Raw genomic sequence first — 55,892 nt, 5'->3', positions numbered from 1 at the left:
TCGACGAGCGGGAGCGACTCCGCTCACTGTTCGGCCGGCACGTGGGCCACGACGTCGCCCAGCGCGCGTTGGCCAGCGCGCCCCGTCTCGGCGGCGAAAACCGAACCGTCGCCGTCCTGTTCATCGACCTGGTCGGCTCCACCGCACTGGCCGAGCGCGAATCCGCCGCGACGGTCGTGGACCTGCTCAATCGCTTCTTCGCAGTGGTCGTCGAACACGGCGAGCGCAACGGCGGCTTCGTCAACAAGTTCGAGGGCGATGCCGCCCTGCTGATCTTCGGCGCTCCGGTCGATCATCCCGACCCGGCCACCGCGGCGCTGCGCACTGCACGCACCCTCACCGCCGCACTTCGCGCCGACGGCGGATTCGAGATCGGCATCGGCGTCACGTACGGGCCGGTGATCGCCGGCAACATCGGGGCCGAGTCCCGTTTCGAGTACACCGTCATCGGCGACACGGTGAATCAGGCTGCGCGGCTCACCGATCTCGCAAAAGACGACCCCGACACCGACGTGCTCACATCGTCGACGGTGCTCGAACACGCAACCTCGGACGAGCGGCAACTGTGGGAATCGGGTCGGTCCGTAACCCTTCGCGGGCGATCCGCACCGACGGTTCTGGCGGCTCCGATACTGCGCGGCGAACAAGCGAGCACACGGTAGAAAATTCGAAGGTTTCCCTTTCGGTGCCGATGGGGCATACCCCCCGAACCAACCCACCCATCGCGCTGGCGCGAGACATTTGCTGGTACAACGTCTCTCGCTCCGAAAGGCACCCATGCCCGCAATTCTGTTCGGCTCCATCAGCACTCTCGTCGACACCTCCGAGCTACAGCGACGCTCGTTCAACGAGGCCTTCGCCGCCCACGATCTGAACTGGAACTGGTCGCAGGACGACTATCGGTCCATGCTCGGATCGAACGGTGGTGCCGACCGCATCAGCGAATACGCGTCGAGCACCGGAACCGAGGTGGACGCGGCCGCCGTGCACGCCACCAAGTCCGAGATCTTCCAGCGATTGATCGGCGAATCCGACGTCAAGACGCGACCGGGCGTGGCCGACACGATCGACTCCGCGAAAGCGAACGGGTTGAAGGTCGGGTTCGTGACCACGACCTCGCGAGAGAACATCGACGCACTGCTCGCTGCCCTGTCTCCCGAGCTCACCGCCGATTCGTTCGACATCATCGTCGACGCCTCGTCGGTCGACGCTGGCAAGCCCGACCCCGCGTCGTACGAATTCGCCTTGAAGACGTTGGGCGAGAACGCGTCCGACAGTGTGGCGATCGAGGACAACGCCGGTGGAGTGCAGGCGGCAGCGGCAGCGGGCGTCACCTGTGTCGCGTTCCCGAACGAGAACACTGCCGGTACCGATTTCGGCTCGGCCACCGACACCGTCGATGCACTCGATCCCGAGCGCGTCCGCGCCCTGATTTCAGCCTGAGCGGAGCCTGCGGAGTGAGCATTTTGCCCGATCCTTCATCCATCTCAGGAGCAACAAGTGAGTAATCTTCAGGCCCAGGTCGTCGCCGGCGACAGATCGTTTCGTGTCGAGGGATACGAGCGGATCGAATACGACTTGATCTACGTCGACGGAGTGTTCGCGATCGAGAACACCGAATTGGCCGACAGCTACCGTCCGTACGGGCGCGCCCTGATGGTTGTCGACGAATCGGTGCACGCCATCTACGGCGACCGGATCAGTGCATACTTCGATCACCACGGCATCGCCCTGACAGTGGTGCCGGTGCACATTGCGGAGACCGCGAAATCACTCGAGACGTTCGAGCGCATCGTCGGCGAGTTCGACGCGTTCGGTCTCGTGCGAACCGAGCCGGTCCTCGTGGTGGGTGGTGGATTGACCACGGACGTAGCCGGTTTCGCGTGCGCGAGTTACCGCCGAAACACTCCCTACATCCGCATTCCCACCACGTTGATCGGCCTGATCGATGCGAGCGTCTCGATCAAGGTGGCCGTCAACTACGGCAAGCACAAGAATCGTTTGGGGGCCTACCACGCCTCGCAGAAGGTGCTGTTGGACTTCTCCTTCCTCGGCACACTGCCCGAGGATCAGGTCCGCAACGGGATGGCGGAGCTCATCAAGATCTCCGTGGTCGGCAACCTCGAGATCTTCGAGTTGCTCGAGCAGTACGGCCCGGAACTGCTACGCACCCGGTTCGGCCACCTCGACGGAACTCCTGAGTTGCGTTCGGTCGCAGACCGTTTGACGTACTCGGCAATCGCGACGATGCTCGAGCTCGAGGCACCCAACCTGCACGAGATCGACCTCGACCGAGTCATTGCATTCGGGCACACGTGGAGTCCCACGCTCGAGCTGACGCCGCCCGCGCCGTTCTTCCACGGCCACGCGATCAACATCGACATGGCCCTGTCGACGACGGTCGCCGAACAACGCGGCCACCTGTCGACGGCCGATAGAGACCGCGTGCTCGGAGTCATGAGCAGCATCGGACTGGCATTGGACAGCCCGTACCTGACACCCGAGTTGCTGACCGAGGCAACAGCATCCATCCTCAAGACTCGGGACGGGATTCTGCGCGCCGCGGTGCCCGACCCGATCGGCACCTGCCGCTTCCTCAACGACCTGGAACCTCGCGAACTGGCCGACGTCCTGTCGTTGCACAAGAAGATCTGTCTGGACTTCCCACGGGCGGGCGAGGGTCTCGACATGTTCACCGCACCCACGCCGTGACCGATGCAGCCATGACGCCGCGTCCGGTCACCCCGACGACGATCCTGGCGCGCGAGCTCAGTGAGATAGCCGCGCTACTCGACGCCGACGCCGGGGTGACCGACGAGCTGACCACCCGTGTTCATCGGGCCCGCGATCTCGCCGCGGGACTCGACCCGTATCTCGACACCTGCACCACCTCCGAATCTGCGGCACTGGCCACGTTGGCGTCGCGGACCCGCTCTGCGGATTGGGGATCACGCGACGTGGTCTCCGGTTCCGGGCCCCTGGAGATGGAAATGCTCTCCGGCCATGTGGAGGGACGCTTCCTGGCGTTTCTCGTGCACATGACGCGGGCGACTCGGGTGCTCGAGATCGGTATGTTCACCGGTTACTCGGCGTTGGCGATGGCCGAGGCGCTGCCTGCGGGCGGCGAGGTCGTCGCCTGCGAGGTGGATCCGTACGTGGCCGAGTTCGCGCAGTCCTGCTTCGCGGAATCGACTGCAGGATCTGCCATCTCGGTGCAGGTAGGGCCTGCGCTCGATACTCTGCATGGGCTCGACGGGAAGTTCGATCTGGTGTTCGTCGACGCCGACAAGAGCGGATACCGCGGGTACGTGGAGTACCTGCTCGAGAGCGATCTGCTCTCCGACGGTGCCGTGATCGCCGTCGACAACACCCTGTTGCAGGGTCAGCCCTACGCTCCGCAGCCGAACGAGAACGGCCGGGCCATCGCCGAGTTCAACGACTATGTCGCGAACGACCCTCGCGTGGAACAGGTTCTGATTCCGTTGCGCGACGGTGTGACACTGATCCGGCGCACATGATCCGCACCGTCGCGGCGCTGATCGGCCTCACGGTTACCCTCCCCGTCGACCTCGCGGCGGTGGGGGTGGCGGCGCTGAGAGGTACCCGGCCCGCCGCCCATCGAACCGATTCGCCCAGAACGATTCTGATCAGTGGCGGAAAGATGACCAAAGCCTTGCAACTCGCACGGTCCTTCCATCTCGCCGGCCATCGGGTGATCCTCGTGGAATCGGCGAAGTACCGCTGGACCGGACATCGTTTCTCCCGCGCTGTCGACCGTTTCCATTGCGTTCCCGACCCGGGTGATTCGGGATATGCGCAGGCTCTGCTGGACATCGTGCGCCGCGAGGGCGTCGACGTCTTCGTGCCCGTGGCAAGCCCGGCTGCGAGTATTCACGACGCCGACGCGCGTGCACTCCTCGATGCGCACTGCGAGGTGATCCACGGCGACGCGGATACCGTACGGATGGTCGACGACAAGTCCCGATTCTCCGAGCACGCAGCGTCATTGGGACTCCGGGTTCCCGACTTCGAGCGCATCACCGACCCCGCCCAGATCGACGAATTCGACTTCGCGCCGGGCCGTGAGTACATCCTCAAACGGATCTCGTACAACCCGGTCGGCCGAATGGATCTGACGCGGTTGACGGCGCGCACGCCGGAACGCAACTCCTCGTTCGCCCGGAGCCTGCACATCACCGAGAACGACCCGTGGATCCTGCAGGAATTCATCGCCGGACAGGAGTACTGCACGCACGGCACGGTGCGCGAGGGTCGCCTGCAGGTGTACGGCTGCTGCGTGTCGTCCGCCTTCCAGGTCAACTACGAGATGGTGGACAAGCCCGAAATCCTGCGCTGGGTAGAGACATTCGTCTCCTCGCTCGACACCACCGGGCAGCTGTCGTTCGACTTCATCGAGTCCGCCGCCGACGGCCGGATCTACGCCATCGAATGCAACCCGCGCACCCACTCGGCCATCACGATGTTCTACGACCACCCCGACCTGGCTGCCGCGTACCTCGACGACGGTCACCCGATGACCGTGCCGCGTGCGACGGCCCGGCCGACGTACTGGATCTACCACGAGCTGTGGCGTCTGATCACCGAGGGTGATCGAGTATCTCGGCTCCGCACCATCTTTCGAGGCAAGGACGCCATCCTCACCGGTTGGGATCCCCTGCCGTATCTGTTGGTACATCATCTTCAGATTCCGTCGTTGCTGATCCGGAACCTCCGCGAGCGGCGTGGCTGGTCCCGAATCGATTTCAACATCGGCAAACTCGTGGAAAACGGAGGCGACTGATGACGTTGTCGGTCGTGGTGCTCGTCGGGTCCTCGGTGGACCGCTTTCACAGTGATCTCTCTCGGGTCTACGCCGGCGGCTTCCTTGACGCGCTCGGCACGAACCCCGCGTACAGTTTCGAGATCGCATTCGTCTCCCCGGGCGGCCTCTGGAGTTTTCCCACCGGTCTCGAGGATTCGAGTATCGCTGCGGCGCAGCAGATGCCGTTGGCACAGGCGGTGGAGCTCATCGCGGTGCGAGACTTCGACGTCATGGTTCCGCAGATGTTCTGCATGCCGGGTATGACGACGTACCGCAGCCTGTTCGACCTACTGGGCGTGCCCTACCCCGGCAACGGTCCGGACCTCATGGCGTTGACGGCGAACAAGGCCCGCGCCCGCGCAGTCGTCGCGGCGGCCGGCGTGCGTGTTCCCGACGGCGTGGTCGTCCGATCCGCCGACGACGAGACAGACCTCGCCCTGCCGGTCGTGGTCAAGCCCGTGGATTCCGACAACTCGATGGGTGTCTCGCTGGTCCGCGAGTCCGACGGGCTGGCACCGGCGATTCGAGAGGCTCTGACGTATTCGCCTGCGGCACTGGTGGAGACGTACGTTCCACTGGGTCGTGAAGTTCGGTGCGGGATCATCGTCCGAGATGGCGAACTCGCGTGCTTGCCCCTCGAGGAGTACGCCGTGGACTCCGTCCGCAGTAGTGCGGACAAGCTGAATCGCACATCCGACGGCGATCTCTACCTGGTCGCGAAAGAGCAGACCAGAGCCTGGACGGTCGACGTCTCGGATCCGATCACCGAAAAAGTCTGGGCAGCAGCACGATCGAGTCACATCGCACTGGGATGTCGGCACTACGGCCTGTTCGACTTCCGCATCGACCCGGACGGCGAGCCGTGGTTTCTCGAAGCCAGCCTCTACTGCTCCTATTCGCCGTCCAGCGTGTTGGCGGTGATGGCCGCGGCCGCGGGCATCACCGTCGAAGAATTGTTCGCATTCGCGCTCGAAGAACTGCCGGTGAAGGAGTCGTCGTCATGACGTTGGGAATCGAGATGGCCGATCTGAACTTGGAATCGGTTTCAATAGAGCAACTTCGAGAGCTCCTCGCCGAACACGGGGTGTTGATCCTGCCGAACCAGCCCGTCGACGATCAGCGCTTCCTGGCGTTCCTGCGCCGGTTCGGAGAGTTGATGTTCACCGAAGGCGAGACGCCTGTTCCCGACTGTCCGGATCTGAACGTCATCAGCAACGTCGGCCGCTCCACGCCGCCGAAGTCCACGTTTCACGTCGACACCACCTACATTCCGAATCCACCCGCCTACACCGCGTTACGCGCGGTCGAAGTTCCCGCGGCCGGAGGCAGTACGTTGTTCAGCGACCAATACGCCGCATACGAGACGCTTCCAGCGGAAATGAAGGAGCATTTGGCCGGGCGCACGGTGACGCACAGAGTGACCGGCGTGGCGTCGGATTCCGATTCTTCCGCCGACCATCCCCTCTTCGCCGTTCACCCGATATCGGGACGCACCGCGCTGTCGCTGTCCGCGCCCGCTCGCTGTGTCGCGATCAGCGGACTGACCGAAGACGAAGCACAAGACACCGTTCGCTACCTCGTGGAGCATTCGACGAGGGAGGACAACCTGCTGCGGCACAACTGGTCCCCCGACGACATGGTGATGTGGGACAACAGGTGTGTGATGCACCGCGCGGATCACAGCGGGGTGGTCGGCAACCGGGTGATGCACCGCGGGATGGTGGCGAGCACCCACCCGACTGCCTCTGTGTGACCGATGACTCAAAGATTTGCCGCCGCGGCGAACGCCCGGAGAATCGAGTCATGACTTCTCCCTTGGCGATCAGCCGCGAAACAGCCGTCGGCGCCGAAGCTCGTCTGTCCTGGATCCTGTCCGGGCTGGCAGGCATGGTGGGTGCGGTCGCGTTCCTGCATTCCGCCGGCTACTTCGTGACCTTCATGACCGGCAACACCGAACGAGCCGTCGTCGGACACTTCGGCCATCCGGAGGGCAAGGAGGTGGCACCGGGGGCGTCACCCTGGGCCGCATTGGCCCTCATGGCCGCGTTTCTCGGCGGCGTGATCGTCTCGTCGATCTGTCGGCGCCGCTACTGGTCCAACCACCCCCATGGAGCGACGGTGTTGACCACCGTTGCGCTGGGAGCGGCGGGTCTGATCGACATCGCCGTCTCCGGGTGGTCGTCGGCAAACGTGAACTTCTACCCGATCCTCCTCGTCGCCTTCGCGCTGGGCGCGTTGAACACCGCGTTCACGAAGAAGGAGGAGACGTACATCCCGCTCAGTTACGTCACCGGAACGGTAGTCAAGCTCGGCCAGGGAATCGAGCGTCACCTCTTCGGCGGCGGAACACACTACGACTGGCTCTGCTACGCAACGCTTCTGGGCTCCTTCGCGGCGGGAGGTGCTGTCGGTGCGTTCATCGGCGTCGTGATCACCGGGCCGCAGGTGCTACTGCTCACTGCGCTCATCAGCTTGGGTGCAACGATCTTCACGTTCACCCACACCGAACGGAACTCGTTGCTCGGCTGATCGGTGGCTGATCGGCTAATCGGTGACCATCGGGGATGCGCCGACGATCGTGCGCAGCATTCGGTCGACGACGGGACGTGGCAGCCGCGATCCGATCAGCACCTGCCTCCCCACGAGACCCTCGATCATGACGACGAGCATCTCCGCATCCCCCTGGGGGTCTTCGGATTCCAACGACGCGACTATCCACTGGGTGTACGCGACGAACGCGGCCCGCTGAGAGTCGAACAGATCGCGGATTTCCCGATCGTGTTGCGCTTCACCGAGCAGGATGCTGCGCGCGATCACTCTTTTCGTTGCTTCTCCGGTGGTCATCGCCTCGATGAAGTCGATGATGCGGTTCACGACGATGTCCACGGTGAGTGGTTTGACGTCGACCAGACCACCGAAGGTCGCGCCGGCAGTGTCGTAGTCGCGGGCGAACAACAGCTCGAGCGCCAGGTGCAACAGTCGTCCGCGAGTGGGCGCGTGGTAGTTGACCGACCCGGGGCTCAATCCTGCTGCAGCGTCGACCGCCCGGTGCGTCAAGCCGCGAAAACCTTGCGTTGCCAACACTTCGATTGCTGCCGCGGCGATTTCGTCGCGCCGACGCACTCTCGACTCGTCGTCCTTGGGACGGGCAGGACTCATACCACGGAGTCTAGTGCCCCACCATTGACAGTCGCCGAAGTCACGTCGTAGTCTCAACCGATGTTGAGGAACCCCGCCCGATGAGCCGCGGCCCGTCGCGACGACAAATGATGGTGGGTGCCGCCGCGGCTGCGGCCACGGCTGTGTTCGGCCCCGCAGCACGAGCGGTCGCAGCTCCCGGCACCGGTTCGAGCGAACACTGCGGCGAGCGGTATCAGGGCTACCGCGACATCGACCGAGGACGGCCCTATGCCCATTTCTTCGCCGCACGGACGACACCGGCACCGGCCGTCGTGACCGACGCAGTCGGCGGGCCGCCGATAGCGCCCGAGTGGGTCCCGCACTTCGATTCCATCACAACCGATCTCGCGCCGACGGGATATTCGGCGATCGAAACCGGCTACGGACGACGCGCCGACGGCATGACGTTCGTGGCGGTGCGCACCGCGATGCCCCGGGTCACGGCAGCGATGTGGGATTGGTGGTTCGGTTGGCATTCCGCCGAGGCGGCCCGCTACAAACTGTGGCACCCCGATGCCCACCTCCACGCCGCACTCGCCGAGGACCGGACGGCCCACGCGATTCCGGACAAGGCGAAGTACATCGGCAACACATCGTTCGTCGACGAGTACGTCGGCCCGAAGCTTCAGCAGCTGGGTATCGGCTTCCGTGACCCTGTTGCACACGGTTTCGACGTTCCCCCAGACCAGACGGTCGTCTTCGGCCGAGTGGGAAGTTCCATCGCACCGGTGGATCTGGGCTGGCTCGCCCATCAGGTTCGGCCGGTGCAGGGCGGTGCCGAGATGCGCAGCCGGTTCTATCTGAACCTACGGGGATTGCACGTTCCCGATCCGAAGCAGGCCGTGTGCGCAGTTCGCCGGGGTGCGTCCGTGGATCCGGGCGACCTCGTTCTCGGACTCGACCTCGCCCGAGATCTGCTGCTGCACTGCGGACAGGAGATGAACCACCTCGCAGGGTTTCTGCCGGAGCTGCACGCAGAGTTCGGCGGTTGATCCGTCCACGAGGGGCAGCTAGTGGCCCAAGAATACTTTCGCCAGCACGATGAGAGCCGCGACGGCGGCAGTGGCGAGCCCGATCACCAGGGCCCGAAACGTCGGACGGTTCCCGCGAATTCGTTCCGTGACAATCGGTATGGTGGCGATTCGTACGACGATCACCGCACCGGCCAGTAGTTCGGCCCATTGCGCCGGAAGCACCGACAGCCACCCGAGCGCCAGCATGGCCGCCGGAAACGTCCCGGAGCTCAGAATGGGGACTGCATCCCGGAATTCCTCGATGGCCTCGAACGTGCGCTGTTCGTCCGTCGCATCACCGTGCGCCTCCGGTATCTGGCTCCCGGCGACGAAATCTGCGAACACATGCGCGAGAAAGGTCGTTGCCGCAGTGGCCGCTACGAGAACAGCCGCCGTCCCGTGCCCGATGGAACTCGGCGTGGAGGCGGCAACCGCGGCGAGGACCAGGATGTTGCCGTAGATGTACGCCGAGAGCCTCCTGGCCGCCCGAACGGGCGTCAAGGGGCCGTCGGACCGGGTGACCAACCGACGGTAGAGATGTGTGCCGCCGGGGCGGTGTCCGGGATCGGTCATGCTGCAGATCGTCGCACGTGGCGGGCGATCGGTCGACGAATCATCCCTGCTGGTCGGCCAACCACTGCCGAATATCGTCCGTGACGGGCTCGACCATGTCGTCGTACTCGTGATGTTCGCCGACGAACGCGGCCACCAACGGACAGATCGGGACGGCGTGCTTGTTCTCGGAACGCGTCGCGTCGAGCGCGTGTCGAACGACGATCGTGGCCAGACCACGTCCGCCGTAGGCCGCATCCACTTCGGTGTGGAAGAAGACGCGCCTGCCCTGCTCGTCGTCGGCGAACTCGGTGAAGCCGACCTGTGTGCCCTCGACCGAAATCGTGAACCTGTCTGCCTGCTGGTCGATCTCGACTTCGGCACCGGTTTTGTCGACCGTCATCGACGCTCCCCTTCTCTCGATGGCACGCCCCAGTCGGTTGGGTACGCGGCCGGGTCAGCCTACCCAGCTGTACACCGAAACCCAGTCCAGCAACAGATGCCCGTTGCTGTTTCCGGTGCCGTTGGTCTCGGTCTGCAGTTCCCAGCGCATCGGACCCGAGGGAACCCACTTGGTGCTGTCCAGAACCACGGAGTTGTCGAGGATGTAGCGCACGCGGCCCGGGGACCACTCGATGGTGTACGTGTGCCAATCGGTGAAGTTCGCACCGATGTTCTGGGCGACGTCCTGGCAGCCGCCGACGCACGAACCGGCACCCGAGTAGTGGTGGAAGCCGCCGACCTGCCCCGCGAGACTTCCTTCGGGGAAGTCCATTTCACCGTCCGCAGGCCATCTTTCGGACTGCGGCCACAGCAGCCACGCAACGTAGTACTCGGCCAGAGTTGCCGAATCGACCTTGAATCGCGCTGTGTATCGTCCGTATGTCTGGTTCTGCCCGGCCGCGTTGATCACCGGCGAGACGCTGGCACCTGCCGGGACACCGTCGACATTATGCAATCCGTAATCGAGCAGGCCGTCGTGCGTGGACAGCACGGCGTCCGCTCGGTACGGGCGCTTCTGATAGGTGTCCTTGTAGCACTTGGGGTATGTGCGCCACTTCTGATTCTGCGCACCGACGTAGACGATCTTGGTGGGATCGCAGTCGTTGGCCCAACTGCCGACGGCGGAAGGCTTCGCGAAGTCGTCGACGAAGATCTGCTTCCAACCGGGTAGGTCGCCCACCGGCGCTGCCACCCCGCTGGGAGTGGTGGACGGAGTGGTCGGTGGCGTCGTGGGGGGTGGCGTCGTCGTGGGCGGTGTCGTCGGAAACGGCGTGGTCGCGGTGATCCACTTCTGAGCAGCAGACCCGTTGCATTTCGCCAACACCGGTCGGTTTCCGTTGACCTCACGCGAATTCTGAATGCACAGGCCGGTCTTCTGCAGCAACGAGATCGAGCCGTCCCCACGGATCGACCATTGCTGCGCGGGCTTGCCGTTGCACGCCCACGTCGTCAACGCGACGCCGGCCGCCGCGTAGCCCGATGCCGGCGACAAGCATCGGCCCTGCACTCGAATCGTGGCGTCCTCGGTACCGGTCCACGTCTGCGCGCCGGTACCGTTGCAATCCCAGATCTGGACGGGATTGTTCTGTCCGGTGAGACCGCCCTTGTTGTCCAGGCAGAACCCTGCGGGCGTCTTGATCTGTCCCGAGGTGGCGGCCGCGGCCTGTGGCGCGTGAACTACGAAAGCCGAAAGTAATACGGTGGTTCCGAGCGTCACCAAGGAACGCTTCAGAACAGCACGGCCCGAAACAGTCATGGTTTCATCCTTCGAGAGACCGAACATCGCATTGGATACACGGCGGATAAATACAATTGATTGCCGGCATCTCGAATCATAGGGATGATTCAGACATTGCGCAGTGAATTCGCATTCACCCTGAAACGCCAGGTCAGAGGCGTAATTGAAAGAAATACGACCGGTACGAATTGGAGATTAAATATTAAACTAGTTGCTCCGGATCGAAAATCTATTCACACGAATCGAATTGTCGAGCAAATCGTGCATCTGGACTTTTTACGATCTTGTATCGATCATTTCGCTGGCAAACGAGCGCATTGCCAGCCCTGCGCAGGATCCGGCCCGACAGTTCGAGGGACGGCGCACATCGCGTCCCGGCTTCCCGAGCACCGGGTCCGGAAAGCGGCACCGAACACCCTCTGTACGGTGGAGCGAAGGACCTCGACCGCGCATCACAAGGGAAAGGAACTTCATGGATCGGCCACAGAGGCTGGAGAAAGACCCGAACAAAGGCTTCGTAGCGCTGCTGGGCTGGAGTTTGGCCGCAGTGGAAGCCCTGGACGCGTTCGATCGACGCTACGTCGTCGTCGCGCCAGAGTGGGCCGAGGCGTACTGCACCGAGCATGACATTCCGTACCTACCGTGGAACTTCGAGCGACTCAACGACAGGTCGCTCGAGATCGCGGAGACTCTCCGAGACAAAGGCGTCGATGTAGCGATACCGCTGTACGAGGAGACAGTCGAGTGGGCCGGTGCCATCAATTCCGTGCTGCTGGGCAATCCGAGGTTGTTCGGCCAGGCGATGCTGCTCCGAGACAAGGCACTGATGAAGCGCCGCGCACAGCTCGGTGGCATTCGTGTCGGCATCTTCGAGGAAGCACACGATCGTGAGGACGTCATCCGCTTTCTGCGTCGGGTGAACCAGACGCTGCTCAAACTCGACGGTGACCCGAACGACCCCATCCACCTCAAGGCCTTCGACAAGGCAGGATGCCTGGGCCACCGCGTCATTCGGACCCCCGACGAAGTCGACTCCATCCCGGACGAGGAGTTCCCGGTACTGATGGAGTCGCATCTCGACGGCTGGGAGTTCGCCGTCGAGGCGTGGATCCACAACGGAAAGATCAAGTTCCTCAACATCTCCGAGTACGTCACGCTCGGATACTCCGTCTTCGTTCCCGCGACGCCGGAACTCGAGAAGTACCGCGAGCAGATCACGGTGCAGATCGAGAAGCTCATCAAGGCGTTCGACATCGAGTTCGGGTTCATCCATCCCGAGTACTTCGTCACCAGCGACGGAGAGATGTACTTCGGCGAAGTCGCCTATCGTCCTCCAGGTTTCAAGGTGTTCGAGCTCCTCGAGCGGGCGTACGGCTTCAACGCGTACCAGGGCCTGGCTCTCGCCTTCGACCCGAAGACCACCGAGGAAGAGATCGACGCCTTCTTCCCGCGCGAGGTGGTGGATGCCACCGGTCACGCGGGATGCTTCGGGGTGTACCCCCGGCGACGCGTCGTGAGCGATCTCGTCATCCCCGACGTGACCGCCGACGACGACTACTACGAGACCAACGACCTGTCGGCACCGGTCGAGGAAACCGTCACCAAGAGAACGGCTTTCGGCACCCACTGGGGCTTGCTGTACTTCTTCGGCGATGATCCGTACCGGATGCGCGACCTGCTCAAGCAACAGGAAGAACTGGACTTCTACGTGTGAAGCAGCAACTCGGCAACGACCAAGAGCCCACGACGCAGACGATGAACGACGCTGCACCGATCGACAAGGCTCTGATGTCGCGGCTGGCGCAACTCGATCACGCCGTCGACGCGCTGGCCGCCGCACCGGAGTTCAGCAAGAGCACCAAGGTGCGACGGGTTCTGGATTCTGTGCACCGAGTGTTGTTGCAGCCCGGCGGTTGTGGCGCGGTACGCGAACGCGCCGCGGCGCTGGAGAACGCCGGGCTGTTCGCCGGTACGGACTGGGCGCAGCCGGACATTCTCGTTCCCGCGTTCGTGGGTCCGAGCCTGCGCAGTGGCAACGACGACACCGTGGTTCTCGAAGCAGCCAGCGAGTTGCGGATGGTCGCGATCGTCGCCGGTGAGTACGAGCATCCCGCAGTCACCGCCGACGATGCGCGACGCTTCCTCTCCCAGGTACTCGCGTTGAACCTCGAGGTGTTGTTCACCCCGCCCTCGGAATCGGAGCGAGTCCGTTCGGGGCGGACAGCACACCTGATCCGCGATCTCTTCGGCTACGTTGCCGGGGAAATCGGCTACGACAGTGTGCTGGACGAGTTGCTCGAGGAGATTTGGCGGATTCTGCGTCAGCGTCCGATCCAGGTCGACACCATCAAGTCCATGGTCACGCGCATTGCGATCTATCGCGACGACCCGACCGTCGATCTCGGCACGTCCGGTCAGGGACTCGATCGGTTGACCACGGCGTTGTTCGGCACCACGGACGCGTGCCGCGAGGACCCGGGCGTGGAGGTCTACCGGAACCGGCTCGAGGCCATGGACGTCGAGGCACTGCAGTTCGAGGCCCGCGGTTTCGCACGGGCGATGCACGACACCGGTCTCGTTTCGCCGTACCACGCCACACTCACGCAGTATCTCGTCGACCACTACTCGTATGTCCTGCCCGAGGCCTTGGGGCTGTCCGACACCGGGCGTACGTGCCTCACTCGCTACCCGGAATTGGTCCACCGTCTGATCGAAGAAACCGTGTATCCCGAGACGGCGCAAAGTCTCTACGGATTGGCGCTGCTCCTCGACCGCGGAATCCTGCATCAGCCGCCGATCGTGCCGTCCCTGTGGCGTCAGCTATCGCTCACTCTCGCGCCCGCAGTGCGAGAACGCTTGATCACCACTTTCGGTCCGGTTCCGGCACCGGAGTCGCGATTGCTCGGTGGGTTGCTCTCCATGCTCGGGCAACCGCTCGGTGTCGGCCAGGGCGACAATCCCACGTGTCAGTCGGCGCGCGCGCTGTCGATGTGGGCGTACAACGATCCCGACTACCTGCTGCAGATGGTGGTGTGGGCGGCGCGAGACGAAGAGATCGTCATGCACTTCGAGGGCCAGTCGATCTCGTCCGTCGACAGCGAAAGTGGTGTCGCGACCTCGGATCCGGTCGATCTGGACCCGGCATCGCTGATTCTGGTTCCGCACCTGGACCGGATCTACGCCGAGATGGTCCGACGCTGCGCCGGCAGGCCGGGTGATCCGCATCGCTGGGTCAATCCCGAGTTCCACGGGTGGTGGTCGGCCCGCGAGTTCCATATCGATGTGGACGTCGCGACCGGGAATCTGGTCGATCTCGATGGTTTCCTGCGGCAGTTCCATGCCGCTTATCACCCCGAGTACAACGGCCATCAGCCGCTGATCCACCCGCAACCCGCCGGGGTGGCCGTAACCGACAGCGCTGCACGGTATGTGGGGTGGCACGCCATCGCCATTCTGCGTGTTGCCCCCGATCCCGACGGCGTCATGCGGGTCTACTTCTTCAATCCCAACAACGACAGTGGGCAGGATTGGGGTGACGGAGTCGTCGTCGGAACGGCAGGGAACGGCGAACGCGCGGGCGAAGGCTCGTTACCGTTCGAGCAATTCGCGTCTCGCCTGTACATCTTCCACACGGATCCGTTGGAAAGGGGTGAGCCGGAGAAGATTTCGAACGCGGACATCGACACGATCGTCGGTTACATCGAACGCAGTTGGGGTGCCGAGCGCTCGGCGCGGGCCGCGTATCAGCCGTTCCAGGAGTAGACCGAGACCCAGTCCAGGATCAGATTGCCCTCGCTGTTTCCGTCTCCCTTGGTTTCGGTCTGCAGCTCCCATCGCATCGGTGTGGACGGCACGAAGTCGGTCGAGTCCAACACGACCGTGTCGTCGAGGAGGTACCGGATCCTTCCCGGTGACCATTCCATGGTGTAGGTGTGCCAGTCGGTGAACTGCGCGCCGATGTCGAGGGCGGGCGTTTTGCACCCGTCGGCGCACGAGCCTTCGCCCGAGAAATGATGGAACCCACCGACGTTGCCCGACAGCGCACCTTCCGGGAAATCGAACTCGCCGTCGTACGGCCAATTCTCGGATTGCGGCCAGAGCAGCCATGCCGCGTAGTACTCGGTCAGATCCGGTGAATCGACTTTCAGACGCGCCGAATATCGTCCGTACGTCTGATACTGGTCGGCACCGATCAGTGGGGAGATACTCGCTCCGGCCGGAACGCCGTCGACCTGACCGAGGTGGTACTGCAGAGCGCCGTCGGCAGTAGACAGCACTGCATCGGGCCGATACGGCCGTTTGTCGTAGGTGTCGGGATAGCACGACGGATACGTGCGCCACCGCTGGCCCTCGGCTCCGGTGTAGACGACCTTCGAGGGGTCGCACTGATTGGACCAACTGCCGGTGGCGGACGGGGCGGTGAACTCGTCGACGAATATCTGCTTCCAGCCGGGCAGATCCCCGGTGGGTGCAGCAATTCCTCCGGGGTTGTCGGCGGTCGGTTCTGCGGCCGCTACCGGTGTCCATGTCTGCACCGACGAGCCGTCGCATTCGGCCAGCACGGCCACACGCCGAGAGGTCTGCCGTGCGTCGTCCGCGAGACAGAGGCCGGTGCCCGTCAGAGCGATCGCACCGGATTCGCCCGCTGTCCAACTGGCGACCGCACTGTCGTCGCAACTACCGAGGACAACAGGTACACCGGCTGCGGTCTCGCCGTTCTTCGGCACCAGGCACTGCGATTGCGACCGAACCGTGCCGTCGGCCTCGGCGACTACTTGCTGTGCCGGCGTTCCGTTGCACGTCGCGAGACGGACGGTGTCGGTGTCACTTCCATCGAGGCAGAGCGTGTCGGGAGACTCGATCTGCCCGGTGAAGGTCACTGCAGACGGTGTGTCCGCGTCCGTGGTCGAGTCCCCGGAGAACACGCCGCAGCCCACGACGAGTACGGACACGATCGCCAGCGTCCCCGTAGCGACAAGAGTCCTCCCCGTGCGGCAACCGCTACCCCACCGACCGAGACGCGAACGTGCACGAACAATCCGCATCGGGGTCGTCCCCATCGTTGCCTCCAAAGTGACGATCCGTCCCAGCCGAGGGTACAGATCGTCAGCAGGAGCAACTTTCGAGAAGCTTACGGAGCGGGATCAGTCCTTCTTGTCGAGCGATTCGGGCTTGTGCACTGCGTCCTTTCCGGACTTGTCACTTTCGACGCGGTACTGCGGGTCGTCTTTCGAGGCCTTGACCTTGCGGCCGGCGGCTTCGGTCTCGGAGGTGATCTTCTCCTGCACCGTTCCCTCGGTGGTAGTTCCGTGGGTCTGCCATTCGACCTTGTCGCCCTTGTGCAAATCGTCCTTCGACATGTTCCGGTGATCCCTTCGTCGGTGGTCTGTCCATCGACACTTACCCACGAGCGCGTCGGCGCAATCAGCTGGTTCCCAGAGCCGGAGCCAGTGTGGTGAACCAGGCCTCTCGCAACTGGTCCTCGAACAGCGGCCAGGTATGCGCACCTTCGTCGCGCATGGATACCGTCGCCGGAACGTCGGCCCGACGCAGGGCGTCGACGAAGATGGACGTGCAGTAGTTGACCATCGCTTCGACCGCCATGCCGCCGAACGGTGGAACGGCACCGTCGGGAATGCGATCCACGGCGCCGGGCGCACCGCGTGACGAGCTCACGTACACCGCCGTTCCACGAAGTCGTTCGACGTTGAGCGACGGGTCGTGGTCTCGCCATCCCTGACTTCCCGGCAACCCCCACATGTTGAACGGATTGTTGAGCCCGCCGGCGATCATGGCCGAGATGCCGGCGGTGGCAAGCGGATTGGACGGTGCCGGGCATCCACTGAACGACGCGGCGGCGTCGAACACATCCGGGGCCTGGATCGCCAGATCCAGCGCCGGGCCACCGCTCATCGACAGCCCCGCGACGCCGCGCTTGCCCGTCGAGCCGTAGGCGGCGTCCACGGCCGCGGGTAGTTCACGGCTCAGATAGGTCTGCCAGAGGTTGGTCCCCAGCACCGGATCGGTTGTCTGCCAATCGGTGTAGAAGCTGAACCGACCGCCGATCGGTGCGACGACGGTGACGTTCTTGTCGAGAAAGAACTGTTCGACGCCGGAGTTGTTGAGCCAGCCGACCCCGTCCTCGTTGCCGAGGGCACCGTTGAGCAGAACCAGCGTGGGCGCGGGACCACCTCCGGGCGAGTGCAGCACCTCGTTGGAGATGACACGATTCATGGACGGAGAGAACACGTTCAGCACCGCGCGCGTTGCCGACACCTGGTGGATTCCGACGGCCCCGACTGCCGCGTCGGCCGATCCGGTAGTGCCCGGCAGCGCCTGCGCCGGATTTCCGGCCAACACTATCGACGCCAGTACGGCCGCCGTCACCACCGCGGTGGATCGAGTCAGCTTTCTTCTCATCTGTCCCACAGGCAACATCAGCACCATACGAGGGTTGCACGAATTCCGCTTTCGACCGCTAACGATCCGATTACAAAACCGCCCGGTCCGTTCGCTGTTTTCAGGTATCTCTACGGACCTGCGGTACGAATTCGCGTGGCGCGCAGCGTCAGATGATGCCGCTCGGCCACCGAGGACGCCGACTCGGCCGCCCGCACGAACAGCTCGGCCGCCAACCGGAGATCGCCGGCCTTCTCGTGCAGGTGCGCAGCCACCGCGTGGTACCGCGGTACGGCGGAATCGACGGCGGCGAGCGCCGCGAGTCCGGCGGCCGGGCCGTCCGCTTCCCCCACCGCGACAGCTCTGTTGAGCCGTACTACCGGACTGTCGGTGATCGCGAGCAACTCGTCGTACCACTCGACGATCTGTACCCAGTCCGTGTCCTCGACCCGTTGCGCATCGGCATGCAGGGCGGCAACGGCGGCTTGTATCTGGAACTCGCCCAGCCGATCCCGAGCGAGCGCCGCCTGCAGAATCCGAACTCCCTCGGCTATCGAGACGGTGTCCCAGCTCGACCGATCCTGCTCGGCCAAGGGAATCAGCCGGCCGTCGGATCCGGTTCTCGCAGCGCGCCGGGCGTGGTGCAACACCATCAACGCCAACAGTCCAGCGGTCTCCGCGTCGTCGGACAGGGTCGCGAGCTGCCTCGTCAACCTGATCGCCTCGGCCGCGAGATCGACGTCGCCGGTATACCCCTCGTTGAACACCAGGTACAGCACCCGCCGAACCGTCGTGAGGTCGCCCGGAGCGTCGAAACGGACGTCGCGCACCGCCCGTTTGGCTCGGCTGATGCGCTGGGCCATGGTTTTCTCCGGCAGCAGATACGCCTGCGCGATCTGCCGCGTCGTCAGACCCCCGACGGCACGCAACGTCAGCGCTACCGCTGCTGCGGGTGTCAGCACCGGGTGCGCGCAGAGGAAGAACAACTGCAGTGTGTCGTCGACGCCGTGGACACTGCCCGGTTCCGGCTCGGCCGCAACCCGGTTCTCTCGATCCCGTCGAGCCTTCTCCGATCGCTGGGAGTCGAGAAATTTGCGCCACGCCACGGTGACGAGCCAGCCCTTCGGGTCGGCCGGCGCGTCACCCTCCCCTGCCGACACTCCCCACACCGACGTCGCCTGCACCAACGCCTCCTGGACGGCGTCCTCGGCCGCGGCGAAATCTGCTCCGCGGTGGACGAGAACGCCGATCACGGACGGAGTCAGCATCCGCAGCGCGTGAGGATCCACGAGTGCCGTCACTCTTCGATCGTGGCGGGGGCCTCCATGAACGGACGCAGCTCGAGCCATTCGCCGATCGGCTCACCACCGGCACCGGGTGCTGCCGAGAGCTGCCCCGCGAGTTCGAGTGCGCGGTCGTAGGACTCGACGTCGATGACCATCCAACCTGCGATCAAGTCCTTGGTCTCCGCGAACGGACCGTCGGTGACCGGGGGCTTTCCGGCCCCGTCCGACCGCACCCACGTTCCCTCGGGGGCCAGGGCCTGCGCGTCGACGAACTCGCCCGTCTTCTCGAGCTCAGCGGCGAAGTCTTGCATGAACTGAATATGGTCGTGCACTTCGGCCGGGGTCCACCGGTCCATCGGAGTCCAGCCGGCAGGCTCGGGGGCCCCGCGGTAATGCTTGAGCATGAGGTACTTGGCCATGATGTCTCCTAGCGTCGGATGCAGTCATTCTTTCTGCATTCGCCCCTGGGACGGAGCCGGTCGGCCGATATCTACACACTCGACCGAGAAACTTCACCGCATCGTGCGTCCGACCGAGCCGAGCATCTGGGTTGCCTCGACCACGCGTGCTGCCATGGCCGACTCGGCCGGCTTGCCCCACGATCGGGGGTCGTAGGCCTTCTTGTTGCCGTACTCGCCGTCGATCTTGAGAACCTGGTCGTACTTGCCGATCATGTGGCCCGCGATGGACCTGGTGAACGCGTACTGGGTGTCGGTGTCGATGTTCATCTTGATCACCCCGCTGGCCACTGCCGACGCGATATCGGCGGCACTCGAGCCCGATCCACCGTGGAAGACCAGATCGAACGGCTTGTCCTTTCCGGTTTCGGCACCGACGACCGACTGGATCTCGTCGAGAATCTCGGGACGTAGATGTACCGAGTCCGGGTTGTAGACACCGTGGACATTACCGAAGGTCAGCGCCGTCATGTACCGACCACGCTCGCCTGCACCGAGCGCGGCGATCGTGGCGCGGGCGTCGTCGACGGTGGAGTACAGCTGCTCGTTGATCTCGTGAGACACCCCGTCTTCTTCCCCGCCGATCACTCCCACCTCGATCTCGAGAATGGTGTCGGCCTGGACCGACAGATCGAGCAGTTCCCGTGCGATACGCAGGTTCTCGTCGAGCGGCACGGCGGAGCCGTCCCACATGTGTGATTGGTACAGCGGTGCCAGGCCGCGCGAGCGCCGTTCGATCGCGTCGGACAGCAGTGGGCGCACCCAATCGTCGAGGTTCTCGGCGGGGCAGTGATCGGTGTGCAGGGCCACCGAGATCGAATAGTGCTGCGCCACTTCGTGGGCGTACTGCGCGAGCGCCTTGGAGCCGGCGAAGCGGTTCTGCACGGCATTGCCGGACAGGTACAGCGCGGTGCCGACCGACACCTGGATGATGCCGTCGCTCTCGGCTTCGGCGAATCCCTGCAGCGCCGCGTTGAGGGTCTGTGAGCTGGTGACGTTGATCGACGGGTACGCGAACCCGCCCTCTTTCGCGCGGTCCAACATGGCGACGTACTGTTCCGGACTGGCAATCGGCATGGGCTGTTCTCTCTTTCGGGTGCGGCTGGTCTTCAGCGTGTTGCTGCAGCGCAGCCGCACGAATTGCGGTGGGTGAACATCGTCGGTACCGAAATGGACCGCGGCGCGTCGTCACGGCCTTCGATTCGACCGATCAACAGGTCGGCAGCGGTTCTGCCGATGGTCTGCACGTCCTGCGCGGCGGCCGTCAGGCGCGGCTCGAACAGATCGGACCACTCGAAATCGTCGTAGCACACGAACGCCAGGTCGTCGGGAATCGACAAGTTAAGCGCGCGAACCGCTTTGAGGGAACCGATGGTCATCGAGTTGTTCATCGACACCAATGCCGAAGGCCGGTCCGCGCCCGTCAGCAGTCGACGTACCTCCGTCTCGGCCACCTCGACGTTGGACCTTCCCTCGAGGATCAACCAAGGGTCGAGTTCGATTCCCCGGTCGGCGAGCGCCCTGGCATAACCTGCGAAACGTTCTGTGGTGGAGGAGATTCCCTCGATCCCGCGGACGATCGCAATTCGCTCGTGGCCGGCGTCGAGCAGATGGGCCGTCAGCTCGTACGCGGATTGCTCGTTCTCCGGGCCCACCTGATCGCACGGGATATCCAGCATACGGTCGATCAGCACGAGAGGTGTTCCGCTGCGCATGATCTCGGGAATCGTCGACTCCTCCGAGCCGGCCGCAGGCGCAAGGATCATGCCGTCGACCTGACGGTCCAGCAAAGAATCGGTGACGCGCCGCTCCGACGTCGGCTCGTCGTGCGAGTCACCGAGAATCAACACGTAGCCGGCCTCCGACAACCGCTGCTCGACGGCATAGACGAGGCTGCCGAAATACGGATTGGTCAGCGCCGCGATCGACAGCCCCACCGTGTGGGTTCGACCGGCCGCGAGAGAACGCGCCACGACGTTGCGCCGGTATCCGATCTCGACGATGGCAGCGTCGACGCGTTGCCGGGTGGCCGGGTTGACCTTACGAGTTCCGTTGAGCACGTGCGAGACCGTCGATACCGACACTCCGGCGATCCGAGCGACGTCGTCCATGGTGGGCATGTCAGTCGTCTCCATGGGTATCGGTCGCCGGCGGTCTCATGTCAATCGCAGGATTCGATCGGCGCGCTGGGCGGTCGAACCGATGAGCTCGGCGTTGCGTTCGTCCGAACCCAATGCCCAGAACTGCGCTTCCTCGGGCGATTTCCCGTACGCCTCGTGCCGCGCGACGAGACGCTCGTGCCGAACGGCCGTGTGCGGAGCCAGGAACCACACCTCGTCGATCATCGCCCGTGCAGCAGGCCATGCGTCGGATTGCATCAGCAGGTAGTTGCCCTCGGTGATCACCAACGGAACGTCCGACGGGACCGGTACGGCGGACCCGATCGATTCCTCGATCTCTCGCCTGAACTTCGGTGCGTACACCAGCGGATCGCCGGGGCGTTGATCGTGAATCGCGGCGACGAGACGCGCATAGCCGCCGTCGTCGAAAGTATCGTGTGCGCCCTTGCGATCGAGCCGGCCCAGTTCGATCAACACCTCGTTGGCCAGGTGGAATCCGTCCATCGGAACCAGCACCGAAAGCTCGGGGCCCAGTGCATCCACCAACTGCTGTGCCACGGTGGACTTTCCGGCACCCGGTGCACCGGTCAGGCCGAGTATGTGCCGCTCTCCCGGCACGGCGAGCCGCCCGGCCAGCTCCACGAGTTCGTCGAGGGATGCTTCCTGCACCTGTCGGTCATTGCTCACTGTTGTCGCTTTCGAGTACGTGGGTGGGAAGTTCGCGTAGCCACGCCCTGGGGCCTATGACCGAACAGCGCAGCGCGGCAACGCGAGCCGACCTTCGGATACGTTCCTGCACGGAGCCGAACTGCGTCGAGTAGTACGCGTACGCACCGTGGAAGACGTCGCCGGCTCCCAGTGTATCGACCACGGTGACCGCCTCGACGGCCACGGAGCCGGAGTTGCCCTCGGACCAGAATTCGACGGGCTCTCCGCCGTGGGTGGTGACAACCGTGCGTACGCCCGAGCGCACCAACGTCGCCGCGGTGGCAGCTGTGTCCGACGCTCCGGGCGTGCGAAAGTCCGCTGAGCACACCATGTCCGTGACGAACGGAATCAGCTCGCTCATCACGGGTTTCCAGCGTCCGGCGTCGACGACCGACGTGGTATCCCGCGCCGCCGCATGTTCCACGGCGGCGCGGGCGATCAGGGGGTGGTGGCCGTCGACGAGTACGACGTCGGCACCGGCGAGCACGGCATCGAGATCGTTCGGCGGCGCGGCGTCGGAGTGCACGGCGTCGGCCGAGACGACCGACCGGTCTCCCGTCGACTCGATCACTGTCACGGCCGACACTGGTACAGCTCTCACGGTGCCCGCGATCGAGTCGATCACGCGCACATCGCATTCCGCAAGTTCTGCCTTGATCAAGGCAGCCACCGGATCGTCCCCGAGCGCAGTGACGAGAACGGCCGTACCACCCAGTGCGGCGAACGTGACGGCGGCGTTGGCGGCAGGACCGCCGGCCGCAACGAACTGCGCGTTCGACGTGATCTTCTGGTTCGACGCCGGCGGCGACGACACTCGATGAATCACATCGAGTGTCGCCAGCCCGACGAAAACGCCGACCGGGCGAGACGCATCAGAGGCCGGCGCGTTCCTCATCGGTCGGCTCCTCCGCGCCGGTCATGAGCGCGACGACCTCGGACATGGTGCGCTTCTTCGGATCCACGACGCCTGCGCGTTTGCCTAGGCGGTGGATGTGGATGCGGTCGGCGACCTCGAACACGTGCGGCATGTCGTGGCTGATGAGCACCACGGGTATCCCACGGTCGCGAATCGTTCGGATCAGGTCGATCACCATGCCCGATTCCCGCACGCCCAGAGCTGCGGTCGGCTCGTCCATGATGATCACCCCGCGGCCGAATGCCGCTGCTCGCGCCACTGCGACGCCCTGACGCTGCCCACCGGACAACGTCTCGACGGCCTGGTTGACCGACTTGATGCCGATCTTGAGGTCCTGCAGATGCTTCGACGACTCGTCGCGCATTCTCGGCATGTCCAATCGCCGAAAGATGCTGCCGCTGATGCCTTTGCGCTTGATCTCGCGTCCGAGGTAGACATTCGACGCGATGTCGAGCGCAGGAATGACGGCCAGGTCCTGATAGACCGTCTCGATCCCGGCCGCCCGGGCGTCGCGCGTGTTCTTGAACGACACCGGCGAGCCGTTCATCAGGATCTCTCCCGAATCCGGAATGACAGCTCCGGCCAAAGCCTTGATGAGACTGGACTTTCCGGCACCGTTGTCGCCGATCACTGCCAGTACCTCACCGGCCCGCAGCTCGAAATCCGCGCCGTTGATGGCCGTCACGCTGCCGTAGGTCTTGACCAGACCACGTGCTTCCAGAGCGAGGGGGGCAGTCACTGTGACCTCCTGCGTGCGAATTGATCGACGGCCACCGCGACGATGACGAGAATGCCGGTCGCGACGTTCTGGTACAGGCTGTCGACGCCGGCCTGGGTGAGCCCGTTGCGCAGCACCCCGACGATCAGAGTTCCGATGAGAGTCCCGATGACGGTGCCGCGGCCACCGAACAGGCTGGTTCCACCGATGACGACCGCGGTGATCGTTTCGAGGTTGGCGTTCTGATAGGCGTTCGGGTCGGCATTGGGGATCCGCCCGAGCGCTGCCCATGCCGCGATCGCGGCGATGACACCGGTGACGATGTAGACCGAGAACAGCACGCGACCGGACTTGATGCCGGAGCGGTCCGAGGCCTGCGGGCTACCACCCACCGCGTATATGTGCCTGCCCCAGGATGTTTGGGACAGTGCGTACCACATCACGGCGTACACCAGCAGCATCACCACCACGCCGTACGTGGTGGAGAAGCTACCGATCTTGAACGACGTCCCCAGCAGTGTCAGCGGCCCGCTCGGCACCTGGTAGGTCTCGGAGCCGGCCAGCAACCTGGTGGCTGCCTGGATCGCGGTGAACGTGCCGAGTGTGACGATGAACGGCGGCAGTCGCAGCATCGTCACCAACCCGCCGTTGATTGCGCCGAACGCCACGCACACGGCCAGTGTCGAGCCGAGCGCCACCACCGGGCCGTTGGCACCAGCGGTCTGCGCCATGACGATGGTGCCCATCACGGCCACCGCGCCGATCGACAGATCGATACCGGAGGTGAGGATGATGAGCGTCTGGCCGACGGCCAGAATGCCGACCACCACGGACTGCTGCAGAATCAGAGAAACGTTCTGCGGGTTGAGAAACGAGCTCGAAATCGAGCTGAACACGATGATGGCGATGACGAGCGCGGCCATGGGCCCGAGCAGCGGTTCACGCAGGATGGTTCCCACGTTGAACCGGCTCGGAGCCTTGGGAGGCGCGGCGGTATCGGTGCTCACGAATCAGTTCCTGGTCCTCGACGGATTTCTGCGATCAGCCCCAGCAATTCGCTTCGCCCCATGCGGTGTCCTGGGATTCGATTCCGGCAACAGGCTTGTCGGTGACCAGCTGAGAACCGGTGTCGTTGAAGCCACTGGGCTTGGTGCCGTCCTGGGCGAACTTGACCACAGCGTCGACGCCCTGCTCGGCCATCTTCGCCGGGAACTGCAGTACCGTCGCACCGATGATGCCGGACTTGACGTTCGCGATACCGGTGCAGCTACCGTCGATCGAGCCGATGGTGATCTGATCGGCGCGGCCTGCGGACTGAATCGCCTGGTAGGCACCCGCCGCGGCGGGCTCGTTGATCGTGTAGAGCGCATTGACACCCGGAGCGCGCTGCAGCAGGTTCTCCATGGCCGTCTGCGCCTTGGTCTGGTCGCCGTTGGTGTTCTCCTGGCCGACGATCTCGGGAGAGCTGTCGGTCAAGCCCATTCCTTCGAGGAAGCCGTCGTGACGGAACGTGTCGACGGTGCCGCCCGCGGTGCCGTCGAGCATGATGACCTGGGGTGCAGTGGTTCCCAACGTGCCCTTGACCCATTCGCCCTGGCTGACGCCTGCCGCCTTGTTGTCGGTGGCGAACGTCGCGTCCACTGCGTCCTCGGGGTCGGTGGCCGTATCGAGGGCGATGACGACGACGCCTGCGTCGCGTGCCTTCTTGATCGCGTCGAGGACTCCAGTGGAGGAGTTCGGGGTGATCAGAATGCCTTTGACACCCTGGCCGACCAAGTTCTCGATCGCCGCGACCTGACCCTCGTTGTCACCGTCGAATGCACCTGCGAGAGCGACCAATTCGGCTCCACTGGAGTCCGCCTTGGCCTGAGCTGCCTCGCGGAGCTTCACGAAGTACGGATTGGAATCCGTCTTGGTGATGAGGCCGACCTTGACGCTGTCCGAGTCCGAACTGCTGCAGCCGGTGAGGCCACCCAGCACGAGCGAACCGGCCATGATCGCGGTTCCGATCGTCAGCACAGACTTCCGACGGTGATTGAACATGTGGACTCCCTTGTCCTCGCTACGCAGGTCGCGTCGCTCGATTGCAGGAGCGTACGACCAATACAAGCGCTTGCGCATGCGCTTTCGCGAAATAAATCCGAAAACTTTTCCGACCGGCCGGCGACTACTCGATTCAGCCCGATCAGCCCCAGTTCCCGCAAACGCGCGCGCGTTTGCCATCTGCGCGCGGAATAGTGCCCGATCGCCCCGCTATTCCGCGCGCATCCAACGAATGCGCGCGCGTTTGCCCAGCCGATCGGTCTCCGCTCCGGCCCCGCCGCCCCGGTCTCCGCCGCCCCGGTCTCCGCCGCCCCGGTCCTGCGCCGCCCCGGTCCTCGCAAACGCGCGCGCGTTTGCCATCCGCGCGCGGAATAGTGCCCGATCGCCCAGCTATTCCGCGCGCATCGAGCGAATGCGCGCGCGTTTGCGGAGCCGATCAGTCCCCGCCCCGGTCCTGCGCCGCCCCGGTTCTCGTAAACGCGCGCGCGTTTGCGGAGCCGATCAGTCGCCTCGCGTGCGCGGCGAGTCCTCGTCCACCACCGAATTCGGCTCGTCGTACGTGACCGTGATGTCTTGGAATCCCTTGTTACGCTGCGCTTCTGCTTGACCGGTGTAGGAGTTCTTGTCGCCCTCGGTGAGTTCGACGTTGTCGGTGAACGGCGTCAGCAGAGCCCGGGGATGCAGGTGGTCGACGCGCACGGCATTGATCTCGATGCACAGCACGATCAGCACCGACGCGACGTACAGGAAACCCAGCAGACCGAGGACGATGGCGAAGATGCCGTTGCTTGCACTCGCGTTGCCCACGACGTAGCGGATGTAGATGCCGCCGAACGATTGCAGCGCCTGCCAGACGACGGCCGCGATCGCCGCACCGGGAAGTACGTCGCGCACGCTCAGGTCCCGCGCGGTGCCGATTCGGAAGGCCGCGGTGAAGACGGCGGCGTTGACCACCACCGCTCCGACGAGTGCGAGCGCACCACCGGCGAATCCGAACACACCCGAGGACGCGACGCCGTTTAGCACCGTCAGTCCGATGATCGCGGTGCCGACCGTACTGAGCAGCAACAATCCGCGCAGCCGACCCTTGATGGGATCCGGTTGCTCGTTGCGCGGCACCGACCACGCGGTGTTCATCGCGTACTGCACGGCCAGTGACACTCCGAGTCCGCCGTAGAGCGAGCCGACCACGCCGATGACGATGGCCGTGGTTCCGCCACTGAGGCGATCCGGCTGACCGAGCTGATCACCGATGACCGGGATCTGGCTCATGGCCGAGTCGATGATGCGGGTCTGCAGCTCCGGGTCGCCGGCCAGCACGATTCCCAGCACCGTGGTGAACAGCAGCAACAAGGGAAACAGCGACAGGAACGAGTAGTAGGCGATCAGTGCCGCGAGGTAGCCGCCCCGGTCGTCCAGAAATTTGTACAGCACTGCCAGCGGGAAACCCGCCGAGGGGTGCCTACGCTGGAAGTTGTCTACCTTCGCGACCATCATCGGTCGAATGTAGCCAGAGGCGAGCCTGCGGAAACGTCGACGCTCCGGCGATCGGTGTGACCCAGATCTCACAATCGAGACGTGCGCTTCGCCGGCCGAGCTCCGACCAACACTTCAGGAACAACCCGCACAGAGAGAGGAACTCGCCATGAGCTTCATCGACAAGGCCAAGAACGCAGCAGAGGACGCCATCGGCAAGGCGAAGGAAGTTGTCGGCGACGCAACGAACAACAAGGACCTCGAGGCCGAGGGCAAGAAGGATCAGGGTTCGGCCGGCGTCAAGAAGGTCGGCGAGAACATCAAGGACACCTTCAAGTAACCAGCAGCCCCGGAAGGGTCGTCGATCGAATGATCGGCGGCCCTTCGTGCATCCCGCGACGATGCGCCGCGATACTCACCGGACCACCGCATCGCGAACCGTATAAAATCCATTGATCCGGCCTCGAGGTCGGGACAGGGCGTCCAGAAGCAGGCGCACGATCGAGGATCTCGCCGACGCGACGACGTCGACGGTCCACCGCGCGAGAGGATCGTGTGAATGACTGATTCACCGGCCGAGCAAGACACGTCTCGAACGTCCGAAGCCCTGTCGCTCGCGCAGTTCGCTCGATCGCTGCGCGACACTCATCGGTCGATGCCGCAGACGTTGAGTGAGATTCTCCGAATGGCGATTCGGCTCATTCCGGGCGCAACCACCGGATGCATCACCACGGTGAACAAGGGTGAGCGCACAGTCGTCGCATCGACGGACCCGATCGCCGAGAAGCTGTGTCGGTTGCAGTACGAACTCGACGAAGGTCCGATTCCCACCGAGGTCCGGCACCTCGACGTCGTCGTGTCCTACGATCTGGCAACCGAACCGCGATGGCCGCAGTTCGCTGCGATGGCCGTCGAGGCCGGTTTCAAGTCGCTCTCGGCCTTTCAGCTCTACAGCAACGCCGATGACCTCGGGGCGCTGGTGTTGTACAGCGACGTCACGGGCGCGTTCGACGCCGACGCGGTAGCGATCGGCGAGGCGTTGGCTGCGCATGCTGCCATCGCGATGCTCAGTGCCCGCGACAACGAGCAATTCCGGACCGGTCTGGCGAGTCGAGACATCATCGGCCAGGCAAAAGGCATGATCATGGAACGGTACGACCTCGACGCGGTACAGGCGTTCGACCTACTGGCGAAACTCTCGCAGCAGCAGAATCTGCCGCTGCACACCGTCGCTCGCGATCTCGTCGACGCCGACCACCCCACGAACTCGACGTTCTGACCCTTCCGCGGTCACAGCCCTGGCTCCGGCTGGCAGTGCGGACACCACCATGTTCGACGTCGATCGGGGTCGTTCGGCACGTCGGCCTCGACACGAATGACGGTCGCGCACCGCAGACACGGTTTACCGGCCCGACCGGCAACCCAGTGGGTCCGGCCGCGACGAGTGTCGCCGGTGGTGACCTGCATGGACCCGGGGGTGCTCGCCGAATGCCGCATCGCCCGCTCGAGCAGAGTCACCAGTTTCTCCGCGTCGACGCCTGCCGACGGAGCCCAGGGCCACAGTCCACGCAGAAAACACAGCTCGTTCGCCCATAGATTTCCGGGCCCCGCGATGACCCGCTGATCCAGGAGGGTAGAGACGATCGGCCGAGAACCCTGCGCGAGGATGTTCGATGCCGCACGATCGGTGTCGAACTCGGCATGCAATGGGTCCGGTCCCAGATGCGCGACCAGCGCATTCATCGAGGCCGTGTACCCGTAGTCGACGACCGGCAACAGGATTCCGTATGCGGTCGGCCCGTCCACCGCGGCCAGCCGCACGCGGACGTCGGGCTGCACCCGCCGCGGTATCGAGCGGCCGGCTCGCACCACCGTCCACGATCCCGTCATGCGGAGGTGGGTGTGCAGCGTGGTGTCGTCGTCGAAATCGGTGAACAGATGCTTGCCGTGCGTTCGGTGCGCGACGACGGTTCGCCCGGCAAGATTCTCGACGGCGTGTGCGGGCACGTTCAGTCGCCCTGCCCGTAGCGTGACGCCGTCCAAGGCTCGCCGCAATCGTGCGGCGAGCGCGTGGACGGTGTCACCTTCGGGCATGGTCTCCGAGTATCCCGAGGGCGGCAGAAACAATCGGACCGACCGGCGAGAGCGCGTCGTCCTCCTCGCGTCAGTGCGCGGGCCGCCTGACGTATCCGACCATGAAGTCGACCGCCAGGAAGGCGACCAGGCTGAGCCCCAACAAGGGCAGGAACCAGCCGACGGCCACGGCAGCCGTGGCGAGGAGCACCGCAGAGATCGGCGAGATGCGGCGCAGTCCCCCACGCAGAGGCGGCCGGCCTGCGGTGAGTCCAGCGCTCTTCGTGGGGCGACGCTTCCACCACATCATGTAGCCGCGCACGATGACCGACGCCAAGGCGAGCGAAAGCCCAACCAGGGCAATCTGATTGGCTGCGCCGAACAGCGTCCCCATGTGCAACTGAATTCCCCAGGCCGCCAGCTTGGCTGCCACCGGCCAATCGGCGAAGTATTGGGTGTCGATCACCGCGCCGGTGCTGCCGTCGATCGAGATCGAGTTGTTCGACATCACCCAGGGCTGACGGGTTTCGGCGACGACGAACGCCACGTCGTCCGACGCCGGGATCGATGCCTCCACCGCACCGTCGATGCCGTTCGCTGCGGCAGTATCGATCACCGAATCGATGCGGCCGACATTGCTGTCTGTCGCCGACGCATCGGCCGACATGTCCATCGAATGCCCACCGTGGCCCGAGTGATCCCCCATGGTCGCCGTGTCGGAGGAACCGATGGTCGTGGCGACGGCAGGGGTCGTCCAGCTCAATGCCGCACGGAGGTCGGTGACGTTCGCGCCCGCGTAGGTGGACCACGTGAGTCCGGTGGCGGAGAGGAAGATCAGACCTACAGCGATCCAGATACCGGCTACGCCATGCCAGTTCAAGGATCGGTTGCGGCCCTTCGATTCACGATCGAAGGTGAGCAGTGTCGCCCGGTCTCGGTTGCGTCGGTAGCGATCGATCCACAGGTACAGGCCGCCGAGCGCGATCACCCACAACCACGATGCGGCCAGTTCGCTGTAGATCCGGCCCGGTTCACCGAGGTGCAGGTGTCGGTGCAATTCCGAGATCCACGTTCTGACCGGCAAGGCGCTCGAGGAGCCGTAGACGGCGAGTTCACCCACCGGTGACGCCGTGGCGGGATCGACGAAGACGGCCAGTCGTCGCGATTCGCCGAGGGTCGGGTCGGTGAACAGCACTCGGGTGGTGTCGCCGACTTCGGCGGCGGGTCGCACGGCCGACACGGTCAGATCCGGCCTCTCGGCCTGAGCGGCTCGGATCTGTTGGGCGACCGGGACAGCCGGTCCGGTGGAGTCGACGTGCAGATAGTCGCGATAGACGAGTTGTTCGATGGTCGGGGCGACGGCGTAGAGGCCGCCGCTGACGGTGGCGATCAGGATGAACGGTGCGATGAGTATGCCCGCGTAGAAGTGCAGACGAAGAATCAGCGGACGCCAGCTGCGCGGGCCGGACGGACGGGTGGGCGGGGAAGGATCGGCGACGCGTTCCTTTTCCGGTGTGGACATGAGAGCTCGTTTCGTGAAGGCAGGGGTGGGCGCGCGCCGTGGGCACGGGTCGACTCGATGTCGAGCGAATCGTGCTGTGCGCGTGAAGAAATTGCCGCAGCTCTGCTCGCCCCCGCGGTGCAGGAGCGGTAGGTGGGAGGCTGCGGTCAGTACGACGCGGCAGGCGGTCCGCGGTTCCCGGAGCCCGAGAGATCGAGGAGCCGGTGGACGCCGGGTGTGCGATACAGCGGAAGCGGGGCGGCACTCTGCGAGTCGTCGACGACGAGAATTGCCAGTATCGGGAGTATTCGACGAACAACGGTGGCTGCGTGCGAGATCCCACGCTCGGCCCCGTGCACGATCACCGCGCCGACGACGATCGCGATCGCGTGGGCCGCAAGCATCTGCTGCGTCAGCACCGAACCGTGGTGATCGCCGTCGACGATCGTCAGCAGCACGTGTCCGATCGTCTGCGCAGCGGCCAGCGTCGCCATCAGCTGCAGGCGAGGCGCGATGACGATCGGCACTGCGCCTGCGGCGTAACCGAGTCCCGCGCACACCAGTGCCAACAGGACGATCGCGGCGTCGGAGGGGAACATACCTCCGCCGAATGCGTGCGCGGTGGCGGTGATCGTTGCCGTCAGAGCGCCGACGGCCGACCCGCGCAGGGCTGCGGATCCGTCCGGGGTCGCGGGCACGAACAGCAGACTACTACCCGTTTCGGCAGAGGCACTGGCGTCTCGCCTATGTCGCATGGTTTGTGCGCGAAAACCGATCCAGCGGTCTTTTTCAGGTCCGTTATGGTGATCGCGAGTATCACGCCACGTTCAGAGAGGATTGCCGTGCCGGACAGTTCGGATGTGGCTCAGGCCCGTGTGTTCGCCCACATGCTCGCGGCCGAAATTGCGTCGACATCGAGCCGAATCGAGGTCTCCGAGAACTACGCCCACAAGGCCTTCCGGGTGGGCGACCCCCGCAGCGCGAAGTGGCACACCGACGAGGCCCGCGCTCAGAAGCAGGCGCTGTACGAATTGCACCGCCAACTGGACGCACTGCACAGCCGCTTCCAGATCTCGAATGGTGAACCCGAACCCGTGTGCTGACGTCGGCTCGGTGTGTGAGGGCGCCTGGTCCGGGGTACCGCGACAAGATGGTTTTCGACAAGACAGACAACGGCTCGGGGGCCGAAAGCGAAGGACAACGAACGATCACGATCGGGTTGGTGGCCGACGAGGGATTCGCGTCGACGATAGCGGCCGCCATCGAACAGGAACTTCCGCCCACCATCACGATCGACGGAACCGATGCCCGACTGGACACGGCCCGGCCCGCAGTCACGCTGCCTCCCACCGAGGCAGGTTCTGCGCCGTTGGGTCAGTGGCTGGAGGCCATTCAGGCCACCAACACATTCGACCTGGTGCTCTGCATCTCCGAGGTTCCGCGACGCGTCGGGGCCAGCCCCGTCGTCGCCGAATTGCGTGACGGTTCGACCGGTGCTTTGTACGTACCCTCGTTCGGCACCATAGGAGTACGGCGTCGCGCTGTGGCGGTGGCCATCGCCATCGTGCACGATCTCCTCCGCAGCGATACTGCCTCGCGGCCACACCTGCGACGGTCGATGTCCAAGTGGGCTCCGGGCCCCGACCCCGACGGTGGCGGCGAGCGAATCCTGCTCACTCCCGGCATGTTCGGCCGAACACGCATGATCATGGGCATGATTCGCTGCAATCGGCCGTGGCGTCTCGTCCCCGCACTGTCGAGCGTGCTCGCGGCCGCGAGCGCCGCGTCGGCGTTCGGTGTGTTCTACGCGAGCATCTGGCAGATGGCGGCCTCGATGACACCTGCCCGGCTCACACTGATCGGCGTCGCCGCCATCGTGGCCATCACGGTGTGGCTGATCTTTCCGCACGGCCTCTGGGAGCACCGACGGTTCCGCTCCTCGACCACCGATCGCTGGATATACAACTCTGCCACTCTCGGCACCGTCGTGGCCGGCGTGCTGTGTATGTATGCCGTTCTGTTCGCGGTCGTGTTGCTCTCTGCTGCCGTGGTGATCTCGCCCGAGTTCCTCACCGCTCAGATCGGGCGAGAAGCAAATACGGCGGACTACCTGTCACTGGCCTGGTTGGCGGCGTCGTTGGGCACGGTCGCTGGAGCAGTGGGCTCGTCGGTGTCCGATCGCAGCGACATCCTCAACGCTACGTACGGCCACCGAGAAATGCTCCGGCGCCAGCACAGCGCAGAACGGTCACGCGCGGAAAAAGCCGGGTCCGAAGAATTCAGCAAAGCCCAGCCCTAGGCCGGGTCACCGGGGTGCCGTCGCGACGACGGAGAGCACAGGACCTGTTGGCCGAAATGTAGCGTGCGATCTCGCGGGAGTAGCCAATTCGTCGCGTGTGCTTTCGGGCCGATCCCGGACAGAATCGAGATCGCACGGCCGAATCAGCAGTAATGCAACCAAAGGAGCCCGACAGTGCCCACTCTGGAACGCGACGTCGCTATCGTCGGGGCCGGCCCTTCCGGCCTGGCCGCAGCAACCGAGCTCCGCAAAGCAGGATTGTCCGTCGCCGTGCTGGAAGCGCGTGACCGCGTCGGAGGACGTACCTGGACGAACACCATCGACGGTGCGAGCCTCGAAATCGGCGGTCAGTGGGTCTCACCCGATCAGGAATCTCTCATCGCGCTGATCGGTGAGCTCGGCCTCGACACGTTCGACCGATACCGCGAGGGCGAGTCCGTCTACATCTCCGCCGCGGGCGAGCGGACCCGCTACTCGGGTGACTCGTTCCCCGTCGACGAGACCACCGAGAAAGAGATGGACCGACTCGTAACACTGCTCGACGACTTGGCCGCCCAGGTCGGCCCCGAGGAACCGTGGGCGCACCCGCTGGCGCGTGAACTGGACACGATCTCGTTCGAGCAGTGGCTGATTCGTGAGTCCGACGATGCCGAGGCACGAGGAAACATCGGCATGTTCATCGCCGGTGGCATGCTCACCAAACCTGCGCACGCGTTCTCGGCACTGCAAGCAGTCTTGATGGCCGCATCGGCGGGATCGTTCTCGCACTTGGTAGACGAGAACTTCATCCTCGACAAGCGCGTCGTCGGTGGCATGCAGCGGGTGTCGATCCGCATGGCGGCCGCCCTCGGCGACGACGTCATCCTCGCCGCGCCGGTGCGAACGGTGCGGTGGAACTCCGACGGCGCAACAGTATTCGCCGACGGCGACATCGAGGTACACGCCAAGCGGGTCGTTCTCGCCGTTCCGCCGAACCTGTACTTGCGTATCTCCTACGACCCGCCACTCCCGCGTCGCCAGCATCAGATGCACCAGCATCAGTCCCTCGGACTGGTGATCAAAGTCCATGCCGTCTACGACACCCCGTTCTGGCGCGAGGACGGGCTGTCGGGGACCGGCTTCGGTGCCTCCGAGATCGTGCAGGAGGTGTACGACAACACCAACCATCAGGACAGCCGCGGAACACTGGTCGGCTTCGTGTCCGACGCCAAGGCCGACGCGATGTTCGAGCTCGACGAGCAGGAGCGCCGCGCGAAGATCCTCGAATCGATCGCACATTACCTGGGGCCCAAGGCAACCGAGCCGGTCGTCTACTACGAGTCGGACTGGGGTTCGGAAGAATGGACCCGTGGTGCGTACGCGGCCAGCTTCGATCTGGGGGGTCTGCACCGCTACGGCAAGGACAGCCGCACCCCCGTCGGCCCGATTCACTTCTCCTGCTCCGACATCGCCGCGGAGGGCTACCAACACGTCGACGGCGCAATCCGCATGGGTCACCGCACCGCCGCGGACATCGTGTCGACAATCGGCCACGACATGCCCGCCGCTGCGTGTGGGAGGCAGTGATGCAGTGGCGGATGCCAGCGGAAGGCGCTCGGCACGAACGGACGTGGATGGCCTATCCGTGCGAGGGGTATTCGCTCGGTGACACGCCCGAGGAGCACCACGAGGCTCGCACCACGTGGGCCGAGGTCGCGCGAGCCGTCGCACGATTCGAGCCGGTCACCGTCGTCGTCGACCCCGCCGAAAGTGCCGTCGCACGCACGTATCTGACTTTCGAGAGCGCTTTCCCCATCGACATCCTCGAGGCACCGTTGAACGACGCCTGGATGCGCGACATCGGGCCCACGTTCGTGCTGTCCGAGGACGGCCGTGTCGGCGGCGTCGACTGGGTGTTCAACGGCTGGGGCGCGCAGGACTGGGCGCGCTGGGACAAGGACTCGAAGATCGGCGCGCTCGTCGTCGAGAAGTCCGGTGCCGAGATGATCGATTCACCGATCGTCAACGAGGGCGGCGGTATTCAGGTGGACGGACTGGGAACGGTTCTCGTCACCGAGACGGTACAACTCGATCCCGGTCGCAATCCCACGCTGTCGAAGGCCGATGTCGAGGCCGAACTTGCCCGCACGATCGGCGCCACCACGGTGATCTGGCTTCCTCGTGGACTCACCCGTGACGCGGACGAGTTCGGAACCCGAGGCCACGTCGACATCGTCGCTGCCATCCCCTCGCCCGGCGTCGTTCTGGTGCACGACCAACGCAATCCCGAACACCCCGATCACGACATCAGCAAGGCCGTGTTCGAGATCTTCGAGAACAGCACAGACGCACGCGGTGAGAAATGGACCATCGTGAAAGTTCCGGCACCGGAGATTCTCCGCGACGAGGAGGGCTTCGTCGATTACAGCTACATCAACCACTACGTCGTCAACGACGGTGTGATCGCCTGCAGCTACGGCGATCCCGCGGACGAAGAGGCTGCTGCCATTCTGTCGGCGGCATACCCGGGCCGCACCGTCGTCACCGTCGACGCTCGGCCACTCTTCGCCCGCGGGGGCGGAATTCACTGCATCACACAGAACCGGCCACAGGCTCAGACGGACTGAGTGGACGCGGGGCAGGTGCCGAGTCGTGATTCCACGCAGATCGGTGTGATTACCCGATCTCGTGGTACCCCTGGAGTATGAGTGAATTCGCGACGGGACCGGTAGCTGCGTCCGACAACCCGCCTTCATCGGTCCCGCCGTCATGGGGACTGGAGTCAACGTTGGTGGACGACGTTCCCGGCTTCACGGTGCCGTGGCAGGGCGCACCTGCACCGGATCCGCGGGTGCTGATCCTCAACGAGAACCTCGCCAGGTCACTGGGGCTCGACCCGTCGATGCTGCGCTCCGAGCAGGGCGCAGGCGTGTTGTCCGGGGCTCTCGCACCGGCCGATTCGACCCCCTCGGCGATGGCGTACGCCGGTCATCAGTTCGGCGGATTCGTGCCGTTGCTGGGCGACGGTCGAGCACTACTTTTGGGCGAGCTGCACGACGAACACGGCCGACGAGTCGATCTGCATCTCAAGGGCTCCGGTGCCACGCCGTTCTCCCGCGGCGGAGACGGGCGCGCGGTGGTGAGTGCGATGCTGCGCGAGTACCTGATCAGTGAGGCCATGCACGCTCTGCACATCCCGACCACCCGCTCGTTGGCCGTCGTCACGACGGGTGAGCAGGTGGTTCGAGAGGCAGGTCCGCAGCCCGGCGCAGTGCTGGCTCGGGTTGCCTCGAGCCACCTGCGCGTAGGGACCTTCGAGTTCGCGGCCCGCCGCGAGGGTCTCGCGCTCAGCCTGGCCGACTACGCCATCGCGCGTCATTATCCCGAGCTTGCCGAACTCCCGGCAGAGGGCGCGGAGAGTCGATACCTCGCATTCTTCGAGGCCGTCGTCGACAAGCAAGCACAGTTGGTGGCGCAGTGGATGTCCGTCGGCTTCGTGCACGGCGTCATGAACACCGACAACACGACGATCTCCGGTGAGACGATCGACTACGGGCCGTGCGCGTTCATCGACGCCTACGATCCTGCAACGGTCTTCAGCTCGATCGATCACGGCGGCCGCTACGCGTACGGCAACCAACCCGCCGTCCTGGGTTGGAACCTGGCACGATTCGGCGAAACACTACTGCCGCTGGTCGATTCGGTTCCGGACCGCGCCATCAGCGCGCTGACGACGGTGTTGGACTCCTACGGTGATCGCTACCGACAGCACTACGAGAACCTGATGGCCGCCAAGCTCGGCCTCGATGCGATCGAACCGGACGGCAGTCTCCTCGACGAACTGGACGTGCTTCTGCGGGATCATCGTGCCGACTGGACCCTGACCTTCCGCGCGTTGGCGGAGAATCTGCGGGGCAACGACGCAGATTTTGCGTCACTCGTACCGCACGAGGCAGCTGCACCGTGGCTCGAACGATGGCGCGCAGCGGTGCTCGAGCGGGGCCACGACCTCCGGTCCGTCGCGGACGCCATGGACCGAGTGAACCCCGCGTACATTCCTCGAAACCACATGGTCGACGCGGCGCTGGCAGCAGCGACCGAGGGTGACCTCGCGCCCTTCGACCGCTTGTTGTCGGTCGTGACGAATCCGTTCGACGGTCGGGACGAGCTGTCGCAGTACGCCGGACCCGCGCCCGTCGACTTCAGCGCGGGGTTCCGAACGTTCTGCGGGACGTAGTCAGCTGACCGCAGCAGTTGCGACGCGATATTCGCGTCGCAACTGCTGTGCGGCACAGGGAGTTCGGGCCTACTTCTCGTCGGGATCCAGGGCGTCCTTGATCTTCCCCATGACGCCCTTCTCGGTACCCAGTGCGGCCGACGCGGGATCTCCCTTGGCCCCGTCGTACGTCGCGTACAACTTCGGATCGGGTGCAGGCGCGGATGCCTTCCCGCCCAGAGGCTGCGGATCGGCGAGGAACCCCATCTGCCGTTTGCCGTCGGGCGCAAGCCGATTCGCCCAGCCACCGGTCGAGGAGAACTCACCGTCCGAGAGGTGCCACAGATCGGTTGCGTGCTCGGATGCCTCCTCGTCGAGAAGTGCACTCGGTGCTACGACGTCCTCGAGTCCGTCGGCTTGCAGCTCTTCGATGGCAGCGAGCCACAGATTCTGATGGTGCGTATCGCGAGCGAGATTGAACTGCAGCATGGCCTTGACGCCCGGGTCGTCGGTCATGTTGTACAGACGCGCGGTCTGCAGCCGCCCTTGCGCCTCGGCGGCGACATTCGCACGAAAATCTGCGAGCAGGTTGCCGCTGGCGATGATGTACCGACCGTTCCACGGGTAGCCGTTGGAATCCGCCGGAAGCGCACCGCCGCCGGACACGATCGCCTGCTGCGGGTCCATGCCGCCCATCACTGCCGCTACCACGGGATCGGTAGCAGCGGCTTTGGTCGACTCGGTGGCCGGTGCACCCTCGAGCAGACGAGCGACCATGGTGGCCAGCATCTCCACGTGACCCATTTCTTCGGTCGCGATGTCCATGATCAGGTCCTTGTACTTGCCCTCCATGCGACAGTTCCAGCCTTGGAACAGATACTGCATGGTCACGGTCATCTCGCCGAATGCACCACCGATGAGCTCCTGAAGCTTGTGTGCGTACACAGGATCCGGCTTCTCGGGCTTGGCATCGAATTGTAGGTAGTCGGTGTGTCGGAACATAGGGACTCCAGTTCGGGTCGAAGTTCGAGCAGGTGACTCGATCCGGCTACCCGCCGAAATTCGCAGCAAACACATTGCACTGCAAGGGTTTAGAACTCGATACATAGGTCGGGACCGCGACTTCTCCACGCCTCGACGACGGACACCGGCGGAAAATCCGGGTACACACGGCTTTCCGCAGCACCGTCCGCACGAGGGCCGCGGTGCTATCGACCTACAGGTAAGTCCCCTGCAGTGCGTCCACTGCAGCGACTCGAGGTCGCGAAGGCGTCGTCGACGCGAAGACGACCTGACCGAGCGAGCCGGCACGCTCGACGTGCACACGTTCGCTGAGCCGTCGCACATTACGGTCGGCAGCGGAGGTGGCCAGGACGACGGTGAGGCGATACCCACGGCACAACAGCCGATGGGCCGCGTCGACGATGTACTCGGTTGCGGCATCACCGATCTCGGTGACACCGACCAGGTCGACCACCACCGGTCGGTCAGCGAGCACGGACCCCGCCAGGCAGTCTGCCAACAGGCGGGTATTGCCGGGGATCTCGAGTGCGCCCTGCACCGAAACGACGATGGGGCCGTCGTCTCCGCGGTCGACGGACATCGAAAACGACGAGGATTCGGGAATCATGGGCATTGACCTCCACAGATCGAAGACTGTGGCAGGGGAAGATCGTGGTTCGTACCGCAGTCGATTCTGCGGGCGTGGTCTCCACCCAATCACTGTGTAGGATACCTCGACTCGGGCCTGGACGCGACCACCCCTGCGTTCGGCGGGGCCGTTGGCGTGCGCTCGGGACAGGTGCGAATGCACCCGCGAGGCTCTGTATATTATGACCCCGTTCGGTCGAGTCGGGGCCGGGAGTTGACGAGTGGCTGCCTGCTGTCCATGCGGGGGCCCGACCGAAACGAGCCCACCAGATGAGTGACTTTTCCATCGAAGACGACCGTCTTCACGACGCACCGGACGCCTCGGGTTCGGCGTTCGCCCGGATCGGGCAATACATCCAAGCGTTGCGCCGAATCAAGGGGAAGATACTGACCGGTGCCGACGTCGATGCCGTTCTTCAAGCCGTGTGCTCCGAGGTCGCAGCCGTGGTTCCCGACGCGGATCTCGTCGGCATCACCATGCTCGACGACACCGGCCGACCGCGAACCGTGGCGTCCACCGACCCCGCTGTGCACGACATCGATTCCGACCAGTATCGCGCTGGTCAAGGCCCCTGCCTGCACGCCATCCGCAGCGGACGTATGGTTCGCGCACAGGCGCACGAGGCAGTAGCTCGCTGGCCTCGCTTCGCTGCCGCAGTGGCCGATCTGGGCGTCCACAGCTATTTGTCGGCCCCGCTGACGCCCGACGAGAACCGCCACGGGTCGCTGAACATCTACGGGACGAGTGCCGACGGCTTCGACCCACTCGACGAGGTCTCGTTGGCCCTGCTCGCCACCTCGATCGAGACCGTCATCGCGATCACCGAGCGCGCCCGGTCGGCCGAACGAGAAATCACCGGCCTGCGGACAGCGATGAAAACGAGAGCTGACATCGACCAGGCGAAAGGAATCATCATGGCGATGCGCGGAATCTCCGCCGACGACGCGTTCGCCCTGCTGTCCGAGCAGTCGCAGAACAGAAACATCAAGGTCAGCGAGATTGCGTCGGCGATGATCGAGTCGGTTGCCGAACATTCGAACTCTCGAACCGGCCTGCACGAAGAAACGAACAGTGGGTATGATTCGGACAGCGTGGTGTAGCCCCTGCCCGCAGTCGACAGCGCCGCTCGCACCGGGTTCGCCTCAATTCTGCAATCCTTGCCGGTCTCGGTTATGCCGCAGTGCGCTGTTCGACGAACATGCCACTGCACAGGGTAAGGACGGTGACCCCCTATGAAACACAACGAGTTGCTCGGGCTCGGCATCGCCGGCGAACACCATGACAACGCAATTGTTCTGCGGGTCAACGGAGAAGTGGATCTCGCGACCGCGTCCGATCTCGCCCACCACATCGAACAAGCGGTCACGGCAGCGCCTGCAGCCGTGATCGTCGATCTGTCGGGGGTATCCTTCTTGGCCTCCGTCGGCATGAGCGTGCTCATCGCAGCTCGCCGAAAGGCATGCTGCTCAACCTCGTTGGTGGTGGTCGCATCCGGGCCGACCACGGGGCGGCCGATGCATCTGGTCGGACTCGATGCTGCGATTCCGATTTTCACCGATATCGATTCGGCCCTCGAGTCCGTCGGTTCGTCGCTGAGGAAGTCCGTAACCGGGGCATCGGGCTCGTCCGAGTCCGGTGCCGGGTGTCCAGAGTGTGCGACCGGCACGTCGACCGCGGATGTACACACTGCGTGAACCGGTCCGATTTCCACCGCCTACCCGTCGAGATCGCACTAGTCTTGGTCGATGACGACGGGTGACGCGGACGAAGACGAGGACCACCGTGCGTGGAACGACAAAGCGCGCAACGAAACTCCCACTCAGCAGTTGGATCGCAATTGGTCGTCGTTGCTACAGGAACTCCGTGTCGTACAGACCGGTGTACAACTTCTGACCGGGTTCTTGTTGACCCTGCCGTTCCAGGCCCGCTTCGACGGGCTGTCCACGGCCGGCCACGTGGTCTATCTGATGACGGTGTCGGCGTCGATGCTTGCGACGATCCTGTTGGTGGCTCCCGTCAGCATGCACCGACTCCTGTTCCGGCAGCGTGCAATAGGGGTCATAGTGCGCGTCGGCAACATACTCGCCATCAGCGGTCTCGCCATGTTGGGAGTGACACTGGTGGGTGCTGCCGCCCTGACGTTCGAGATAGTGCTCGGTGTGCGCGCCGCAGCCCCAGCGGCCGCTGTCGTGGCGTCGACGGCCGTCGCGTTCTGGTTCCTACTGCCCCGGATCCACCGCCGTCGATAACGTCTCGTCGACGGTGCCTCAGGACCGGCAGTCGACGGCCGTGCGCCACCACCGATCGTCCGGCCCCACCGGCATGGCGCGCTTGTGCCGGGTCTTGTCGAACCAGCGCTCGATGGTGTCCACCGCATCGTCGTCGACGGGTCCGCCCTGCAGGTATGCGTCGATCTGTGCGTAGGTGACGCCGAGTGCTTGTTCGTCCGGGAGCGCGGGACGGTCGTCCTCGAGGTCTGCTGTCGGCACTTTGCGCCACGTCGATTCCGGTGCGTTCAGGTGCCGCAAGAGCTGCGCACCTTGGCTTTTGGTGAGACCGCTCAGCGGAGTGACGTCCGCGCCTCCGTCACCGTATTTGGTGAAGAAGCCCGTCACCGCCTCGGCCGCGTGATCGGTACCCACCACCAGAAGATTCTCCTGGCCGGCGATCGTGTACTGCGCGATCATGCGTTCGCGCGCCTTGATGTTGCCCCGTACGAAGTCCGCGATACGCGGAGTATCCAGCGCCGAGGCGGCCGAGCGCGCCGAGGCGTCGACGGCGTCGCGGATATCGACAGTGACCGTCCGGTCCGGCTCGATGAAGTCGAGTGCGACGACGGCGTCGGCTTCGTCCGCCTGAGTTCCGTACGGCAGACGCACCGCGACGAATGTGGCCTGGTTACCGAGTTCCGCGGCCTCGCGAGCGGCCAGCCGAGCGAGCTTTCCGGCCAGGGTGCTGTCCTGTCCCCCGCTGATGCCGAGCACGAAACCCGCTGTGCCACTGGCCCTCAGGTAATCGGCGAGGAAACCGACCCGGCGGCGGATTTCCTCGTCGGGGTCGATCGACGGCCGAACACCCAGCTCGTGCTGAATACGGCTTCGGACACTGGAATCGGTACTCATACTGCGCTCCGATCTCGTTGACGAACAGTTGTTTGCACTCCCCGGCGTCAGCTACCCGTGGGCCCGTTTCCGCGCGTGGCGCAGCAGGGTATCGAGGGAAAACGCCATGGTCCGGGCCAGAACTTCTTCCGGTTCACCCTCGAAGTGCTTGCATTCGGTGCTTACCTCGCCGCGGTCGTACACCGCTGCCCACACCGTCCCCGGTGGTTGGTCTTCCTGGCTCTGCGGCCCGGCTTCGCCGGTGACGGCGATCGTCAGATGTGCGCCGACCAGCGACGCCGTCGATCGAGCCATCGCCGTCGCGGCCTGTTCGCTGACGACCGGGCCGTCGGGGACCTCGAGCAGCGTGTGCTTCACGCTCTCGTGGTACGCGACGATTCCGCCGCGGTACCACTGCCCCGAGGACGGTGCCTTGCCGAGCATGGCCGCGAGATTTCCGGCGGTCAGCGATTCGGCGGTGCCGATCGCGATGTCGTACGTCTGTGCCAGGTCGGCAATCTTCCTACATACCGAGGAGGCGTCGGCCTCGGTCGGTAGACGCTGTTCTGCATCGGTGTCCATCACACACTCTCCGTACCTGATTCGTCGAAGGTGTTCGCCGGATTGTTTCAGCGACTGGTTCTGTGGGCGCGGGGCCGGAGGCTGCAGGGGTTGAACCTCCGGCCCCTGGCTCGACCGCACGGCCCGGGCGCGTACGCCGAGCTGTGTATCGACTTCCACGCACGACGGCAGTCCAAACACGGGGCTTACGACCGATATTCGGGTCCTTATCGCAGATACCGGACCCTTGGCACGTGTTCGCGAGCAGTGCTAATTTCGGATCGACAGTCCGTTCTAGGAGGTGTGTTATGCCGAATCGACGTACTTCTGCGGGGGCAGAGCGACCGGTAGCGTTCTACTCCGACACAGACCGCGCCATGATCGACTTCGCCCTGAGATGGGTCAATCACGGAGGCGGACCGGACGACGAAATCCGGTCCGCCTTCGCGATGTCGACTCAGGACTACTACCGCACCGTGCTGGAGATCCTCGACCGCGATCCCGGCAGCGTGTTCGGCGAGTTCGGCCTCAGCCCTGTCATGGTGACGCGAATCAAAGCCATTGCCAGAAGGCGCATCTGGCTCACCCGGTGATCGGCTCCGCGCTACCGGATGTCGAATCGATCGTTGTCTGCCAGCTTCGCCCACGCGGCCACGAAATCGTCGACGAACTTGCCACCGTTGTCGGCCTGGGCGTACACCTCCGACAGCGCTCGCAGTTGTGAATGGGACCCGAACACCAGGTCGATGGATGTCGCTGTCCACTTCTGGCTGCCGGAGCCACGATCCGTGCCGACGTAGGTGCCGTCCTCACTCGTCGTCCACTCGGTGTCGGAGTCGAGCAGATTGACGAAGAAATCGTTGCTCAGAACTCCGGGGCGATCGGTGAACACTCCATGGCTCGAACCACCGTGGTTGGCCCCCAAGGCTCGAAGACCGCCGAGAAGAACCGTCATCTCGGGCGCAGTCAGATTCAGCATGTAGGCGCGATCGAGGAACAACACCTGCTCGGGAGTGCTCTCCCCTGCAGCCATGTAGTTGCGGAACCCGTCGGCTCGTGGCTCGAGTACCGAGAACGATTCGATGTCGGTCTGCTCCTGCGTCGCGTCGGTGCGACCCGGCCGGAACGGGACGGTCACCTCGTAACCGGCGTCGCGTGCGGCCTTCTCGACGGCCGCATTGCCGGCCAGCACGATGACGTCGGCGAGCGAGACCTTCTTGTCACCGGCCGCCGAGCCCTCGAACTTTTCGCGTATACCGTCCAAGATTGCGAGCACCTCGCGGAGGACCTCGGGTTCGTTTGCCTCCCAACTCTTCTGTGGCTCGAGCCGAACCCGAGCGCCGTTGGCACCGCCGCGGTAATCGGTGACTCGGAAGCTGCTGACCGACGACCACGCGACACCGATGAGCTGAGCGATCGTCGAGCCCGAGTCGAGGATCGCCGACTTCAACGCAGATGCGTCCGCCTCGTCGATCAGGTCACCGTGCGGCGATGGAACCGGGTCCTGCCACAGCTGAGGTTCGGGAACCCACGGCCCGAGGTACCGGGACACCGGTCCCATATCGCGGTGCAGCAACTTGTACCACGCCTTGGCGAACGCGAGCGAGAGCTCCTCGGGGTGATCCAACCACCTCCGAGTGATCCTCTCGTACGCCGGATCTGCCCGCATGGAGATGTCGGTGACGAGCATCGTGGGGGCACGGCCCGGACCGCCGAACGGATCGGGAATCGTGCCCGCACCGGCACCGTCCTTGGCAGTGAACTGCCACGCGCCGGCGGGGCTCTTCGTGAGCTCCCACTCGTATCCGTAGAGATTCTTCAGGTAGCCGTTACCCCACTGCGTCGGAGTCTCCGTCCAGACCACCTCGAGCCCGCTGGTGATCTGGTCCTCGGCCTTGCCCTTGCCGTAACCGTTCTTCCAGCCGAGGCCCTGCTGTTCGATGGGGGCACCCTCGGGTTCCGGCCCGATCTTGTCGGCCGGTCCGGCTCCGTGTGTCTTACCGAAGCTGTGTCCACCGACGATGAGTGCCGCCGTCTCCTCGTCGTTCATCGCCATCCGCGCGAAGGTTTCCCGGATGTCGTGGGCCGCGGCCACCGGGTCCGGCTCTCCCTCGGGGCCTTCGGGATTGACGTAGATCAAGCCCATGGTGGTGGCACCGAGGGGCTTGGAGAGCTCCCGTTCGCCGGAGTATCGCTTGTCGGTGCCCAGCCACTGATCCTCGGGACCCCAGAAGACCTCTTCCGGTTCCCAGATGTCCTCCCGACCGAAGCCGAATCCGAACGTTTCGAACCCCATGGACTCGAGCGCCGCGTTACCGGCGAACACCAGCAGATCGGCCCACGAAATCTTGTTGCCGTACTTCTGCTTGACCGGCCACAGCAACCGACGCGCCTTGTCCAGGTTGGCGTTGTCCGGCCAACTGTTCAGTGGCGCAAAGCGTTGCGCGCCCTGACCCCCGCCGCCTCGTCCGTCGAACGTGCGGTAGGTGCCGGCGGCGTGCCAGCTCATACGAATGAAGAGTCCGCCGTAGTGGCCGTAATCGGCCGGCCACCAATCTTTCGAAGTGGTCATCACCGAGACGACGTCGGCTTTGAGCTCGTCCACGTCGAGCTTCTCGAATTCCGCTTTGTAGTCGAGCTTTTCGCCGAACGGGTTCGATTTGGAGGTATGCGCATGCAGGATGGACAGGTCCATCTGCTCCGGCCACCAGTCCTTGTTCGTCAGCGGTGCGTGCGCCTTGGGCTTCGGCGACTCGATGACCGGATTCTCGCTCTCGCTGGTGCTGGCGGTCTCGGTGGCGGAGTGGGGTGGGCGTGCGTCGGAGGTCACGAATTGTCCTTTCCGATGGGCATTGTGGATGAACGATCGCGGGCTGCGATCGATCGGTCGGATGCACAACTGGGGCACGTTCCCCAGTAGGTCACCTCGGCCTCGTCGAGAACGAAACCGTGATCTCGGGCGGGTCGTGCACACGGTGGCTCACCGGTGGCGCAGTCGGCGTCGACGATGAAACCACAGGAACGGCAGACGATGTGGTGATGATTGTCTGCCACCCTGGTTTCGTAACGTGCCGAGTGACCCGCGAGGCGGATACGACGAACCAAACCCGATGCAGTCAACGCATCGAGCACGTCGTACACGGCCTGCTTCGAGACCGTGGGCAGGCTGGCGCGCGCCAGTCGCAAGATTGTGTCGGTATCGGAATGCGGTTGTGCATCAACGATATCGAGAACCAACTCTCGGGGACGCGTCACCCTCAGTCCGGCGTCACGAAGCATGCTGGCGGAAGTGCTTGCCATGGCTTTCACGATAACCACCTTCGGTCGCATCGTCGATCGTTTCCTGGAATCGGTCGATTGTCGCGGCGCGGGCACGGCCGCCTGCAGACGAGGCCGACCACCGCGATCAACCCGCGTCCTGTGCCACCGGCGAGTTCCACTCGGCAGTAGTGAAACGGGCTGCGTGAGCAGCGACGGCGGCTGCGTCTGCATTGCGCGAGAAGATCCGGCGTTGGCGTTGCGCGCCGTTCCCGAGGTGCGTCAACCGTTCGAGAGAAGTCTGCACGCAGCGGAGGTCGCCTGTGCTGGTCAGCGCCGGTTCCACGTAGCGGACGAGCGATCGGAGCAGACTCGATGCCGACACCGGTTTCCCGGTGCTCGGATCCACTCCGACGCCGGTCAATCCATCCATGCGGGCACGGTGGTATGCCGCTGCGAGATGATTCTCGGCCACGACGAGTGCCGGCTCGCCGCGGTCGATGGACCGAAGGGCCGTGACGACGAGACCGCGGACCAGTGCAGCGGACAACACCACCTCCTCGGCGACGGCAGGTACGTCGCCGACCCGCACCTCGACCGTCGGCTGGTGGGAGCTGGGCCGTACATCCCAGTAGAGCGATGCTTCGTCGAGAATCATCCCGGTCTCGATCATCGAGCCGACCAGGTCGTCGTACTCCGCCGTCGAACTCAGGTGAGGGGGCGGACCAGCCGTCGGCCACCTGCCCCACACCGTCGAACGCCAACTCGAGTGCCGAGTGTCGACGCCGTCGTGTATAGCGCTGTTGCACGTCAACGCCAGAAGTGTCGGGAGCCAGGGTCGCACGACATTGCATACCCCGATCGCCGTCTCCTTGTCCGGCACCTCGACATGAATGTGACCCCCACACGTGGCAACGCTCTCTGCCAGTGCCCCGTAGGTCTCGGCCAGACGCCGATAGCGGGAGCCGTCCGAGATGGGCAGGCGGCCACGATCAGCAGGCGCAACCGGCGACACGCCTGCCGCCAGTAAGTGGGCACCCTGCGCCAGGGCCACCGCCGACAGCGTGGCGCGGGTGGAGATCACGTTCTCCCGCAATTCGCGAAGACACTGCAGCGGAGGCGAATTGGCCTCCACCTGTACCTCGGTCAGCTCCGAGACGGCATCGATTCCCGCAGCTCGGGCATGCGCGACGACACCGGGGCCGACCGCCACCGGACGCAGCATGTCGATGTCGGCGAGAAAGAACTCCTCCTCCACTCCAACCGTGGGAACTGCCCATGCACTCATCGGGCGCTGTCGCCCGAGTGATCGCCGACGACCACCGCGAGATACACCGCGGCGACGATCGTGCACGGTGCGGAACTGCCGGTCACGCCGACCGCGCAGGCGTCTCGCCTGTGCAGGAATTCGAAACCTGTTCGGATCGCGCCGGTTTCACCGCAGTTCGAACGGCGTCCGCGACGCTGCGGACGCACTCCGTACCGAGGTGAGCGCCACTCGGATCGAGTTGTCGCTGCAGCTCGGGTGTACAGGCGACGATCGCGCGACACCGGTGCGCAGCGAGCCGCGAGGCAGCTGCCGAGAGGACGGGAACCACTGCGGGGTCGACGAATTCGACATCGAGCAGATCCACGACCAGCGACCGCCCGCACACGATGGCCTCCGACACGCATTCGCCTATGACCGGAATTGCCGATCTGTCGATCGACCCGACGATGCGGATGACGACCGGTCCGCCGACGAGTTCGTCCACGGACAGCGCGAATGCGCCGTCCTCGGGATTGTCCGGCCCGCAGAACGACAATCGAATCGATTCCGGATCACTGTGCACCGACCGTAGAAACACCATTGCCCACCTCCACCGGCTCGCGACCGGAGACTGTCGGCTGCCTCTGACACCAGTTCTCGAGAAAACGAATCTCGGACTATCGGGTGTCGAAGAGCGCGGTCGGGCACATCTCGCAGTCGCTACTTTCTGACTACGGGGCTTCTCCTCAACCGCGTGCAGACAGTGTATACACAATTGCGTCCGGCGAAACCCGCTACGCTGCTTCGATTGTCGGCAGTCGACGGTTGAACCGACCGCAATCCAGTGCACGGTAGCCGTAGCGAACACGCTCCCCGCTTCGGCCGCAAGGGACGTCGGTTCGGCCCGTTGTGAACGCTCCAGCAAGGGCGACGCCCTCGTGTGAGGTTTCGCATTGCGGCTTTACGTAATAGGGTGTTGTTCGACGCCCAGTTGCGATGACCGCTCTGGCCGCGTCTCGAGTACGCTGACTCCAAAATCGGGTCGGCATATCCCACACCCTTCACCGGTGCCGGGCTATGCGCCCGAAAGGGGCCGTGCGAACCCATCAGGGATCGAAACGATATGCACGTTGCGCTTGTCTCCGAACACGTGAGTCCGATAATTGATGCGGCCGGCATCGAGGCAGAACAATCGGCTGCCCAGCTCGATCGGCTGGCCTCGTCGCTGGCCCGCGCCGGCACCCGAGTCGACGTATACACCAGGAAGCAGAACCCGGATCACGAGGACGAGCTGCTCACCCCCGACGGTTACCGGGTGGTCAACCTGTCTGCGGGGCCTGCTGTCCCGATGACCGAAGAGGAATCGATTCCTCACACGAGCGCGTTCGCCTCCGCGCTCCGCAATCACTTGCTCCGAACGAAACCCGATGTAGCACATGCACATTCATGGGTGTCGGGGCTGGCAACCGTACTGGCCGCCGGCGCGACGGGCGTCCCCACGGTGATGTCGTTCCACGGTCTCGCCGCGACCGACCGATCCGTGCCCCCGACGGCCGGCACCGATTCGGTGGTTCCCCGGGCGGCTATGGAGAAGAAGATCGCTCGATCGGCGAGCCGCATCATCGCGTCATGTCCCGACGAGGCCGACATGTTGACGCGGATGGGCGTCGCCAGAGCCAAGGTGTCCATCGTCCCGACCGGGGTGGATCTGAGTGACTTCGATCCATCCGGACCGACCGCACCACGCAGCGGTGCCGCGTGTCGGGTGGCGACCGTCGGGTCGGATGCCGAGGTATCGACGATCATCGAACTGCTCGGAAAACTCGACGACACCGAATTGGTCGTTGTCGGCGGCGAGCCACGCGAATCCAGCGGCGTGGCGCAGCTACGCACGGTCGCCGCAGCACACGGCATGGCCGGGCGCACGGTGTTCACCGGCCCGGTCCGCCATCGCCACATGTCGTCGCTGTTGAGGTCGGCCGACGTGTTCGTCTGCCTGTCCCCGACCGAATCGGCAGGGATCGCCACCCTCGAAGCCATGGCGTGCGGACTTCCCGTCGTCGCATACGGAGTGGGCTACGCCGGAGAGTTGGTGATCGACGGGGTCACCGGCCGCTCGATCAGGCCGGGCGACCGTCGTCGCTTGGCACGAGAGCTGGCGCTGCTGGTACGCAACGAGTCCAGGCGTTTCGAGCTGGGAGTGTCCGGCTCCGACCGTGCGCAATCTCGCTTCTCGTGGGACCGCATCGCCGAGGACACCTCACGCGTCTACGAGGCAACCGCACAGACCGGGTCGACAGTGAACGCCGGGTCGACCCAGCAAGCCGGGACGCCTCACGACCATCCGGTGCCGCCGACTGCACCCTCTCGTCGACACACGGTGTGAACAGCCGGCGAGCCTATTTGGACGAGCGGCCCTTGTTCGATTCGGAACCGAGGTCGACGAGTTCTGCGGCCAAGGCGGCCACCGGGACGTTCTGGGTTTGCGACAGCCGTGAAATCAAGTCGAACGCCTGTACCGCGTCGATACCGTACCGCTCCATCAACATGCCCTTGGCTTGGCCGATGATGTCCCGTGAAGCCAAGCCGGACTTGAACTGCTCGGTCTTGTTCGCTGCATACAACGCCACCGCAGCGTGGGTTGCGAGCACGCGACCCAGTTCCTCGTCCTCGTCGCTGAACGCATCACTGGTCAGTGCGAACAGGTTGAGCGCCCCGATGGTGTCCTCGTTGGTGTAGAGGCGGAAGGACAGGCTGCTGAGAACCCCTGCTCCCACCGCCTCCGGACCGAAACGTGGCCAGCGGGAATCGGAGCGGAAGTCGTTGCACCGCACGAACAGCTCGCTTCGTGCGGCATCGATGCACGGCCCCTCGTCGAGGCGTTCCTGCATGGCGTCGAGGCGAACCGGCAGCTCACTGGTCGCGGCGTGCGACTGGTACTTCTTCGGCCCCGCCACCACGAGAATGTCGGCGCAATCGACCGTGGGTATCAGAGATCGGGCGCTCTCCGTCACGCCGCGCAGAGTCTCGTCGAGACTGGACGGTGCGAAGAATGACCTCGTCGCTTCGGCAATCGCCTGTGTGAGGTCGCGAGCTGTCATCGATCGATCGGGTCCCATACCTGACGATGCTAGTCAAGAGGAATCGACTGCTCGACGGTTGAGTCCACCGGAAGCGGGGCATGCAGAGCGCAGCAACCAACCGACCGACGATCAGGAGTGCTCATGACCATGCCGACCGATGCAGGTGCAGAGATCCCATCCGAGGGCAGCAACGACGGTCCGCGCGAAGAATCTCCCGACGAGGCTGCAGTCGGTGCTCACGTCGACGAAGAGAACGTCCCACACCCGCCCGAGGACGACACGCAGAACTGATTCATCGGGCGGTCGGGGTCAGACGGAAGATCGGAAACCGCCTGCCCTCGGCCGTCTCCGTGTATTTCGCGAATCCGTCCGATGCGTCGAGAAATTTCTGCCACTGCCGGTCCCACTCGGATTCCGGAATCTCGTCGGCGTCGACGGCAACGGTGCGAATGCCTCCGTCCCCGGGTGTCTCGATGTCGATGGCCGGATGGGCTCGCAGATTGTGCACCCACGCTGGATCTTTCGGTGACCCGGCAGCCGAGCCGACCACCAACCAGCTCTCTCCCTCCGGAATCGCCATGAGCGGGTTGAGCCGCGCCGCGCCGCTCTTGGCCCCGATCGTGTGCAGAACGACGAGCGAATCACCGAAGCCGGCCGTGGACACGTGGCCATTGTTGCTTCGGAACTCGTCGATGATGATCTCGTTGAAGTCGGCCATGGGCCGATTATGCCGCCGATGCGGCGCGGCCACTCCGCTTTTCGCCGGCGTTCGACGGTGTCAGTTTCCCGGTATTCCGTCCTCGTGATCGACGAGCAAAGACAACGACTCCCAATTCTCCTGCACGGCAGCGGCCGCGCCGTCCGCGTCACCCTCACTGCACAGCGTGATGATTCGTTCGTGTTGGGCTATCGAATCGCGGCCCACCAGCGAGGCGAACCGTAGTCGTTCGAGCCGGCGCAGGGTCGGCGTCACCTGCTCGAGAACCGTGACCACGACCAGATTCTGACTCGCTTCGACGGCGACTGCGTGGAACGCGTCGTCGCCGGCCAGCGCGAGGTCCACATCGCCTCGGGTGAATGCGGCGGCGAAATCCTTGTTGGCGCGACGCATCGCGGCGATGTCGCGCTTGTTCATCAGCGGTACCGCCGTCCGGACCGCGAGTGCATGCATCGATGCCGCGACCGCCTGCGCGTCCAGCACCGCCTTGCGTTCGATGGTCGACACGATGGTCGAACGCCCGGGCTGGGTGTGTACGAGGCCCGCCAGTTCCAGCCTGGCCATGGCGTCGCGAATAGGTGTACGCGACACTCCGAGCCACTGTTCGAGTTCGGCATCCCGCAGCCGCTCGCCGGGCGCGAAGGTGCCGTCGACGATGGCGTCGCGAATCGAGACGTAGGCGTTGTCGCGCAGCAGGGAGCGCTTGTGTTTTCCGAGCTCGACGGGGACCGGCATGCAAAATATCGTAGCCCACCGCTTTCGCTGGCGAGGTGTCCCACGTACAGTATGCGATATATTGCATCCTGCATGACACACCGATCAAAGGAGAACCACGTGGCGATCGCGGACTTCGAGCGTTATCCCCTCACCTTCGGCCCGAGCCCGATTCACCCGATGGAACGACTGAGCGCGCACCTCGGCGGGGCCAAGATCTGGGCCAAGCGAGAAGACGTCAACGCAGGATTGGCCTACGGCGGCAACAAGACCCGCAAGCTCGAATACATCGTTCCCGACGCGCTCGCGCAGGGTGCCGACACATTGGTCTCGATCGGTGGCGTGCAGTCCAACCACACGCGGCAGGTGGCTGCGGTCGCGGCAAAGCTCGGACTCAAAGCCGTTCTGGTGCAGGAGAAGTGGGTCGATTGGCCGGATTCGGTCAACGACAAGGTGGGCAATATCCTGCTCTCCCGCATCATGGGTGCAGATGTCCGCCTCGATCCGTCGGGCTTCGGAATCGAATTCAAGGACAGCTGGCAGAAGGCCATCGAGGACGTCGAGCGAGCGGGCGGCAAACCCTACGCCATTCCCGCAGGCGGCTCCGACCACAAGCTCGGCGGACTGGGCTTCGCCAACTGGGCGTACGAAGTACAGAAGCAGGAAGAGGAGCTCGGCGTCTTCTTCGACACGATCGTCGTGTGCAGCGTGACCGGGTCGACGCATGCCGGCATGATCGCCGGGTTCGCCGGGCAAGAACGGCCACGTCGAGTGATCGGCATCGATGCGTCCGCCAAGATCGCTCAGACCCGCGACCAGGTGGCCCGAATCGCCCGTAACACAGCAGAACTCATCGAACTGGGTCGCGATCTTCGCGACGACGAGATCACCGTCCTCGAAGGCTGGGCCGGCGACTACTACGGAATACCCGTCGACTCCACGATCGAGGCGATCAAGCTCACCGGCCGTCTCGAAGGCGTGATCATCGACCCGGTGTACGAGGGCAAGTCCATGGCCGGACTGATCGATCTGGTTCAGCAGGGCGATATCGGCAAGGACTCCACCGTTCTTTACGCGCACCTGGGTGGTCAGCCCGCCCTCAACGCATACAGCGGAATCTTCTGAGCTGGACTTCGCGGTACCGGTGCCCGAGGATCGACAGGTGATCCTCGGGCACCGAACCTGTTTCTGCACCGGCCGACCCGAGTCGGCACGACGAGCGAAGGTGTACGCATGAGGCAGCGCTCCGACGAGTTGGACTCGCTGAGTTGCCGAATCACGGCGGCGCTGCAGGTCAATCCCCGGGCGTCCTGGGTCAGCATCGCCGAGGCGCTCGGTGAACCCGAACGCACCGTCACCCGACGCGGCAAGGAACTACTCGATTCCGGGGACGTGCGCGTGGTCGGCGTCATCGGCGCGACAGGCGCGGTCGTTCTGCGAGCTCGATGTCACGTCGGTATGGCACGTGCCGTGGCAGTCGGGTTGGCGCGCCGCGACGACACGATGTTCGTGTACGCCACGTCGGGGCACGAGGAATGCGTCGCCGAAGTCCTGGTCGACGATGCCCATCTGGCGGATCTGATGCTCGACGACCTACCCGGCATCACCGGGATCAGACGCATTCGGGTAGATCCCATCACGCGGGTCTATCGCTCGGTCCGCGAGTGGCGGCCGGCGATTCTGAATGCGCACCAGATCGCGGCCCTGACGCCTCCCGTACACGAGGGCTACCAACCGGACGGCCGTGTGGGACCGGAGATCTCGACCCTGCACCGCAGCATTCTGCGCGTCCTGGCCGAGGATGCCCGGACGCCCACCTCGGACATCGCGCGCGTCGTCGGTGCCACCGAGAACACTGTCCGACGCCACATGGACACTCTGGAACAGACCAACAAATCCAGACTGCGGGTGGTCGTCGAACCGGCGTTGATGGGGTATTCGGCGGAAGCCCTTGCCTGGGTCAAGGTTCCGCCTCGACACCACGAAGCACTGGTCGAGCTATTGCTCGCACATTCGGAGGTTCGATACGCGGTGGCCCTCGCGGGCTCGGACAGTCTGCTCGTCAACCTCGCGTGCCCGGACCGAATGGCGTTGCATCGCATGACAACTGCGTCGGACTGGGCCACCCTGGCCGACGCGATCTCGGTGGTGTCGATTCTGCGGGCCACCAAGCGCAGCGGCAACCGTCTGCTGGCCGCGGACTCCGCGTCGTACCTGTATTGATCCGGTACGACGCGGCAGTCACTGCGGTCATCGGATCGGTGCGCCGGGGCCGAGCGGGATGCCGAGCATGTACCAGACTGCGAACAACGCCGCCCACACGATCAGCATGCCCAGCGCGACGGGGATGGTGAACGAGGCGAGGGTACCGATGCCCGCGTTCTTCTTGTAGCGCTGGATGAGTCCGAGGGTGAGCACGAAGTAGGCCGACATCGGGGTCATCGCGTTGGTGCAGGAATCGGCGATTCGGTAGACGGCCTGGGTGGTTTCGGGGTTGACGTCGATGTACATGAGCATCGGCACGAGAACCGGGGCCAACATCGACCACATGGCCGAACCACTGGTGACGAGCAGGTTCATCACCGAGATCAGCACCAGCATCATGGCGAACACCACGAGGGGGTGTAATCCCCCGGCTTTCAACAGTTCCGCACCCTCGACTGCGACGACGTTGCCGATGCCGGTCCACTTGAAGTAGGCGAGGAACTGCGAAATCGCGAAGAACAGCACCAGGATCGGAGCAAGGGTCTTGATGCCGACGGCCATCGACTCCGGAATCTCACGGAGCTGCCGAAGACTGCCGGTGGTGCGTCCGTACACCCATCCGACCAGGACGAAGGCGATCGCGATGAAGAACCCGATGTTCTGCAGCACGATCGACTGTACGAACCCGCCGTCCTCACCACGCAGCGGCGACGAGGGAGGAAGCAGTGCCGCGACGACGACGGCCACGTACACCGCCAAAGCTGCTCCGGCGCGGCGCATTCCCTTCTTCTCGATCGGCTCGAGATCGAGTGCCAGCTTCTCCGCTCCGTCCTCGACGCCCTCGTCGGCATCGAGATTCATGTGCTTGGCCATCACCAACTCCACCACCAGGGTGATGAAGATCGAAATCACCAGTGACGACGCGAGACTGAAGAAGTAGTTGTCCACGGGGGTCACGCTGTAGTCGGCGTCGACGATCTGAGCGGCGGAGGTCGTCAACGACGACATGATGGCATCGCTGGGTGTGATCAACGGTGACGCGTTGTAGCCACCGGCGATGGCGACGAACGCCACCATCATGCCCAGTACAGGACTTCGGCCCGCCGCTTTGAACGCCATTGCCGCCAGCGGAAGGACAACGATGAATGCCGCGTCGAACATGACGTGAGACATGGTCCCAGCGAAGGCAACCGAGAACGTCACCCATTTGGCGGGCAGCTTCACGATGGTGGCGCGCAGCAGCGTGGTGAGCACACCGGAATGCTCGGCGACGGACACACCGAGGATGACGGTCACGATGATGGGGAGCGGCGCGAACCCCGCGAAGTTGTCCAGTGCCGTTCCGAAGATCATGGCTACGCCGTCACTGCTGAGCAGGCTGCGAACCATCGACACCTCACCGGTGCTGGGTAGCACCACCCCGGTGCCCAGTGCGGCCAGGATCGCGCTGACCACTGCCAGCACTGCGGCCAGAAGCCAGAACAGCAGGAAGGGGTGCGGCAGTTTGTTGCCGACGCGTTCGATGCTGGACACGAGACGGAACAGTGTCTTCAGTCCCCAGGGCATTCGTGTTTCGGGCGCATCCGCAGTTGCCGGTGGACCGTCGATCTGACTGGACATGATTGACTCTCTTTCGCATACCGTCGGATTGCGACCGAGCCCCGGGCTCGGATGTCCTGCTCACTCAAGTCGGTTCACGTTGCCGATATGTTGCATGTGTGAAATTTCCAGCCGTCTGAGCGAAACCGCCAATCCAACGGCGAAAACGCTCAATGGACGACGATAGCCCGGTGGGCTCCGCGCGGTGGTGCAGTCTTGAAACAGGCTTCCGACAACAACTCCGGCCGATCCG

General features: G+C 64.4%; 58 protein-coding genes (1 of these 58 running past the window's edge). 26 read left to right on the top strand and 32 right to left on the bottom strand.

Annotated features, from left to right (window positions below; translation table 11 throughout):
* From AB0O58_RS15945 to AB0O58_RS15910, 8 genes are all read left to right on the top strand, one after another.
* Positions 1-662 carry the 3' end of an adenylate/guanylate cyclase domain-containing protein gene (locus AB0O58_RS15945; protein WP_283548463.1) on the top strand. The gene continues 895 nt to the left of window position 1, outside the view, so only the last 662 of its 1,557 coding nucleotides appear in the window; its start codon lies beyond the left edge, outside the window; the stop codon is at positions 660-662.
* Between the two features lie 115 nt (positions 663-777).
* Positions 778-1,443, top strand: a complete 666-nt coding sequence (locus AB0O58_RS15940) for an HAD-IA family hydrolase (RefSeq protein ID WP_032366799.1) — start codon at positions 778-780, stop codon at positions 1,441-1,443.
* 57 nt (positions 1,444-1,500) lie between these two features.
* Positions 1,501-2,712 (top strand): sedoheptulose 7-phosphate cyclase, encoded by a 1,212-nt coding sequence (locus AB0O58_RS15935; protein ID WP_027495749.1) that lies wholly within the window; start codon positions 1,501-1,503, stop codon positions 2,710-2,712.
* Positions 2,709-3,518, top strand: coding sequence for a class I SAM-dependent methyltransferase (locus tag AB0O58_RS15930; protein WP_228139354.1), 810 nt, complete (start codon positions 2,709-2,711; stop codon positions 3,516-3,518). Before AB0O58_RS15935 ends, AB0O58_RS15930 begins: the two co-directional genes overlap by 4 nt.
* On the top strand, positions 3,515-4,801 hold the full coding sequence (locus AB0O58_RS15925; protein ID WP_366238488.1) for an ATP-grasp enzyme: 1,287 nt from the start codon (positions 3,515-3,517) through the stop codon (positions 4,799-4,801). Before AB0O58_RS15930 ends, AB0O58_RS15925 begins: the two co-directional genes overlap by 4 nt.
* Positions 4,801-5,826, top strand: a complete 1,026-nt coding sequence (locus AB0O58_RS15920) for a D-alanine--D-alanine ligase (protein WP_366238487.1) — start codon at positions 4,801-4,803, stop codon at positions 5,824-5,826. The genes AB0O58_RS15925 and AB0O58_RS15920 overlap by 1 nt, the downstream gene beginning before the upstream one ends.
* Positions 5,823-6,575 (top strand): TauD/TfdA family dioxygenase, encoded by a 753-nt coding sequence (locus AB0O58_RS15915; protein ID WP_366238486.1) that lies wholly within the window; start codon positions 5,823-5,825, stop codon positions 6,573-6,575. Before AB0O58_RS15920 ends, AB0O58_RS15915 begins: the two co-directional genes overlap by 4 nt.
* Before the next feature lie 50 nt (positions 6,576-6,625).
* The gene (locus AB0O58_RS15910) at positions 6,626-7,351 is read left to right on the top strand and encodes a YoaK family protein (RefSeq protein WP_366238485.1); all 726 of its coding nucleotides are present in this window, start codon (positions 6,626-6,628) and stop codon (positions 7,349-7,351) included.
* A 15-nt stretch (positions 7,352-7,366) separates the two neighbouring features.
* Here the strand turns inward: AB0O58_RS15910 and AB0O58_RS15905 are convergent, their stop codons facing one another.
* On the bottom strand, positions 7,367-7,981 hold the full coding sequence (locus AB0O58_RS15905) for a TetR family transcriptional regulator (RefSeq protein ID WP_051365040.1): 615 nt from the start codon (positions 7,979-7,981) through the stop codon (positions 7,367-7,369).
* An 80-nt stretch (positions 7,982-8,061) separates the two neighbouring features.
* Here AB0O58_RS15905 and AB0O58_RS15900 point away from each other — a divergent pair, with 80 nt between their 5' ends.
* Entirely contained in the window at positions 8,062-8,994 is a 933-nt protein-coding gene (locus AB0O58_RS15900; RefSeq protein ID WP_255032519.1) for a hypothetical protein, read from the top strand.
* A gap of 18 nt (positions 8,995-9,012) precedes the next feature.
* Here the strand turns inward: AB0O58_RS15900 and AB0O58_RS15895 are convergent, their stop codons facing one another.
* From AB0O58_RS15895 to AB0O58_RS15885, 3 genes are read right to left on the bottom strand one after another with little or no spacing between them, the layout of a single operon-like run.
* Positions 9,013-9,588, bottom strand: coding sequence for a hypothetical protein (locus AB0O58_RS15895; protein ID WP_052053454.1), 576 nt, complete (start codon positions 9,586-9,588; stop codon positions 9,013-9,015).
* Between the two features lie 40 nt (positions 9,589-9,628).
* Positions 9,629-9,970, bottom strand: coding sequence for a GNAT family N-acetyltransferase (locus tag AB0O58_RS15890; protein WP_204878601.1), 342 nt, complete (start codon positions 9,968-9,970; stop codon positions 9,629-9,631).
* 54 nt (positions 9,971-10,024) lie between these two features.
* Entirely contained in the window at positions 10,025-11,326 is a 1,302-nt protein-coding gene (locus AB0O58_RS15885) for a ricin-type beta-trefoil lectin domain protein (RefSeq protein ID WP_366238484.1), read from the bottom strand.
* A gap of 454 nt (positions 11,327-11,780) precedes the next feature.
* Here AB0O58_RS15885 and AB0O58_RS15880 point away from each other — a divergent pair, with 454 nt between their 5' ends.
* Positions 11,781-13,022 carry an acetyl-CoA carboxylase biotin carboxylase subunit family protein gene (locus AB0O58_RS15880; protein WP_027495739.1) on the top strand — a complete coding sequence of 414 codons (1,242 nt, stop codon included), beginning with the start codon at positions 11,781-11,783 and terminating at the stop codon, positions 13,020-13,022.
* Positions 13,023-13,063: 41 nt separating this feature from the next.
* Positions 13,064-15,070: a hypothetical protein gene (locus AB0O58_RS15875; RefSeq protein ID WP_366238493.1), complete on the top strand. Its 2,007-nt coding sequence runs from the start codon at positions 13,064-13,066 to the stop codon at positions 15,068-15,070.
* On the opposite strand, the gene AB0O58_RS15870 is transcribed toward AB0O58_RS15875, so the two are convergent.
* The 13 genes from AB0O58_RS15870 to AB0O58_RS15810 form a co-directional block, all read right to left on the bottom strand.
* A complete protein-coding gene (locus tag AB0O58_RS15870; RefSeq protein WP_366238483.1) occupies positions 15,052-16,260 on the bottom strand; it encodes a ricin-type beta-trefoil lectin domain protein in 1,209 nt (402 codons plus the stop codon). The two genes, AB0O58_RS15875 and AB0O58_RS15870, sit on opposite strands and share 19 nt — an antisense overlap.
* Positions 16,261-16,452: 192 nt before the next feature.
* A complete protein-coding gene (locus AB0O58_RS15865) occupies positions 16,453-16,668 on the bottom strand; it encodes a DUF2945 domain-containing protein (RefSeq protein ID WP_027495736.1) in 216 nt (71 codons plus the stop codon).
* 64 nt (positions 16,669-16,732) lie between these two features.
* On the bottom strand, positions 16,733-17,728 hold the full coding sequence (locus tag AB0O58_RS15860) for an alpha/beta hydrolase family protein (RefSeq protein ID WP_045842157.1): 996 nt from the start codon (positions 17,726-17,728) through the stop codon (positions 16,733-16,735).
* A 110-nt stretch (positions 17,729-17,838) separates the two neighbouring features.
* Positions 17,839-18,996 carry a DUF6596 domain-containing protein gene (locus tag AB0O58_RS15855; RefSeq protein WP_366238492.1) on the bottom strand — a complete coding sequence of 386 codons (1,158 nt, stop codon included), beginning with the start codon at positions 18,994-18,996 and terminating at the stop codon, positions 17,839-17,841.
* Between the two features lie 8 nt (positions 18,997-19,004).
* Entirely contained in the window at positions 19,005-19,412 is a 408-nt protein-coding gene (locus AB0O58_RS15850) for a YciI family protein (protein WP_366238482.1), read from the bottom strand.
* Positions 19,413-19,505: 93 nt separating this feature from the next.
* Positions 19,506-20,528, bottom strand: a complete 1,023-nt coding sequence (gene fbaA, locus AB0O58_RS15845; RefSeq protein WP_032367298.1) for a class II fructose-bisphosphate aldolase — start codon at positions 20,526-20,528, stop codon at positions 19,506-19,508.
* A gap of 32 nt (positions 20,529-20,560) precedes the next feature.
* On the bottom strand, positions 20,561-21,571 hold the full coding sequence (locus tag AB0O58_RS15840; protein ID WP_366238481.1) for a LacI family DNA-binding transcriptional regulator: 1,011 nt from the start codon (positions 21,569-21,571) through the stop codon (positions 20,561-20,563).
* 36 nt (positions 21,572-21,607) lie between these two features.
* Positions 21,608-22,258, bottom strand: a complete 651-nt coding sequence (locus AB0O58_RS15835) for a nucleoside/nucleotide kinase family protein (protein ID WP_027495731.1) — start codon at positions 22,256-22,258, stop codon at positions 21,608-21,610.
* A complete protein-coding gene (locus AB0O58_RS15830) occupies positions 22,248-23,174 on the bottom strand; it encodes a PfkB family carbohydrate kinase (protein ID WP_027495730.1) in 927 nt (308 codons plus the stop codon). The genes AB0O58_RS15835 and AB0O58_RS15830 overlap by 11 nt, the downstream gene beginning before the upstream one ends.
* Positions 23,152-23,934: an ATP-binding cassette domain-containing protein gene (locus AB0O58_RS15825; protein ID WP_027495729.1), complete on the bottom strand. Its 783-nt coding sequence runs from the start codon at positions 23,932-23,934 to the stop codon at positions 23,152-23,154. The genes AB0O58_RS15830 and AB0O58_RS15825 overlap by 23 nt, the downstream gene beginning before the upstream one ends.
* Complete coding sequence (locus AB0O58_RS15820) at positions 23,931-24,920, bottom strand: ABC transporter permease (protein ID WP_027495728.1); 990 nt, start codon at positions 24,918-24,920, stop codon at positions 23,931-23,933. The genes AB0O58_RS15825 and AB0O58_RS15820 overlap by 4 nt, the downstream gene beginning before the upstream one ends.
* A gap of 34 nt (positions 24,921-24,954) precedes the next feature.
* A complete protein-coding gene (locus AB0O58_RS15815; protein WP_366238480.1) occupies positions 24,955-25,956 on the bottom strand; it encodes a substrate-binding domain-containing protein in 1,002 nt (333 codons plus the stop codon).
* A 501-nt stretch (positions 25,957-26,457) separates the two neighbouring features.
* On the bottom strand, positions 26,458-27,450 hold the full coding sequence (locus tag AB0O58_RS15810) for a YihY/virulence factor BrkB family protein (protein WP_366238491.1): 993 nt from the start codon (positions 27,448-27,450) through the stop codon (positions 26,458-26,460).
* Between the two features lie 151 nt (positions 27,451-27,601).
* Here AB0O58_RS15810 and AB0O58_RS15805 point away from each other — a divergent pair, with 151 nt between their 5' ends.
* Together AB0O58_RS15805 and AB0O58_RS15800 are read left to right on the top strand one after the other, a co-directional pair.
* Complete coding sequence (locus AB0O58_RS15805) at positions 27,602-27,772, top strand: CsbD family protein (RefSeq protein WP_027495724.1); 171 nt, start codon at positions 27,602-27,604, stop codon at positions 27,770-27,772.
* A 219-nt stretch (positions 27,773-27,991) separates the two neighbouring features.
* Positions 27,992-28,711 carry a GAF and ANTAR domain-containing protein gene (locus AB0O58_RS15800; RefSeq protein ID WP_222067208.1) on the top strand — a complete coding sequence of 240 codons (720 nt, stop codon included), beginning with the start codon at positions 27,992-27,994 and terminating at the stop codon, positions 28,709-28,711.
* Between the two features lie 11 nt (positions 28,712-28,722).
* Here the strand turns inward: AB0O58_RS15800 and AB0O58_RS15795 are convergent, their stop codons facing one another.
* From AB0O58_RS15795 to AB0O58_RS15785, 3 genes are all read right to left on the bottom strand, one after another.
* Positions 28,723-29,526: a DNA-formamidopyrimidine glycosylase family protein gene (locus AB0O58_RS15795; RefSeq protein ID WP_094695509.1), complete on the bottom strand. Its 804-nt coding sequence runs from the start codon at positions 29,524-29,526 to the stop codon at positions 28,723-28,725.
* A 70-nt stretch (positions 29,527-29,596) separates the two neighbouring features.
* Positions 29,597-31,027, bottom strand: coding sequence for a PepSY domain-containing protein (locus tag AB0O58_RS15790; RefSeq protein ID WP_094695510.1), 1,431 nt, complete (start codon positions 31,025-31,027; stop codon positions 29,597-29,599).
* Between the two features lie 146 nt (positions 31,028-31,173).
* The gene (locus AB0O58_RS15785) at positions 31,174-31,704 is read right to left on the bottom strand and encodes a hypothetical protein (RefSeq protein WP_045842081.1); all 531 of its coding nucleotides are present in this window, start codon (positions 31,702-31,704) and stop codon (positions 31,174-31,176) included.
* A gap of 144 nt (positions 31,705-31,848) precedes the next feature.
* Here AB0O58_RS15785 and AB0O58_RS15780 point away from each other — a divergent pair, with 144 nt between their 5' ends.
* The 5 genes from AB0O58_RS15780 to AB0O58_RS15760 all read left to right on the top strand — a co-directional run bounded on the left by AB0O58_RS15780 (position 31,849) and on the right by AB0O58_RS15760 (position 37,521).
* Positions 31,849-32,109: a hypothetical protein gene (locus AB0O58_RS15780; RefSeq protein WP_143544845.1), complete on the top strand. Its 261-nt coding sequence runs from the start codon at positions 31,849-31,851 to the stop codon at positions 32,107-32,109.
* 47 nt (positions 32,110-32,156) lie between these two features.
* On the top strand, positions 32,157-33,305 hold the full coding sequence (locus tag AB0O58_RS15775) for a hypothetical protein (protein ID WP_052061275.1): 1,149 nt from the start codon (positions 32,157-32,159) through the stop codon (positions 33,303-33,305).
* 174 nt (positions 33,306-33,479) lie between these two features.
* Positions 33,480-34,871 (top strand): NAD(P)/FAD-dependent oxidoreductase, encoded by a 1,392-nt coding sequence (locus tag AB0O58_RS15770; RefSeq protein ID WP_366238479.1) that lies wholly within the window; start codon positions 33,480-33,482, stop codon positions 34,869-34,871.
* Positions 34,871-35,911, top strand: a complete 1,041-nt coding sequence (locus AB0O58_RS15765) for an agmatine/peptidylarginine deiminase (RefSeq protein ID WP_206498813.1) — start codon at positions 34,871-34,873, stop codon at positions 35,909-35,911. Before AB0O58_RS15770 ends, AB0O58_RS15765 begins: the two co-directional genes overlap by 1 nt.
* Before the next feature lie 77 nt (positions 35,912-35,988).
* Positions 35,989-37,521: a protein adenylyltransferase SelO gene (locus AB0O58_RS15760; protein ID WP_366238478.1), complete on the top strand. Its 1,533-nt coding sequence runs from the start codon at positions 35,989-35,991 to the stop codon at positions 37,519-37,521.
* Between the two features lie 69 nt (positions 37,522-37,590).
* On the opposite strand, the gene AB0O58_RS15755 is transcribed toward AB0O58_RS15760, so the two are convergent.
* Both AB0O58_RS15755 and AB0O58_RS15750 read right to left on the bottom strand, forming a co-directional pair.
* Positions 37,591-38,502: a manganese catalase family protein gene (locus AB0O58_RS15755; RefSeq protein WP_032369153.1), complete on the bottom strand. Its 912-nt coding sequence runs from the start codon at positions 38,500-38,502 to the stop codon at positions 37,591-37,593.
* 214 nt (positions 38,503-38,716) lie between these two features.
* On the bottom strand, positions 38,717-39,130 hold the full coding sequence (locus AB0O58_RS15750; RefSeq protein ID WP_201009875.1) for a hypothetical protein: 414 nt from the start codon (positions 39,128-39,130) through the stop codon (positions 38,717-38,719).
* Positions 39,131-39,420: 290 nt separating this feature from the next.
* Between AB0O58_RS15750 and AB0O58_RS15745 the strand changes: the two genes are divergently transcribed.
* From AB0O58_RS15745 to AB0O58_RS15735, 3 genes are all read left to right on the top strand, one after another.
* Positions 39,421-40,251, top strand: a complete 831-nt coding sequence (locus AB0O58_RS15745) for a GAF and ANTAR domain-containing protein (protein WP_052060688.1) — start codon at positions 39,421-39,423, stop codon at positions 40,249-40,251.
* 132 nt (positions 40,252-40,383) lie between these two features.
* The gene (locus tag AB0O58_RS15740; RefSeq protein WP_052060689.1) at positions 40,384-40,845 is read left to right on the top strand and encodes an STAS domain-containing protein; all 462 of its coding nucleotides are present in this window, start codon (positions 40,384-40,386) and stop codon (positions 40,843-40,845) included.
* A 51-nt stretch (positions 40,846-40,896) separates the two neighbouring features.
* The gene (locus tag AB0O58_RS15735) at positions 40,897-41,400 is read left to right on the top strand and encodes a DUF6328 family protein (protein ID WP_204846671.1); all 504 of its coding nucleotides are present in this window, start codon (positions 40,897-40,899) and stop codon (positions 41,398-41,400) included.
* 18 nt (positions 41,401-41,418) lie between these two features.
* Here the strand turns inward: AB0O58_RS15735 and nadE are convergent, their stop codons facing one another.
* Together nadE and AB0O58_RS15725 are read right to left on the bottom strand one after the other, a co-directional pair.
* The gene (nadE, locus tag AB0O58_RS15730) at positions 41,419-42,273 is read right to left on the bottom strand and encodes an ammonia-dependent NAD(+) synthetase (protein ID WP_032391872.1); all 855 of its coding nucleotides are present in this window, start codon (positions 42,271-42,273) and stop codon (positions 41,419-41,421) included.
* Positions 42,274-42,324: 51 nt separating this feature from the next.
* Positions 42,325-42,834, bottom strand: coding sequence for a CinA family protein (locus AB0O58_RS15725; protein ID WP_222058976.1), 510 nt, complete (start codon positions 42,832-42,834; stop codon positions 42,325-42,327).
* 287 nt (positions 42,835-43,121) lie between these two features.
* Here AB0O58_RS15725 and AB0O58_RS15720 point away from each other — a divergent pair, with 287 nt between their 5' ends.
* Positions 43,122-43,406, top strand: coding sequence for a DUF3263 domain-containing protein (locus AB0O58_RS15720; RefSeq protein WP_048317425.1), 285 nt, complete (start codon positions 43,122-43,124; stop codon positions 43,404-43,406).
* Positions 43,407-43,417: 11 nt separating this feature from the next.
* Here the strand turns inward: AB0O58_RS15720 and katG are convergent, their stop codons facing one another.
* The 4 genes from katG to AB0O58_RS15700 form a co-directional block, all read right to left on the bottom strand.
* Positions 43,418-45,643, bottom strand: a complete 2,226-nt coding sequence (katG, locus tag AB0O58_RS15715) for a catalase/peroxidase HPI (RefSeq protein ID WP_222058977.1) — start codon at positions 45,641-45,643, stop codon at positions 43,418-43,420.
* Entirely contained in the window at positions 45,640-46,113 is a 474-nt protein-coding gene (locus AB0O58_RS15710; RefSeq protein WP_366238477.1) for a Fur family transcriptional regulator, read from the bottom strand. Before AB0O58_RS15710 ends, katG begins: the two co-directional genes overlap by 4 nt.
* Before the next feature lie 106 nt (positions 46,114-46,219).
* Positions 46,220-47,359 (bottom strand): glutamate--cysteine ligase, encoded by a 1,140-nt coding sequence (locus AB0O58_RS15705; RefSeq protein WP_222058978.1) that lies wholly within the window; start codon positions 47,357-47,359, stop codon positions 46,220-46,222.
* An 82-nt stretch (positions 47,360-47,441) separates the two neighbouring features.
* Entirely contained in the window at positions 47,442-47,921 is a 480-nt protein-coding gene (locus AB0O58_RS15700) for an STAS domain-containing protein (protein WP_051365033.1), read from the bottom strand.
* Positions 47,922-48,470: 549 nt separating this feature from the next.
* Between AB0O58_RS15700 and AB0O58_RS15695 the strand changes: the two genes are divergently transcribed.
* Positions 48,471-49,706 (top strand): glycosyltransferase, encoded by a 1,236-nt coding sequence (locus tag AB0O58_RS15695; RefSeq protein WP_161631792.1) that lies wholly within the window; start codon positions 48,471-48,473, stop codon positions 49,704-49,706.
* 13 nt (positions 49,707-49,719) lie between these two features.
* Here AB0O58_RS15695 and AB0O58_RS15690 read toward each other — a convergent pair whose 3' ends face one another.
* Entirely contained in the window at positions 49,720-50,439 is a 720-nt protein-coding gene (locus AB0O58_RS15690; protein WP_027495704.1) for a GAF and ANTAR domain-containing protein, read from the bottom strand.
* Positions 50,440-50,544: 105 nt separating this feature from the next.
* On the opposite strand from AB0O58_RS15690, the gene AB0O58_RS15685 reads away from it, so the two are divergent.
* A complete protein-coding gene (locus AB0O58_RS15685; protein ID WP_167328339.1) occupies positions 50,545-50,694 on the top strand; it encodes a hypothetical protein in 150 nt (49 codons plus the stop codon).
* Position 50,695: 1 nt separating this feature from the next.
* Here AB0O58_RS15685 and AB0O58_RS15680 read toward each other — a convergent pair whose 3' ends face one another.
* Both AB0O58_RS15680 and AB0O58_RS15675 read right to left on the bottom strand, forming a co-directional pair.
* Positions 50,696-51,121 carry a nitroreductase/quinone reductase family protein gene (locus tag AB0O58_RS15680; RefSeq protein WP_027495703.1) on the bottom strand — a complete coding sequence of 142 codons (426 nt, stop codon included), beginning with the start codon at positions 51,119-51,121 and terminating at the stop codon, positions 50,696-50,698.
* A 60-nt stretch (positions 51,122-51,181) separates the two neighbouring features.
* Positions 51,182-51,856: a GntR family transcriptional regulator gene (locus AB0O58_RS15675; RefSeq protein ID WP_027495702.1), complete on the bottom strand. Its 675-nt coding sequence runs from the start codon at positions 51,854-51,856 to the stop codon at positions 51,182-51,184.
* Between the two features lie 99 nt (positions 51,857-51,955).
* Between AB0O58_RS15675 and AB0O58_RS15670 the strand changes: the two genes are divergently transcribed.
* On the top strand, positions 51,956-52,960 hold the full coding sequence (locus tag AB0O58_RS15670) for a 1-aminocyclopropane-1-carboxylate deaminase (protein ID WP_027495701.1): 1,005 nt from the start codon (positions 51,956-51,958) through the stop codon (positions 52,958-52,960).
* Positions 52,961-53,068: 108 nt separating this feature from the next.
* Complete coding sequence (locus AB0O58_RS15665) at positions 53,069-54,058, top strand: Lrp/AsnC family transcriptional regulator (RefSeq protein ID WP_032399245.1); 990 nt, start codon at positions 53,069-53,071, stop codon at positions 54,056-54,058.
* A gap of 27 nt (positions 54,059-54,085) precedes the next feature.
* Here AB0O58_RS15665 and AB0O58_RS15660 read toward each other — a convergent pair whose 3' ends face one another.
* Complete coding sequence (locus AB0O58_RS15660) at positions 54,086-55,660, bottom strand: AbgT family transporter (protein ID WP_080736351.1); 1,575 nt, start codon at positions 55,658-55,660, stop codon at positions 54,086-54,088.
* Between the last annotated feature and the right edge of the window lie 232 nt (positions 55,661-55,892).

The organism is Rhodococcus sp. NPDC080181 (genome assembly GCF_040702225.1).
Lineage (GTDB): Bacteria > Actinomycetota > Actinomycetes > Mycobacteriales > Mycobacteriaceae > Rhodococcoides > Rhodococcoides fascians.
Note: the sequence above shows the minus strand (reverse complement) of the source record. Positions and strands in the feature narration are given on the sequence as shown.

Excerpts from the sequence above, each read along its gene's own strand:
- AB0O58_RS15920 (WP_366238487.1), top strand. The coding sequence starts at position 4,801 with ATGACGTTGTCGGTCGTGGTGCTCGTCGGGTCCTCGGTGGACCGCTTT.
- AB0O58_RS15915 (WP_366238486.1), top strand. The coding sequence starts at position 5,823 with ATGACGTTGGGAATCGAGATGGCCGATCTGAACTTGGAATCGGTTTCA.
- AB0O58_RS15890 (WP_204878601.1), bottom strand. The coding sequence starts at position 9,970 with ATGACGGTCGACAAAACCGGTGCCGAAGTCGAGATCGACCAGCAGGCA.
- AB0O58_RS15765 (WP_206498813.1), top strand. The coding sequence starts at position 34,871 with ATGCAGTGGCGGATGCCAGCGGAAGGCGCTCGGCACGAACGGACGTGG.
- nadE (WP_032391872.1), bottom strand. The coding sequence starts at position 42,273 with ATGAGTACCGATTCCAGTGTCCGAAGCCGTATTCAGCACGAGCTGGGT.
- AB0O58_RS15675 (WP_027495702.1), bottom strand. The coding sequence starts at position 51,856 with ATGCCGGTCCCCGTCGAGCTCGGAAAACACAAGCGCTCCCTGCTGCGC.
- AB0O58_RS15720 (WP_048317425.1), top strand. The coding sequence starts at position 43,122 with ATGCCGAATCGACGTACTTCTGCGGGGGCAGAGCGACCGGTAGCGTTC.
- AB0O58_RS15665 (WP_032399245.1), top strand. The coding sequence starts at position 53,069 with ATGAGGCAGCGCTCCGACGAGTTGGACTCGCTGAGTTGCCGAATCACG.
- AB0O58_RS15760 (WP_366238478.1), top strand. The coding sequence starts at position 35,989 with ATGAGTGAATTCGCGACGGGACCGGTAGCTGCGTCCGACAACCCGCCT.
- AB0O58_RS15865 (WP_027495736.1), bottom strand. The coding sequence starts at position 16,668 with ATGTCGAAGGACGATTTGCACAAGGGCGACAAGGTCGAATGGCAGACC.
- AB0O58_RS15755 (WP_032369153.1), bottom strand. The coding sequence starts at position 38,502 with ATGTTCCGACACACCGACTACCTACAATTCGATGCCAAGCCCGAGAAG.
- AB0O58_RS15680 (WP_027495703.1), bottom strand. The coding sequence starts at position 51,121 with ATGGCCGACTTCAACGAGATCATCATCGACGAGTTCCGAAGCAACAAT.
- AB0O58_RS15710 (WP_366238477.1), bottom strand. The coding sequence starts at position 46,113 with ATGGCAAGCACTTCCGCCAGCATGCTTCGTGACGCCGGACTGAGGGTG.
- AB0O58_RS15750 (WP_201009875.1), bottom strand. The coding sequence starts at position 39,130 with ATGATTCCCGAATCCTCGTCGTTTTCGATGTCCGTCGACCGCGGAGAC.
- AB0O58_RS15840 (WP_366238481.1), bottom strand. The coding sequence starts at position 21,571 with ATGCCCACCATGGACGACGTCGCTCGGATCGCCGGAGTGTCGGTATCG.
- AB0O58_RS15885 (WP_366238484.1), bottom strand. The coding sequence starts at position 11,326 with ATGACTGTTTCGGGCCGTGCTGTTCTGAAGCGTTCCTTGGTGACGCTC.
- AB0O58_RS15735 (WP_204846671.1), top strand. The coding sequence starts at position 40,897 with ATGACGACGGGTGACGCGGACGAAGACGAGGACCACCGTGCGTGGAAC.
- AB0O58_RS15740 (WP_052060689.1), top strand. The coding sequence starts at position 40,384 with ATGAAACACAACGAGTTGCTCGGGCTCGGCATCGCCGGCGAACACCAT.
- AB0O58_RS15810 (WP_366238491.1), bottom strand. The coding sequence starts at position 27,450 with ATGGTCGCGAAGGTAGACAACTTCCAGCGTAGGCACCCCTCGGCGGGT.
- AB0O58_RS15940 (WP_032366799.1), top strand. The coding sequence starts at position 778 with ATGCCCGCAATTCTGTTCGGCTCCATCAGCACTCTCGTCGACACCTCC.
- AB0O58_RS15900 (WP_255032519.1), top strand. The coding sequence starts at position 8,062 with ATGAGCCGCGGCCCGTCGCGACGACAAATGATGGTGGGTGCCGCCGCG.
- AB0O58_RS15795 (WP_094695509.1), bottom strand. The coding sequence starts at position 29,526 with ATGCCCGAAGGTGACACCGTCCACGCGCTCGCCGCACGATTGCGGCGA.
- AB0O58_RS15925 (WP_366238488.1), top strand. The coding sequence starts at position 3,515 with ATGATCCGCACCGTCGCGGCGCTGATCGGCCTCACGGTTACCCTCCCC.
- AB0O58_RS15745 (WP_052060688.1), top strand. The coding sequence starts at position 39,421 with ATGAGTGACTTTTCCATCGAAGACGACCGTCTTCACGACGCACCGGAC.
- AB0O58_RS15805 (WP_027495724.1), top strand. The coding sequence starts at position 27,602 with ATGAGCTTCATCGACAAGGCCAAGAACGCAGCAGAGGACGCCATCGGC.
- AB0O58_RS15690 (WP_027495704.1), bottom strand. The coding sequence starts at position 50,439 with ATGGGACCCGATCGATCGATGACAGCTCGCGACCTCACACAGGCGATT.
- AB0O58_RS15685 (WP_167328339.1), top strand. The coding sequence starts at position 50,545 with ATGACCATGCCGACCGATGCAGGTGCAGAGATCCCATCCGAGGGCAGC.
- fbaA (WP_032367298.1), bottom strand. The coding sequence starts at position 20,528 with ATGCCGATTGCCAGTCCGGAACAGTACGTCGCCATGTTGGACCGCGCG.
- AB0O58_RS15790 (WP_094695510.1), bottom strand. The coding sequence starts at position 31,027 with ATGTCCACACCGGAAAAGGAACGCGTCGCCGATCCTTCCCCGCCCACC.
- AB0O58_RS15905 (WP_051365040.1), bottom strand. The coding sequence starts at position 7,981 with ATGAGTCCTGCCCGTCCCAAGGACGACGAGTCGAGAGTGCGTCGGCGC.
- AB0O58_RS15850 (WP_366238482.1), bottom strand. The coding sequence starts at position 19,412 with ATGGCCAAGTACCTCATGCTCAAGCATTACCGCGGGGCCCCCGAGCCT.
- AB0O58_RS15815 (WP_366238480.1), bottom strand. The coding sequence starts at position 25,956 with ATGTTCAATCACCGTCGGAAGTCTGTGCTGACGATCGGAACCGCGATC.
- AB0O58_RS15830 (WP_027495730.1), bottom strand. The coding sequence starts at position 23,174 with ATGAGGAACGCGCCGGCCTCTGATGCGTCTCGCCCGGTCGGCGTTTTC.
- AB0O58_RS15895 (WP_052053454.1), bottom strand. The coding sequence starts at position 9,588 with ATGACCGATCCCGGACACCGCCCCGGCGGCACACATCTCTACCGTCGG.
- AB0O58_RS15700 (WP_051365033.1), bottom strand. The coding sequence starts at position 47,921 with ATGGTGTTTCTACGGTCGGTGCACAGTGATCCGGAATCGATTCGATTG.
- AB0O58_RS15880 (WP_027495739.1), top strand. The coding sequence starts at position 11,781 with ATGGATCGGCCACAGAGGCTGGAGAAAGACCCGAACAAAGGCTTCGTA.
- AB0O58_RS15775 (WP_052061275.1), top strand. The coding sequence starts at position 32,157 with ATGGTTTTCGACAAGACAGACAACGGCTCGGGGGCCGAAAGCGAAGGA.
- AB0O58_RS15860 (WP_045842157.1), bottom strand. The coding sequence starts at position 17,728 with ATGAGAAGAAAGCTGACTCGATCCACCGCGGTGGTGACGGCGGCCGTA.
- AB0O58_RS15660 (WP_080736351.1), bottom strand. The coding sequence starts at position 55,660 with ATGTCCAGTCAGATCGACGGTCCACCGGCAACTGCGGATGCGCCCGAA.
- AB0O58_RS15705 (WP_222058978.1), bottom strand. The coding sequence starts at position 47,359 with ATGAGTGCATGGGCAGTTCCCACGGTTGGAGTGGAGGAGGAGTTCTTT.
- AB0O58_RS15910 (WP_366238485.1), top strand. The coding sequence starts at position 6,626 with ATGACTTCTCCCTTGGCGATCAGCCGCGAAACAGCCGTCGGCGCCGAA.
- AB0O58_RS15725 (WP_222058976.1), bottom strand. The coding sequence starts at position 42,834 with ATGGACACCGATGCAGAACAGCGTCTACCGACCGAGGCCGACGCCTCC.
- AB0O58_RS15800 (WP_222067208.1), top strand. The coding sequence starts at position 27,992 with ATGACTGATTCACCGGCCGAGCAAGACACGTCTCGAACGTCCGAAGCC.
- AB0O58_RS15875 (WP_366238493.1), top strand. The coding sequence starts at position 13,064 with ATGAACGACGCTGCACCGATCGACAAGGCTCTGATGTCGCGGCTGGCG.